This is a genomic window from Azospira restricta (assembly GCF_016858125.1).
In the GTDB taxonomy this organism is placed as follows: Bacteria; Pseudomonadota; Gammaproteobacteria; order Burkholderiales; family Rhodocyclaceae; genus Proximibacter; species Proximibacter restrictus.
The window spans coordinates 3351319-3407866 of sequence record NZ_CP064781.1; the positions used below are offsets into that span (position 1 = coordinate 3351319).

Annotated in this window: 52 protein-coding genes and 1 tRNA gene (2 of these 53 running past the window's edge); 21 read left to right on the forward strand and 32 right to left on the reverse strand. The window is 68.2% G+C overall.

The features are described from left to right. The 19 genes from nuoL to IWH25_RS16055 form a co-directional block, all read right to left on the reverse strand. A protein-coding gene (gene nuoL, locus IWH25_RS15965; RefSeq protein WP_203386752.1) for an NADH-quinone oxidoreductase subunit L crosses the window boundary here: on the reverse strand, positions 1–54 show its start. The gene continues 1971 nt to the left of window position 1, outside the view; only the first 54 of its 2025 coding nucleotides appear in the window; its start codon is at positions 52–54; its stop codon lies beyond the left edge, outside the window. Between the two features lie 2 nt (positions 55–56). Next, entirely contained in the window at positions 57–362 is a 306-nt protein-coding gene (gene nuoK, locus IWH25_RS15970) for an NADH-quinone oxidoreductase subunit NuoK (protein WP_203386753.1), read from the reverse strand. A gap of 73 nt (positions 363–435) precedes the next feature. Continuing rightward, a complete protein-coding gene (locus IWH25_RS15975; protein WP_203386754.1) occupies positions 436–1038 on the reverse strand; it encodes an NADH-quinone oxidoreductase subunit J in 603 nt (200 codons plus the stop codon). A gap of 12 nt (positions 1039–1050) precedes the next feature. Next, a complete protein-coding gene (gene nuoI, locus IWH25_RS15980) occupies positions 1051–1539 on the reverse strand; it encodes an NADH-quinone oxidoreductase subunit NuoI (protein WP_203386755.1) in 489 nt (162 codons plus the stop codon). A 10-nt stretch (positions 1540–1549) separates the two neighbouring features. Continuing rightward, positions 1550–2599 (reverse strand): NADH-quinone oxidoreductase subunit NuoH, encoded by a 1050-nt coding sequence (nuoH, locus tag IWH25_RS15985; protein WP_203386756.1) that lies wholly within the window; start codon positions 2597–2599, stop codon positions 1550–1552. Beyond that, complete coding sequence (nuoG, locus tag IWH25_RS15990) at positions 2600–4936, reverse strand: NADH-quinone oxidoreductase subunit NuoG (RefSeq protein ID WP_203386757.1); 2337 nt, start codon at positions 4934–4936, stop codon at positions 2600–2602. Positions 4937–4945: 9 nt separating this feature from the next. Beyond that, positions 4946–6274: an NADH-quinone oxidoreductase subunit NuoF gene (nuoF, locus tag IWH25_RS15995; RefSeq protein WP_203386758.1), complete on the reverse strand. Its 1329-nt coding sequence runs from the start codon at positions 6272–6274 to the stop codon at positions 4946–4948. Beyond that, positions 6274–6747: an NADH-quinone oxidoreductase subunit NuoE gene (nuoE, locus tag IWH25_RS16000; protein ID WP_203386759.1), complete on the reverse strand. Its 474-nt coding sequence runs from the start codon at positions 6745–6747 to the stop codon at positions 6274–6276. The genes nuoF and nuoE overlap by 1 nt, the downstream gene beginning before the upstream one ends. Then, entirely contained in the window at positions 6747–8000 is a 1254-nt protein-coding gene (locus IWH25_RS16005) for an NADH-quinone oxidoreductase subunit D (protein ID WP_203386760.1), read from the reverse strand. The genes nuoE and IWH25_RS16005 overlap by 1 nt, the downstream gene beginning before the upstream one ends. Before the next feature lies 1 nt (position 8001). Beyond that, a complete protein-coding gene (locus IWH25_RS16010; RefSeq protein ID WP_203386761.1) occupies positions 8002–8610 on the reverse strand; it encodes an NADH-quinone oxidoreductase subunit C in 609 nt (202 codons plus the stop codon). 18 nt (positions 8611–8628) lie between these two features. Next, entirely contained in the window at positions 8629–9105 is a 477-nt protein-coding gene (locus IWH25_RS16015; protein WP_203386762.1) for a NuoB/complex I 20 kDa subunit family protein, read from the reverse strand. A gap of 10 nt (positions 9106–9115) precedes the next feature. Then, positions 9116–9490: an NADH-quinone oxidoreductase subunit A gene (locus tag IWH25_RS16020; RefSeq protein WP_203386763.1), complete on the reverse strand. Its 375-nt coding sequence runs from the start codon at positions 9488–9490 to the stop codon at positions 9116–9118. A 70-nt stretch (positions 9491–9560) separates the two neighbouring features. Then, positions 9561–9645: transfer RNA gene (locus IWH25_RS16025), tRNA-Leu, on the reverse strand. A gap of 64 nt (positions 9646–9709) precedes the next feature. Beyond that, a complete protein-coding gene (secG, locus tag IWH25_RS16030) occupies positions 9710–10093 on the reverse strand; it encodes a preprotein translocase subunit SecG (protein WP_203386764.1) in 384 nt (127 codons plus the stop codon). 10 nt (positions 10094–10103) lie between these two features. Beyond that, complete coding sequence (gene tpiA / locus IWH25_RS16035) at positions 10104–10859, reverse strand: triose-phosphate isomerase (protein ID WP_203386765.1); 756 nt, start codon at positions 10857–10859, stop codon at positions 10104–10106. A gap of 52 nt (positions 10860–10911) precedes the next feature. Next, positions 10912–12279, reverse strand: coding sequence for a phosphoglucosamine mutase (glmM, locus tag IWH25_RS16040; RefSeq protein WP_203386766.1), 1368 nt, complete (start codon positions 12277–12279; stop codon positions 10912–10914). Between the two features lie 84 nt (positions 12280–12363). Continuing rightward, positions 12364–13191, reverse strand: a complete 828-nt coding sequence (gene folP / locus IWH25_RS16045) for a dihydropteroate synthase (protein WP_203386767.1) — start codon at positions 13189–13191, stop codon at positions 12364–12366. 52 nt (positions 13192–13243) lie between these two features. Continuing rightward, entirely contained in the window at positions 13244–15127 is a 1884-nt protein-coding gene (gene ftsH / locus IWH25_RS16050; protein WP_203386768.1) for an ATP-dependent zinc metalloprotease FtsH, read from the reverse strand. Positions 15128–15190: 63 nt separating this feature from the next. Further along, on the reverse strand, positions 15191–15808 hold the full coding sequence (locus IWH25_RS16055; protein ID WP_203386769.1) for an RlmE family RNA methyltransferase: 618 nt from the start codon (positions 15806–15808) through the stop codon (positions 15191–15193). 46 nt (positions 15809–15854) lie between these two features. Between IWH25_RS16055 and IWH25_RS16060 the strand changes: the two genes are divergently transcribed. After that, the gene (locus tag IWH25_RS16060; RefSeq protein WP_203386770.1) at positions 15855–16226 is read left to right on the forward strand and encodes a YhbY family RNA-binding protein; all 372 of its coding nucleotides are present in this window, start codon (positions 15855–15857) and stop codon (positions 16224–16226) included. Positions 16227–16231: 5 nt separating this feature from the next. Here IWH25_RS16060 and IWH25_RS16065 read toward each other — a convergent pair whose 3' ends face one another. From IWH25_RS16065 to IWH25_RS16095, 7 genes are all read right to left on the reverse strand, one after another. Next, entirely contained in the window at positions 16232–16693 is a 462-nt protein-coding gene (locus tag IWH25_RS16065; RefSeq protein WP_203386771.1) for a DUF4149 domain-containing protein, read from the reverse strand. A 12-nt stretch (positions 16694–16705) separates the two neighbouring features. Beyond that, positions 16706–17182, reverse strand: a complete 477-nt coding sequence (gene greA / locus IWH25_RS16070) for a transcription elongation factor GreA (RefSeq protein WP_203386772.1) — start codon at positions 17180–17182, stop codon at positions 16706–16708. A gap of 71 nt (positions 17183–17253) precedes the next feature. Next, complete coding sequence (gene carB, locus IWH25_RS16075) at positions 17254–20460, reverse strand: carbamoyl-phosphate synthase large subunit (RefSeq protein WP_203386773.1); 3207 nt, start codon at positions 20458–20460, stop codon at positions 17254–17256. A gap of 3 nt (positions 20461–20463) precedes the next feature. After that, complete coding sequence (gene carA, locus IWH25_RS16080) at positions 20464–21621, reverse strand: glutamine-hydrolyzing carbamoyl-phosphate synthase small subunit (protein WP_471219936.1); 1158 nt, start codon at positions 21619–21621, stop codon at positions 20464–20466. Positions 21622–21784: 163 nt separating this feature from the next. After that, entirely contained in the window at positions 21785–24322 is a 2538-nt protein-coding gene (locus tag IWH25_RS16085; RefSeq protein WP_203386774.1) for a response regulator, read from the reverse strand. 56 nt (positions 24323–24378) lie between these two features. Then, complete coding sequence (gene dapB / locus IWH25_RS16090) at positions 24379–25185, reverse strand: 4-hydroxy-tetrahydrodipicolinate reductase (RefSeq protein WP_203386775.1); 807 nt, start codon at positions 25183–25185, stop codon at positions 24379–24381. 14 nt (positions 25186–25199) lie between these two features. Then, positions 25200–25676 (reverse strand): outer membrane protein assembly factor BamE, encoded by a 477-nt coding sequence (locus IWH25_RS16095; protein WP_203386776.1) that lies wholly within the window; start codon positions 25674–25676, stop codon positions 25200–25202. A gap of 169 nt (positions 25677–25845) precedes the next feature. On the opposite strand from IWH25_RS16095, the gene fur reads away from it, so the two are divergent. Both fur and IWH25_RS16105 read left to right on the forward strand, forming a co-directional pair. After that, positions 25846–26295, forward strand: coding sequence for a ferric iron uptake transcriptional regulator (gene fur / locus IWH25_RS16100; RefSeq protein WP_203386777.1), 450 nt, complete (start codon positions 25846–25848; stop codon positions 26293–26295). Between the two features lie 49 nt (positions 26296–26344). Next, entirely contained in the window at positions 26345–26908 is a 564-nt protein-coding gene (locus IWH25_RS16105; protein ID WP_203386778.1) for a TMEM165/GDT1 family protein, read from the forward strand. A 10-nt stretch (positions 26909–26918) separates the two neighbouring features. On the opposite strand, the gene recN is transcribed toward IWH25_RS16105, so the two are convergent. Then, positions 26919–28592, reverse strand: coding sequence for a DNA repair protein RecN (gene recN / locus IWH25_RS16110; RefSeq protein WP_203386779.1), 1674 nt, complete (start codon positions 28590–28592; stop codon positions 26919–26921). 154 nt (positions 28593–28746) lie between these two features. Beyond that, on the reverse strand, positions 28747–29658 hold the full coding sequence (locus tag IWH25_RS16115; RefSeq protein WP_203386780.1) for an NAD kinase: 912 nt from the start codon (positions 29656–29658) through the stop codon (positions 28747–28749). A 104-nt stretch (positions 29659–29762) separates the two neighbouring features. Here IWH25_RS16115 and hrcA point away from each other — a divergent pair, with 104 nt between their 5' ends. The 4 genes from hrcA (at position 29763) to IWH25_RS16135 (ending at position 34826) form a co-directional block, all read left to right on the forward strand. Beyond that, positions 29763–30791: a heat-inducible transcriptional repressor HrcA gene (gene hrcA, locus IWH25_RS16120; RefSeq protein WP_203386781.1), complete on the forward strand. Its 1029-nt coding sequence runs from the start codon at positions 29763–29765 to the stop codon at positions 30789–30791. After that, positions 30791–31897, forward strand: coding sequence for a ferrochelatase (hemH, locus tag IWH25_RS16125; protein ID WP_203386782.1), 1107 nt, complete (start codon positions 30791–30793; stop codon positions 31895–31897). Before hrcA ends, hemH begins: the two co-directional genes overlap by 1 nt. Before the next feature lie 165 nt (positions 31898–32062). Then, complete coding sequence (locus IWH25_RS16130) at positions 32063–33124, forward strand: EF-hand domain-containing protein (protein WP_203386783.1); 1062 nt, start codon at positions 32063–32065, stop codon at positions 33122–33124. A 91-nt stretch (positions 33125–33215) separates the two neighbouring features. Then, a complete protein-coding gene (locus tag IWH25_RS16135; RefSeq protein ID WP_203386784.1) occupies positions 33216–34826 on the forward strand; it encodes a methyl-accepting chemotaxis protein in 1611 nt (536 codons plus the stop codon). A gap of 34 nt (positions 34827–34860) precedes the next feature. Here the strand turns inward: IWH25_RS16135 and IWH25_RS16140 are convergent, their stop codons facing one another. Next, positions 34861–36222: a protein kinase domain-containing protein gene (locus tag IWH25_RS16140; RefSeq protein WP_376990410.1), complete on the reverse strand. Its 1362-nt coding sequence runs from the start codon at positions 36220–36222 to the stop codon at positions 34861–34863. 117 nt (positions 36223–36339) lie between these two features. On the opposite strand from IWH25_RS16140, the gene grpE reads away from it, so the two are divergent. From grpE to IWH25_RS16165, 5 genes are all read left to right on the forward strand, one after another. Then, entirely contained in the window at positions 36340–36900 is a 561-nt protein-coding gene (gene grpE / locus IWH25_RS16145; protein ID WP_203386786.1) for a nucleotide exchange factor GrpE, read from the forward strand. A 74-nt stretch (positions 36901–36974) separates the two neighbouring features. After that, the gene (gene dnaK / locus IWH25_RS16150; RefSeq protein ID WP_203386787.1) at positions 36975–38909 is read left to right on the forward strand and encodes a molecular chaperone DnaK; all 1935 of its coding nucleotides are present in this window, start codon (positions 36975–36977) and stop codon (positions 38907–38909) included. Between the two features lie 102 nt (positions 38910–39011). Next, positions 39012–40154: a molecular chaperone DnaJ gene (dnaJ, locus tag IWH25_RS16155; RefSeq protein WP_203386788.1), complete on the forward strand. Its 1143-nt coding sequence runs from the start codon at positions 39012–39014 to the stop codon at positions 40152–40154. Between the two features lie 275 nt (positions 40155–40429). After that, a complete protein-coding gene (locus IWH25_RS16160; RefSeq protein ID WP_203386789.1) occupies positions 40430–41587 on the forward strand; it encodes an ABC transporter substrate-binding protein in 1158 nt (385 codons plus the stop codon). A gap of 76 nt (positions 41588–41663) precedes the next feature. Then, entirely contained in the window at positions 41664–43967 is a 2304-nt protein-coding gene (locus tag IWH25_RS16165; protein ID WP_203386790.1) for a diguanylate cyclase, read from the forward strand. A gap of 194 nt (positions 43968–44161) precedes the next feature. Here IWH25_RS16165 and cysS read toward each other — a convergent pair whose 3' ends face one another. Then, positions 44162–45535, reverse strand: coding sequence for a cysteine--tRNA ligase (cysS, locus tag IWH25_RS16170; RefSeq protein WP_203386791.1), 1374 nt, complete (start codon positions 45533–45535; stop codon positions 44162–44164). Positions 45536–45706: 171 nt separating this feature from the next. Here cysS and IWH25_RS16175 point away from each other — a divergent pair, with 171 nt between their 5' ends. From IWH25_RS16175 to IWH25_RS16215, 9 genes are all read left to right on the forward strand, one after another. Continuing rightward, positions 45707–46810 carry a nuclear transport factor 2 family protein gene (locus IWH25_RS16175; protein WP_203386792.1) on the forward strand — a complete coding sequence of 368 codons (1104 nt, stop codon included), beginning with the start codon at positions 45707–45709 and terminating at the stop codon, positions 46808–46810. Beyond that, positions 46810–48012 carry a L,D-transpeptidase family protein gene (locus IWH25_RS16180; protein WP_203386793.1) on the forward strand — a complete coding sequence of 401 codons (1203 nt, stop codon included), beginning with the start codon at positions 46810–46812 and terminating at the stop codon, positions 48010–48012. Before IWH25_RS16175 ends, IWH25_RS16180 begins: the two co-directional genes overlap by 1 nt. Beyond that, the gene (locus IWH25_RS16185; RefSeq protein WP_203389285.1) at positions 48012–48581 is read left to right on the forward strand and encodes a peptidylprolyl isomerase; all 570 of its coding nucleotides are present in this window, start codon (positions 48012–48014) and stop codon (positions 48579–48581) included. Before IWH25_RS16180 ends, IWH25_RS16185 begins: the two co-directional genes overlap by 1 nt. Positions 48582–48599: 18 nt before the next feature. Next, on the forward strand, positions 48600–49097 hold the full coding sequence (locus IWH25_RS16190) for a peptidylprolyl isomerase (protein ID WP_203386794.1): 498 nt from the start codon (positions 48600–48602) through the stop codon (positions 49095–49097). Further along, positions 49094–49837: a UDP-2,3-diacylglucosamine diphosphatase gene (locus IWH25_RS16195; protein ID WP_203386795.1), complete on the forward strand. Its 744-nt coding sequence runs from the start codon at positions 49094–49096 to the stop codon at positions 49835–49837. Before IWH25_RS16190 ends, IWH25_RS16195 begins: the two co-directional genes overlap by 4 nt. A gap of 224 nt (positions 49838–50061) precedes the next feature. Then, entirely contained in the window at positions 50062–50268 is a 207-nt protein-coding gene (locus tag IWH25_RS16200) for a hypothetical protein (RefSeq protein ID WP_203386796.1), read from the forward strand. 10 nt (positions 50269–50278) lie between these two features. Then, entirely contained in the window at positions 50279–51241 is a 963-nt protein-coding gene (locus IWH25_RS16205) for a TerC family protein (protein WP_203386797.1), read from the forward strand. Continuing rightward, entirely contained in the window at positions 51234–53060 is a 1827-nt protein-coding gene (gene recQ / locus IWH25_RS16210; protein ID WP_203386798.1) for a DNA helicase RecQ, read from the forward strand. Before IWH25_RS16205 ends, recQ begins: the two co-directional genes overlap by 8 nt. A 251-nt stretch (positions 53061–53311) precedes the next feature. Beyond that, positions 53312–54328 (forward strand): porin, encoded by a 1017-nt coding sequence (locus IWH25_RS16215; RefSeq protein WP_203386799.1) that lies wholly within the window; start codon positions 53312–53314, stop codon positions 54326–54328. Positions 54329–54487: 159 nt separating this feature from the next. Here the strand turns inward: IWH25_RS16215 and IWH25_RS16220 are convergent, their stop codons facing one another. Both IWH25_RS16220 and IWH25_RS16225 read right to left on the reverse strand, forming a co-directional pair. Continuing rightward, positions 54488–54895, reverse strand: a complete 408-nt coding sequence (locus tag IWH25_RS16220; RefSeq protein WP_203386800.1) for an acyl-CoA thioesterase — start codon at positions 54893–54895, stop codon at positions 54488–54490. Positions 54896–54905: 10 nt separating this feature from the next. Further along, on the reverse strand, positions 54906–56548 hold the 3' portion of the coding sequence (locus IWH25_RS16225; protein WP_203386801.1) for a CoA-binding protein. Its footprint extends 1063 nt past the window's final position; the window shows 1643 of its 2706 coding nt (coding positions 1064–2706); its start codon lies off the right edge, out of view — the gene reads right to left on this strand; its stop codon occupies positions 54906–54908.

Genomic DNA, 56548 nt, shown 5'->3' on the forward strand with positions numbered 1-56548 from the left:
CGCGCCGACGAGAGGCGCCAGTGGCACCAGCAGATAGAGGCTCTTCATTTCCATGCTTAACCCTTCAGGCTGTCCAGATCATCCACGTGGATCGTCTGCAGGTTGCGGAACAGGACGACCAGGATGGCGAGGCCGATCGCCGACTCGGCGGCGGCCACGGTGAGGATGAAGAAGACGAACACCTGGCCGGCGAGGTCCCCGAGGTAGTGCGAGAAGGCGACGAAGTTCATGTTCACCGCCAGCAGCATCAGCTCGATCGCCATCAGCAGCACGATCAGGTTCTTCCGGTTGAGGAAGATGCCCACGACGCCGATCGAAAACAGGATCGCGCCGAGGATCAGGAAATGAGAGAGTGTCAGCAAGTTGCCCCCCAATGTTCGTCGTTCAGGGTCGCGTACGCAGGCGCCGCGACCCGGCTCGGATTCGTGTTCGTATTCAATCCCGCTTTTCGGCCGGCATCTGCAGCACGCGCACGCGATCCTTGGCGCGGACGCGGATCTGCTTGGCCGGATCGGTGCTCTTCGTCGCCTTGCGGCCGCGATAGGTGATCGCGATGGCGGCGACGATCGCCACCAGCAGCACCACCGAGGCGAGTTCGAAGGGATAGACGAAATCGGTGTAGATCAGGCGGCCGAGGCTCTTGGTGTTCGACACGCCGGCCGGCACCTGCGGCGCATCGGCTTCGGCGACGGCGAGCGAGTTGGCGCTGAGCACGGCGCCCAGCTCGAAGACCATCACCAGGCCGACGATCAGGCCGAGCGGCAGGTAGCTCCAGAATTTCTCGCGCAGGCGGTCGATGTTGATGTCGAGCATCATGACCACGAACAGGAACAGCACCATCACCGCGCCGACGTAGATCAGCACGATGCCGATCGCCAGGAACTCGGCCTGCAGCAGCGCCCAGACGCCGCCCGCCGAGAAGAAGGCGAGGATCAGGTGCAGCACGGCGACGACCGCGTTGCGCGCGGTGATCACGCGCAGGCTGGCGAAGACCAGGATCGCGGAGAGGAAGTAGAAAACGGCAGTCTTGAATTCCATCGTTCGGTCCCGTTAGCGATATTTCGCGTCGGCTTCGCGGTCGGCGGCGATCTGCGCCTCGTAGCGGTCGCCGTTGGCGAGCAGCATCGCCTTGGTGTAGTAGAGGTCGCCGCGCTTCTCGCCGTGGTACTCGAAAATGCGCGTCTCGACGATCGCGTCGACCGGGCAGGCCTCCTCGCAGAAGCCGCAGAAGATGCACTTGGTCAGGTCGATGTCGTAGCGGGTCGTGCGGCGCGAACCGTCGTCGCGCTGGTCCGACTCGATGGTGATCGCCAGCGCCGGGCAGACGGCCTCGCACAGCTTGCAGGCGATGCAGCGCTCCTCGCCGTTCGGATAGCGGCGCAGCGCATGCAGGCCGCGGAAGCGGAAGCTCTGCGGGGTCTTCTCCTCGGGGTACTGGACGGTGATCTTGCGCGCAAACATGTAGCGCCCGGTCACCGACATGCCCTTGAGCAGCTCCTTCAGGAGCAGGCTGTTGAATACTTCCTTGATCGCACCCATGTCTAAGCCCTTACTTCCAGATGTTCCACGGCGACATCATCCAGACGCCGACGACCGTCAGCCAGACCAGGCAGACCGGGATGAAGACCTTCCAGCCCAGGCGCATCAGCTGGTCGTAGCGATAGCGCGGGAAGGTGGCGCGGAACCAGAGGAACAGCAGCAGGATGAACGACATCTTGGCGAACAGCCACAGCGTCGAATCCGGCAGGAAACCGACCGGCGACAGCCAGCCGCCGAGGAACATGACCGACACCAGCGCCGAGATCAGGATCATGTTCGCGTATTCGGCGAGGAAGAACAGCGCGAAGGCCATGCCCGAGTACTCGGCGTGGAAGCCGGCGACGATTTCCGATTCGCCTTCGGCGAGGTCGAACGGCGCACGGTTGGTCTCGGCGACGCCCGAGATCAGGTAGACGACGAACATCGGCAGCAGCGGCAGCCAGTTCCACGACAGGAAGCCAAGGCCGGCGTTGGCGAACATGCCGCTCTTCTGCGCGTTGACGATGTCGACGAAGTTCAGGCTGTTCGACACCATCAGCACGGTGATCAGCGCGAAGCCCATCGACACTTCGTAGGACACCATCTGCGCCGAGGCGCGTAGCGCGCCGAGGAACGCGTACTTCGAGTTCGACGCCCAGCCGGAGAGGATGATGCCGTAGACGCCCATCGAGGTGATCGCCATCACGTAGAGCAGGCTGGCGTCGATGTTGCCGAGGACCAGCGTGTCGGAGAACGGCATCACCGCCCAGGCGGCGAGCGCCGGCGCGATCGACAGGCCGGGCGCCATCAGGAAGATCCAGGTGTTGGACTTCGTCGGGACGATGATTTCCTTGAGCAGCAGCTTGACACCGTCGGCGATCGGCTGGATCAGGCCCCACGGACCGACGCGGTTCGGGCCGATGCGCACCTGCATCCAGCCGATGATCTTGCGCTCCCAGAACGTCAGGTAGGCGACGGCGAGCATCAGCGGCGCGACGATGGCGACGATCTTGGCCAGCGTCCACACCAGCGGCCACGCCGAACCGAACATGCCCGAGACGTATTGCATCAGCGTATCCATTTACGCACGCTCCACGGTAATCGTGCCGAACAGGTCGCCCAGCCCGGCGGTCGTCGCATGGGCCGCGGCGACGCGCACGCAGCCGGTCGGCACCGTTTCATCGCCCTTCGCGGCGAGCGTCGCCACCCCCGCGCCCTGCTTGACTCGCACCTGCGCGCCGTCGGCGAGGCCGAGGCTGGCCAGCGTCGCGGCGTTCATGCGCGCCACCGGCGCGGCGGCGTCGCGCGTCAGCTGCAGCGCCGGCGCGCGGCGGGCAAGCATGTCGGCAAAATGGATCGGCACGTCGCCGATGCGCTGCAGGCCGGTCTCGCCGTCGCCGAGCGACAGCGCGACATCCTTGATGCCGTTGTCGAGGCCGGAGGCGAACTCGGCGCTGGCCGAGACGACGGTGTCGCGCACCGCTTCGCTGGAGGTGAAATCGAAGCCCGACAGGCCGAGCACGTTGCCGAGCACGCGCAGCACCTTCCAGCCCGGACGCGCCTCGCCGAGCGGGGCGACGACGCCGTTGAAGCGCTGGATGCGGCCCTCGGCGTTGATGAAGGTGCCCGAGGTTTCGGTGAACGGGGCGATCGGCAGCAGCGCATCGGCATAGTCGGCGACGGCGCCGTCCTTGAACGGCGTCAGCACGACGGTCAGCGCCGCCTGCTTGAGCGCAGCGACGGCCAGCTGACCGTTGTGCGCGTCGCGGTCGAGGTCGGCGCCGAGCACGACGTAGGCCTGGCGCGGCTGCGCCAGCATCTCGTAGGCGTTCAGGCCGCCGACGCCCGGCAGGGCACCGGCGACGTAGCCGCCGACGCTGTTCGCCGCTTCGCCGAGGAAGCCGAAGCTGGCACCGGTGAGCTTCGCCAGCTCCTGCGCCAGCGCCTGCAGCACCGCGGCTTGCGGATGCTGCTCGGCGACGTTGCCGAGGAAGATCGCGCGCTTCTCGCCGTCGAGCAGGCTCTGCGCGATCGCGCGGCTGCGTTCGCACGGCTCGACCGCTTCCAGGCCGGCCGGGACTGCGGCGCCCTTGGCCAGCGCGGCGGCCTTGACGATGGCACCGACCGCCAGGGCCAGATCGGCCGGCGAGACGACGACGTTCTGGTACAGCTTGATCAGCTGGTCGTCGCCGCCGACAGTAACGAGGCTGACCTTGGTGTGCTTCTTTGCGACCTGGCGCAGGCGCTGCGCGACCAACGGCTGTTCCTTGCGCAGGAAGCTGCCGATCACCAGCGCGGCGTCGAGGTCCTTGATCTCGGCCAGCTTGAGGCCCAGCCACGGCCGGCCGGCCTGCTTGCCGTCGACCGAGAAGTCGCGGCGGCGCAGACGGAAGTCGATGTTCTTCGAACCGAGGCCGGCGACAACCTTCTTCAGCAGCGCCAGCTCTTCCAGCGTCGAATGCGGCGAGGCCAGTGCGCCGAGGGCGGACGGGCCGTGCTGCTTGACGATGTCGTTGAGGCCGTGGGCGACGTAGTCGAGCGCGACGTTCCATTCGACCTCGCGCAGCTGGCCGTCGACGCGGATCATCGGCTTCGTCAGGCGGGCGTCGCTGTTCAGCGATTCGTACGAGAAGCGGTCCTTGTCGGAAATCCAGCACTCGTTGACCGCCTCGTTCTCGCGCGGCAGCACGCGCATGACGCGGTTGTTCTTGATCTGGACGATCAGGTTGGCGCCGACCGAGTCGTGCGGGCTGACCGACTTGCGGCGCTGCAGCTCCCACGAACGGGCGGAGTAGCGGAACGGCTTCGAGGTCAGTGCGCCGACCGGGCAGAGGTCGATCATGTTGCCCGACAGTTCGGAATCGACCGAGCGGCCGACGAAGGTCTGGATCTCGGAGTGCATGTTGCGGTTGGCCATGCCGAGTTCCATGATGCCGGCGATTTCCTGGCCGAAGCGCACGCAGCGGGTGCAGTGGATGCAGCGGCTCATCTCCTCCATCGAGATCAGCGGGCCGACGTTCTTGTGGAAGACGACGCGCTTCTCTTCCTGGTAGCGCGAAGCGCCGGCGCCGTAGCCGACGGCGAGGTCCTGCAGCTGGCATTCGCCGCCCTGGTCGCAGATCGGGCAGTCGAGCGGGTGGTTGATCAGCAGGAACTCCATCACGCCCTTCTGCGCCTTGACGGCGAGTTCGGAGTGCGTGAACACCTTCATGCCGTTGGTCACCGGCGTCGCGCAGGCGGGCAGCGGTTTCGGCGCCTTCTCGACCTGCACCAGGCACATGCGGCAGTTGGCCGCGATGGAAAGCTTCTTGTGGTAGCAGAAGTGCGGGATGTAGGCCCCGACCTGCTGGGCGGCGTCCATGACGGTGCTGCCGTCGGGGACCTGTACCTGCTTGCCGTCGATTTCGATTTCCAGCATATCCCTACCTTAAGCCTTAGCCGTGAAGAAGCCGCTGCCGGCGCGCTGGACGTCGACAGGAACGAGGCACTTCTTGTGTTCGATGTGGTATTCGAACTCGCTCGCGAAGTGCTTGGTGAAGCTCTGCACCGGCAGCGAGGCGGCATCGCCGAGCGCGCAGATGGTGCGGCCCATGATGTTGTTGAGGACGCCGTTGAGCATGTCCAGGTCTTCCGGACGGCCCTTGCCGTTCTCGATGCGATGCACGATCTTGTACAGCCACGAGGTGCCTTCGCGGCAGGGCGTGCACTGGCCGCAGGATTCCTCGTAGTAGAAGAAGGAGAGACGTTCCAGCGCCCTCACCATGCAGGTCGTCTCGTCCATGACGATGACCGCGCCCGAGCCGAGCATCGAGCCAGCCTTGGCGATGGAATCGTAGTCCATCGTCGTGTCCATCATGATGTCGCCGGGGATCACCGGCGCCGACGAACCGCCCGGGATGCAGGCCTTCAGCTTGCGGCCGCCGCGCATGCCGCCGGCCATCTCGAGCAGCGTCGAGAACGGCGTGCCGAGCGGGATCTCGTAGTTGCCGGGGCGATTGACGTGGCCCGAGATCGAGAACAGCTTGGTGCCGCCGTTGTTCGGCTTGCCGGCTTCCAGGAAGGCCTGGCCGCCCATGTTCAGGATGAACGGGATCGAACCGAAGGTCTCGGTGTTGTTGATCGTCGTCGGCTTGCCGTAGAGGCCGAACGAAGCCGGGAACGGCGGCTTGAAGCGCGGCTGGCCCTTCTTGCCCTCGATCGATTCGAGCAGCGCGGTTTCCTCGCCGCAGATGTAGGCGCCGTAGCCGTGGTGCGCGAAGAGCTCGAAGTTGAAGCCGGAGCCGAGGATGTTCTGGCCGAGGAAGCCGGCGGCGCGGGCCTCGTCGAGCGCCTCCTCGAAGCGCTGGTAGATTTCCCAGACTTCGCCGTGGATGTAGTTGTAGCCGCGGTTGGCGCCCATTGCGTAGGCGGCGATGGCCATGCCCTCGATCACCGAGTGCGGGTTGTAGCGCAGGATGTCGCGGTCCTTGAAGGTGCCCGGCTCGCCCTCGTCCGAGTTGCAGACGACGTACTTGTCGCCGGGGAAGGAGCGCGGCATGAACGACCACTTGAGGCCGGTCGGGAAGCCGGCGCCGCCGCGGCCGCGCAGCACCGAGGTCTTCACCTCGGCGATGACCTGTTCCTGCGGGATCTTCTCATCGAGGATGCGCTTCAGCGCCTTGTAGCCGCCGCGCTTGACGTAGTCGGCGAGACGCCACGCGTTGTCGCCGTCCAGCCCGGCCGTCAGGACCGGGTTGATTGCACCGAGGAGGGCCATTATTCGAGCTCCGCCAGCAATTTGTCGATCTGCTCCGGGTTCATCCACGAGCACATCTTGCGGTTGTTGACGATCATCACCGGCGCATCGCCGCAGGCGCCCATGCACTCGCCCTGCTTCAGCGTGAACTTGCCGTCCGCCGTCGTCTCGTTGTAGCCGATGCCGAGCTTCTTCTTCAGGTACTCGCCGGCATCGACGCCGCCGGTCAGCATGCACGGCAGGTTGGTGCACACGGTCAGCTTGTACTTGCCGACCGGCTGCAGGTCGTACATGTTGTAGAAGGAAGCGACCTCATACGCGGCGATCGGCTCGATGCCGATGTAGCGGGCAACCTCTTCGATGGTTTCGGAGGCGAGCCAGCCCTTTTCTTCCTGGGCGATGGCGAGGCCGGCCATGATCGCCGACTGGCGCTGATCGGCCGGATACTTCGCGAGCTCGCGGTCGATCTTCTTGAGGGATTCGGGAGTCAGCATCAGCGGTCGATCTCACCAAAAACGATATCCTGGGAACCGATGATCGTGACGACGTCGGCGATCATGTGGCCGCGCGCCATCTCGTCCATCGCGGACAGATGCACGTAGCCCGGTGCGCGAATCTTCATGCGGTACGGCTTGTTGGCGCCGTCGGAGATGAAGTAGATGCCGAACTCGCCCTTCGGGTGCTCGACGGCGGCGTAGGCCTCGCCTTCCGGCACGTGGATGCCTTCGGAGAAGAGCTTGAAGTGGTGGATCAGCTCTTCCATGTTCGACTTCATGCTCTCGCGCGGCGGCGGTGCGACCTTGTAGTTGTCGCTGATGACCGGACCCGGGTTCTTGCGCAACCAGTCGATGCACTGCTTGATGATGCGGTTCGACTGGCGCATCTCTTCCATGCGCACCAGGTAGCGGTCGTAGGAGTCGCCGTTGACGCCGACCGGAATGTCGAAATCGAGGCGGTCGTAGACCTCGTACGGCTGCTTCTTGCGCAGGTCCCAGGCGATGCCCGAGCCGCGCAGCATGGCGCCGGAGAAGCCGAGCTGCAGCGCGCGCTCCGGGGTGACGATGCCGATGTCGACCAGGCGCTGCTTCCAGATGCGGTTGTCGGTGAGCAGCGTCTCGTATTCGTCGAGCAGCTTCGGGAAGCGGTTGGTGAAATCCTCGAGGAAGTCGAGCAGCGAGCCGGACCGCGCCTCGTTGAGCGCCTTCACTTCCGCCGGCTTCTTGAACTTGTTCTCGGTGTACTGCGGCATGCTGTCCGGCAGGTCGCGGTAGACGCCGCCCGGACGGTAGTAGGCCGCGTGCATGCGGGCACCGGACACCGCCTCGTAGGCATCGACGAGATCCTCGCGCTCGCGGAAGGCGTAGAGCACCATCGTCATCGCGCCGACGTCGAGCGCGTGGCAGCCGACCCACAGCAGGTGGTTCAGCACGCGCGTGATCTCGTCGAACATCACGCGGATGTACTGGGCGCGCAGCGGCACCTCGAGCTGCAGCAGCTTCTCGACCGCCAGGCAGTAGGCGTGCTCGTTGCACATCATCGACACGTAGTCGAGGCGGTCCATGTACGGCACCGACTGGATCCAGGTGCGCGTCTCGGCCAGCTTCTCGGTGGCACGATGCAGCAGACCGATGTGCGGGTCGGCACGCTGGACGACTTCGCCGTCCAGCTCCAGCACCAAGCGCAGCACGCCGTGCGCGGCCGGGTGCTGCGGGCCGAAGTTCAGGGTGTAATTGTGGATCTCGGGCATCTCAGAGATCTCCGTAGGTTTCTTCGCGCACGATGCGCGGGGTGTTTTCGCGCGGCTCGATCGTCACCGGCTGGTAGATGACGCGGCGCTGGTCCGGGTCGTAGCGCATCTCGACGTAACCCGAGACCGGGAAGTCCTTGCGGAACGGATGGCCGATGAAGCCGTAGTCGGTAAGGATGCGGCGCAGGTCGTTGTGGCCCGGGAAGACGATGCCGTAAAGGTCGAAGGCCTCGCGCTCGAACCAGTTGGCGCTCGCCCACAGGCCGGTGATCGACGGCACCGACGGGAAATCGTCGCTGTCGGCGAAGACGCGCACGCGCACGCGCTGGTTGTTGGCGACCGACAGCAGATGGACGACGACGGCGAAGCGCGGCCCCTGCCGCGTGCCTTTGCCATTGCTGCTGCCGTAGGTCGAATAGTCGACGCCACAGAGGTCGGCGACCTCGTCGAAGCGCAGCTCGGCCTCGTCGCGCAGCGTCTGCATGACGCCCAGGTAATCGTCGGCCGCGACCTCGATGGTGATTTCGCCCAGGGCGAGCTTCTTCGTCTTGATGCGCTCGCCGAGGTGTTTTTCCAGATTCTGGCTAAGCGTTTCCAGCTTGGCGGACATGAGGCACTCTCGGTGAAGTTAGCGGGCGATGGTATTGGTGCGGCGGATCTTGTTCTGCAGCTGGATCAGCCCGTAGAGGAGCGCCTCGGCGGTCGGCGGGCAGCCCGGGACGTAGATGTCGACCGGGACGATGCGGTCGCAGCCGCGCACCACCGAGTAGGAGTAGTGGTAGTAGCCGCCGCCGTTGGCGCACGAGCCCATCGAGATCACCCAGCGTGGCTCGGCCATCTGGTCGTAGACCTTGCGCAGCGCCGGCGCCATCTTGTTGGTCAGCGTGCCGGCGACGATCATCACGTCGGACTGGCGCGGACTGGGACGGAAGACGATGCCGAAACGGTCGAGGTCGTAGCGCGAACAGCCGGCATGGATCATCTCGACCGCGCAGCAGGCGAGGCCGAAGGTCATCGGCCACAGCGAGCCGGTGCGCACGTAGTTGATCAGCTTGTCGGCCGTGGTGGTGATGAAACCTTCCTGCAGGACACCTTCGATACTCATCGCCTACCCCTTATTCCCACTCCAGGGCGCCCTTGGCCCAGGCATACACGTAACCGACGACGAGAATCGCGACGAAGACCATCATCTCGACGAAGCCGAAGAGCTTGATCGCCGGCGTCTCGACGATTTCCTTGAAGATCGTCGCCCACGGGAAGAGGAACGCGATTTCGAGGTCGAACAGGATGAAGATGATCGCGATCAGGTAGTAGCGAACATCGAATTTCATGCGGGCGTCTTCGAAGGCCTCGAAGCCGCATTCGTAGGGGGAGAGCTTTTCGCTGTCAGGACGGTTGGGAGCAACGAGCCAACCGAGGAGAATGGGAAGAACGCCAATGGCGACACCCACGAGGATGAACACCAAGATCGGGAAGTAGTTTTCCAGCATGATCCGCCGCGCTATCGCTGCAATTCAACTCGGAGTCATACCCCATACTCCCGCATGACCCCCCGCTTCATGGTGCCGACGATGAGACTCGAACTCATACGGCTTGCGCCACTACCCCCTCAAGATAGCGTGTCTACCAATTTCACCACGTCGGCACTGCTTTTCAGGTCGCGAGATCATACGAGGAGTGCTGCCAACCTCGCGCCTGTAACCCCTGTGTTACTTGGGAATATCTTTCGCCTTCGACTCCGGGGAATCGGGCGTCGCGGCCTTGTTTTCTGCCGCTTTCTCTTCTTTCGGAACCGGCGCCGAAAGAGACTGCGATTGTACCGCGTTTTCTATAAGACTGCCAGACGTTTTTGGCTTGTTCGACGCGATATATGCAAGCGCCAGGCTGGTCACGAAGAAGACGGCAGCCAGCACGGCGGTGGTGCGGCTGAGGAAGTTGGCGGAACCGGTGGCGCCGAAGAGGCTGCCGGAAGCGCCGCTACCGAAAGCCGCCCCCATGTCGGCGCCCTTGCCGTGCTGCATCAGCACCAGACCGCAGACGGCGACGCCGACCAGGATATGCACTACCAGAATGACCGAGAACATTGCATCCATTTTCGAGACCTCAACGACCTGCCGCCTGGCAAATCGCCAGAAATTCATCCACCACCAAGGAAGCGCCACCGACCAGACCGCCGTCGATGTCCGCCTGCGCGAAAATCTCGCCGGCGTTCGACGCCTTGACGCTGCCGCCGTACAGCACCTGCAACCGGGCCGCCACCTCCGCATCGCGCGCCGCAACGCGGGCACGGATCGCCGCATGCACGTCCTGCGCCTCTCCCGGCGTCGCCGTCCGCCCGGTACCGATCGCCCACACCGGCTCGTAGGCAACGACCACCCCGGAGAAGGCCGCCACGCCGGCAAGGTCGAGGACCGCATCGAGCTGCGCGAGGACGACGCGCATCGTGTCGCCCACCTCCCGCTGCGCCAGCGTCTCGCCGACGCAGAGGATGGGCACCAGCCCCGCCGCCTTCGCCGCGACGAACTTCGCCGCCACCTGCGCGTCGGTCTCGCCGTACAGCGCCCGCCGCTCGGAATGACCGACGATCGCGTAGCGACAGCCGAAATCCGACAGCATGGCCGCCGACACCTCGCCGGTATAGGCGCCCCGTGCATGCTCGCTCAGGTTCTGCGCCCCCCACGCCAGCGGCGTCGCCGCCAGCAGCGACTGCGCCTGCGCGAGGTACGGGAAGGGCACGCAGACCGCGACCGCCACGTCGCCGACCGCCGGCAGGCCGGCGACCAGACCCTGCAACAGCTGCCGATTGTCGGCAGCATTGCCATGCATTTTCCAGTTGCCGACGACGAGTTTCTGGCGCATCAGGACCGCCCGCATAAAACCCATCGATTATAGCGGGCCTCGGCGAAGCCGGTCAATGCGGGGCTCCGCCGGCACAGGCACTGCGCACCGCGCCGGCGAGCAGTTCGGCCCCGGCGGCAACGCGCTCGCCGTCGCGCCCCTCGACCATCACGCGCAGCAGCGGCTCGGTCCCCGACGCGCGCAGCAGCACGCGCCCCTGTCCGTCCAGCATGCGCACCACCTCCGCCTCGGCGGCGGCGATCGCGGCGTGCCCCTGCCAGGCGAAGCCCTTCTTCATCGGCACGTTGATCAGGCGCTGCGGATACAGGCTGAGGCCGGAGAGCAGCGACTTCAGTTCGCCACCGGCCTCGCGCATCGCCGACAGCACCTGCAGCGCCGAGACGATGCCGTCGCCGGTGCTGTGCCGGTCGAGGCAGAGGATGTGCCCGGAGTTCTCGCCGCCGAACAGCCAGCCCTTCTCCCGCAGCTTCTCCATCACGTAGCGGTCGCCGACCGCCGCGCGCTCGAACGGCACGCCCAGCGCCGCCAGCGCATGCTCGAAGGCGAGATTGGTCATCAGCGTACCGACGACGCCGGCCACCGGCCCCTGGCGCAGGCGGCTGCGGACGATCGCGTAGAGCAGCTGGTCGCCGTCATAGACGGTGCCCTCGCCGTCGACCATGAGCAGGCGGTCGCCGTCGCCGTCGAGCGCGATGCCGAGGTCGGCGCGGTGCGCGACGACCTCGCGCGCCAGCGCCTTCGGCGCCGTCGCGCCGACTTCGGCGTTGATGTTCAGACCGTCCGGCGCGGCACCGATCGCCACCACCTCCGCACCCAACTCGTGCAGCACGTGCGGCGCGATGTGGTAGCCGGCGCCGTGCGCGCAATCGACGACGATGCGCAGGCCGCGCAGGTCGCTGTCGCTGGGGAAGGTGCTCTTGCAGAACTCGATGTAGCGCCCCGCGGCATCGGCGATGCGGCGGGCGCGGCCGAGCTCGGCCGACGGCACGCAGTGGATCGGCGTGTCGATCCCGGCCTCGATCTCGGCCTCGACCGCGTCGGGCAGCTTGGTGCCGTGCGCCGAGAAGAACTTGATGCCGTTGTCGTAGTACGGATTATGCGACGCGGAGATGACGATGCCGGCCTGCAGGCGCAGGGCGCGGGTCAGGTAGGCGATCGCCGGCGTCGGCAGCGGGCCGGTCAGGCAGACGTCGACGCCGGCCGCCGAGAAGCCGGCCTCCAGTGCCGCCTCCAGCATGTAGCCGGAAATCCGCGTGTCCTTGCCGATCAGCACCGCCGGGCGCTCGCCGCCCGGCAGATGTTCGCGCGCCACCAGCACCCGCCCTGCCGCGTAGCCGAGGCGCATCACGAAATCCGGCGTGATCGGCGCCTCGCCGACCTTGCCGCGGACGCCATCGGTGCCGAAATACTTTCTGCTCATCGTTCTCTCCCGTCACACGCGGCAGCGTGCGAAAAAATGCAATTGTACTGTTCCGGCCGGCGCCCGCGCCGCCGGCCGCCGGACTCACACCAGCCCGTGCGCCGCCGACCACACCGCCACCGCGTCGCGCGTCGCCGCGACGTCGTGCACGCGCAGGATGCGCGCGCCGCCCTCGAGCGCCAGCAGCGCACCGGCCAGGCTCGCCGGCAGGCGCTCGCCGACGGCGCGGCCGGTGAGCTGGCCGAGCATCGATTTCCGCGACAGCCCGGCAAGGACCGGCAACCCCGGCGGCATTGCCGCCGGCAGATGGCGCAGCAGCGCCACGTTGTTCTCCAGCGCCTTGCCGAAGCCGAAGCCGGGATCGAGGACGAGGCGGTCGCGGGCGATGCCGGCGGCTTGCGCCGCCGCGACGCGGGCGGCGAGGAAGTGCCGGACCTCGCCCAGCAGGTCGTCGTAGACCGGGCTCTGCTGCATCGTCAGCGGCTCGCCCTGCATGTGCATCAGGCAGACGCCGCAATCGGATTCGGCGACCGCCGCCAGCGCGCCCGGCATGCGCAGCGCGTAGATGTCGTTGATCATCGCCGCGCCGGCGGCGAGCGCGGCACGCATCACCTCGGGCTTGTAGGTATCGATCGAGATCGGCACGCCGCAGCCGGCGAGCGCCTCCAGTACCGGCAGCAGGCGGCGCAATTCGTCGTCGAGCGAGGTCGGGACCGCCCCCGGGCGCGACGACTCGGCGCCGAGGTCGAGCAGTTCCGCGCCGGCGTCGATCTGCGCGCGCGCGTGCGCGACCGCGCGCGCCGTGCTGTCGGCCAGGCCGTCGCCGGAGAAGGAATCCGGGGTCAGGTTGACGATCCCCATCACCCGCGGGCGGGAGAGGTCAAGCTGGAATTTTCCGCACTGCAGTTTCATGAAACGAAAACGGGAGAGCGAGGCTCTCCCGTCCTGGTGAAGGAGTCCGAGATCAGGCCGGCGCCGCCGCCGACGGGGCTGCACCGGGCGAGCCGCCGGCGTCGGCCGAGGGCTTGCTCGGCGACATCTGCTTCGGCGGTCGCGGTTCCTTGCCGGCCATGATGTCGTCGATCTGTTCGGCGTCGATGGTTTCCCACTCGAGCAGCGCCCGCGTCATCGCTTCGACCTTGTCGCGGTTTTCCTCGAGCAGGCGGCGGGCCAGCGCATACTGTTCGTCGATGATGCGGCGGATCTCGTTGTCGACCTTCTGCATCGTCGCTTCCGAGACGTTCTTGTGCGTCGTCACCGAGCGGCCGAGGAAGACCTCGCCCTCGTTCTCGCCATAGACCATCGGCCCGAGCGCATCCGACATGCCGTAGCGGGTGACCATGTCGCGCGCCATCTGCGTCGCGCGCTCGAAGTCGTTCGAGGCGCCGGTGGTCATCTGGTTCATGAACAGTTCCTCGGCGATGCGGCCGCCGAAGAGCACCGCGATGCGGCTCATCAGGTAGGTGCGGTCGTAGGCGTAGCGGTCCTCTTCCGGCAGCTGCATGGTCACGCCCAGCGCGCGGCCGCGCGGGATGATGGTGACCTTGTGCACCGGGTCCGACTTCGGCACCAGCTTGGCGACGACGGCATGGCCGGACTCGTGGTAGGCGGTATTCTTCTTCTCTTCCTCGCTCATCACCATGCTGCGGCGCTCGGTGCCCATCATGATCTTGTCCTTGGCCTTCTCGAAGTCCTCCATGTCGACCAGACGCTTGTTGGCACGGGCGGCGAACAGCGCCGCCTCGTTCACCAGGTTGGCGAGGTCGGCACCGGAGAAGCCGGGCGTGCCGCGGGCGATGATGTCGGCCTTGACGTCCGGCGACAGCGGCACCTTGCGCATGTGCACGCCGAGGATCTGCTCGCGGCCGCGGATGTCCGGCAGCGGCACGACGACCTGGCGGTCGAAGCGGCCCGGGCGCATCAGCGCCGGGTCGAGCACGTCCGGGCGGTTGGTCGCGGCGATTACGATGACGCCGGTCTGGCCCTCGAATCCGTCCATCTCGACCAGCATCTGGTTCAGCGTCTGCTCGCGCTCGTCGTTGCCGCCGCCGAGGCCGGCGCCGCGCTGGCGGCCGACCGCGTCGAGCTCGTCGATGAAGATGATGCACGGCGCGTGCTTCTTGGCGTTCTCGAACATGTCGCGGACGCGGGCGGCGCCGACGCCGACGAACATCTCGACGAAGTCAGAGCCGGAGATCGAGAAGAACGGCACCTTCGCCTCGCCGGCGATCGCCTTGGCGAGCAGCGTCTTGCCGGTACCGGGACTGCCGACCAGCAGCACGCCCTTCGGGATGCGGCCGCCGAGCTTCTGGAACTTGGACGGGTCGCGCAGGAAGTCGACCAGCTCGGAGACCTCCTCCTTGGCCTCGTCGCAACCGGCGACGTCGGCGAAGGTGACGGTGTTGTTCGACTCGTCGAGCATGCGCGCCTTGCTCTTGCCGAAGGAGAAGGCGCCGCCGCGGCCGCCGCCCTGCATCTGGCGCATGAAGAAGACCCAGACGCCGATCAGCAGCAGCATCGGGAACCAGGAGACGAACAGGTTCATCAGGAAGGACGGCTCTTCCTCGGGACGGGCCTCGATCTTGACGCCGTTCTTCAGCAGGTCGGAAACGAGCCACAGGTCGGGCGGGGCGTAGGACGTGATCTTGCGGCCGTCGCTGGTCACCGCCTTCAGCGTGCGACCTTCCATGGTCACCTTGGCGATGCGGCCCTGCTTGACCTCCTCGATGAACTGCGAGTACTCCATCGAGCTCTGCGCGACCTGGCGGCCGTTGAACTGGTTGAAGACGGTCATCAGCACAAGGCCGATCACCATCCAGATCGCCAGGTTCTTGAACATGTTATTCACTTCACGTACCTCACTGCCCCGACTGGGGCTCGAACGGGTGATTCTAACCGATTTGCCGCGGGCTCAGCGCAGGCCGCGCCCGAGCAGGTAGAGTTCGGCGCTGCGGTCGCGCGACGCGCCCGGCTTGCGCGTCGCCACCGTCTTGAAGACCTGCTTCATCTGCGTCACGAATTCATCGTAGCCGTAGCCCTGGAAAACTTTGACCAGAAAGGCGCCGTCGGGTTTCAGCCAGGCCCGCGAGAACTCCAGCCCCAACTCGGCGAGGTGCATCATCCGCGCCTGGTCGGACACCGAGATGCCCGATATATTGGGGGCCATGTCGGAAAGTACAAGGCCGACGCGCTCGCCGGCGAGCTTTTCCTCGAGTTGCTGCAGGATCGCGTCGTCGCGGAAGTCGCCCTGGAAGAAATCGACGCCGGGAATCGCCGCCATCTCGAGCAGGTCGAGCGCGATCACCCGCCCCTTCCCCTTCAGCCGCTCGGCCGCCACCTGCGACCAGCCGCCGGGGGCGGCACCGAGGTCGACGACGACCTCGCCCGGCCGGATCAGCCTGTCGCGATCGTCGATCTCCATCAGCTTGAACGACGCGCGCGAGCGCCAGCCTTCCGCCTTCGCGCGCTGCACGTAGGGATCGGTGACATGCTCGTGCAGCCATGCCTTGCTGCTCTTGGTACGGGCCATCGTGGTATCGGGGTGATAGAATTCGCGTTTTGAAGAAAGTATCCAGATGCTGCAACTGACTGCCGACGAGCGCCGCGCGCTGCGCGCCCGCGCCCATGGCCTCAACCCTGTCGTCTCGATCAGCCAGAACGGTCTCTCCGAGCCCGTGCTGAAGGAGATCGACGCCTCGCTGAACGCCCACGAGCTGATCAAGGTCCGCGTCTACGGCGACGACCGCGCGGCGCGCGAGGCCTATCTCGCCGAAATCTGCGACAAGCTCGCGGCCGGCGCCGTCCAGCACATCGGCAAGCTGCTCGTGATCTACCGTCCGTCCGCCGAACTGGCGGCGAAGAAGGCGGCGGCCGCCCGGCCGGCGCGTCCCCGCAGCGCCCCGCGCCGCACCAAGCGCAGCTTCCAGGGCAGCAGCCGCAAGGACTGAGCGGGCTATTTCTGCCCGCGTCCGGCGCCCAGCACCGCGAATACCGCGAGCAGGCTCTGCACCAGATAGAGCACGCTCGCCACCCCGTGCCAGGTCGCGAAGCGGCTCCTCGTCGCCGCCTCCGCCAGCTCGCGCGGCACGCTCTCGCTGCGCAGCTGCGCGATCAGCGGCTGCAGCCCGAACAGTTGCGCCGCGGCGAGCAGCGCCATCAGCAGCACCAGCCAGAAGACGAGGCGCTTCAGCGCCGTCGCGCCGAGCCGCAGCAGTATGAACAGCAGCAGGTAGGTGCCGCAGCCGAGGCCGAGCCAGCCGACGACGGCGAACATCCTGCCCGCCAGCGCGCCGGCCAGCGTGCGGTCGCCGACACCGGCGAACAGGACCGGCGCCGCGATGTAGCCGATCGCCCACAGCGCGCCGGCCCACAGCGTCAAGGCCAGGAGGTAGGAAGCGTCGGCCAGGCGCCGCATCGGCGTCGTGCCTTACTCGTAGCGGACGTCGAGGATCTCGAACTCGCGCAGGCCGCCCGGCGCCTGCACCTGGGCGATGTCGCCGGCGAACTTGCCGATCAGTGCGCGCGCCATCGGCGACGCGAACGACAGCTTGCCGGCCTTGATGTCGGCCTCGTCCTCGCCGACGATCTGGTAGGTCACGGCGTCGCCGCTCTCCTGGTCCTCGAGGTCGACAGTGGCGCCGAAGACGACGCGGCCGTCGGCGTCGAGCGCCTTCGGATCGATGATCTGCGCGTTCGACAGCTTGCCTTCGACCTCCTGGATGCGCCCTTCGATGAAGCCCTGGCGCTCCTTGGCGGCGTCGTACTCGGCGTTTTCCGACAGGTCGCCGTGCGAGCGCGCCTCGGCGATCGCGGCGACGACGTTCGGCCGGTCGACCGTCTTCAGACGGTGCAGTTCTGCGCGCAGTTTTTCGGCACCGGTCAGGGTCAGCGGAATCTTGCTCATTTCGCTCTCTACCAAAGCAAAACCGCCGGAACCCGGAATCGGGTCTGCCCGGCGGTCAAAGTCAGAAAAAATCAGTTCAGCTGCGCGTGCAGCGCCTGGATCGGATAGACCACCAGCTCGCCGCGGTTCTTGATGCCTTCGGCGGCCGCCTCGGCCCCCCAGATCGTCGTGTACGCCGTCACCCGCGCCTGCAGGCCGGAGGTGCGGATCGAGCGCGAATCGGCGATCGCCTGCCGCTTCTCCTCGACCGTGTTCACGATCAGCGCGATCTCGTTGTTCTTGATCATGTCGACGATGTGCGGGCGGCCTTCGGTGACCTTGTTCACCGCCGTCACCGGCACGCCTGCCGCCTCGATCGCCGCCGCGGTGCCCTTCGTGGCCACCACCGTGAAGCCGCTGGCGACCAGGTTGCGGGCGATCTCGACCGCCTTCGGCTTGTCCGAATCCTTGACGCTGAGGAAGGCCTTGCCCGAGGTCGGCAGCTTGACGCTGGCGGCCATCTGGCTCTTGACGAAGGCTTCCTCGAAGCTGGTGCCGACCCCCATCACCTCGCCGGTCGACTTCATTTCCGGGCCGAGGATGGTGTCCACACCCGGGAACTTGTTGAACGGGAAGACGGCTTCCTTGACCGAGTAGTAGGGCGGGATCACTTCCTTGGTCACGCCCTGGCTCGCCAGGCTCTGGCCGGCCATGCAGCGCGCCGCAATCTTCGCCAGCGGCAGGCCGGTGGCCTTGGAGACGAAGGGCACGGTACGCGACGCGCGCGGATTCACTTCCAGCACGTAGACCTCGTCGTCCTTGATCGCGAACTGCACGTTCATCAGGCCGCAGACGTTGAGCGCCTTGGCCATCAGCTTGGTCTGGCGGCGCAGTTCGTCCTGCACCTCCTTCGACAGCGAGTACGGCGGCAGCGAGCAGGCCGAGTCGCCGGAGTGCACGCCGGCCTGTTCGATGTGTTCCATGACACCGCCGATGATCACTTCGTCACCGTCGGACAGCGCGTCGACGTCGACCTCGCAGGCATCGTTCAAGAAGCGGTCGAGCAGCACCGGCGAATCGTTCGACACCTTCACCGCCTCGCGCATGTAGCGTTCGAGGTCGCGCGGCTCGTGCACGATCTCCATGGCGCGGCCGCCGAGCACGTAGGACGGGCGGACGACCAGCGGATAGCCGATCTCGTCGGCCAGACGCAGCGCCTCATCCTCGGCGCGCGCAGTGCGGTTCGGCGGCTGCTTCAGGCCGAGCTCGTGCAGCAGTTTCTGGAAGCGCTCGCGGTCCTCGGCGGCGTCGATCATGTCCGGCGAGGTGCCAATGATCGGCACGCCGTTGGCCTCGAGGTCGCGCGCGAGCTTCAGCGGCGTCTGGCCGCCGTACTGGACGATGACGCCGACCGGCTTCTCGACGTGCACGATCTCGAGCACGTCCTCCAGCGTCAGCGGCTCGAAGTACAGGCGATCCGAGGTGTCGTAGTCGGTGGACACGGTCTCCGGGTTGCAGTTGACCATGATCGTCTCGTAGCCGTCCTCGCGCATCGCGAGCGCGGCATGGACGCAGCAGTAGTCGAACTCGATGCCCTGGCCGATGCGGTTCGGACCGCCGCCGAGGACCATGATCTTCTTCTTGTCGGTCGGCTTCGACTCGCACTCTTCCTCGTAGGTCGAGTACATGTAGGCGGTGTTGGTCGCGAACTCGGCGGCGCAGGTATCGACGCGCTTGTAGGCCGGGCGCACGCCGAGCGCGTGGCGATGCTCGCGCACCGCGGTCTGCGTCGTGTTCAGCAGCTTGGCCAGGCGCTTGTCGGAGAAGCCGGCGCGCTTCAGCGCCCACAGGTCGCCCTGGTCCAGCGAAGCGAGCGACTTGCCGCGGATCGCCTCGGCCTTGCGGTAGAGGTCCTCGATCTGTTCGAGGAACCACGGATCGATCGCCGTCAGGCGGTGGATGTCGTCGAGCGAGAGGCCGGCACGGAAGGCGTCGGCGACATACCACAGGCGCTCGGGGCCGGCTTCGGCGAGCTGGGTCTCGATCTCCTCGCGGTCGGCCGTCTTCTCGTCGAAGCCGTCGACGCCGACCTCCAGGCCGCGCAGCGCCTTGTGCAGCGATTCCTGCAGCGTGCGGCCGATGGCCATCACCTCGCCGACCGACTTCATCTGCGTCGTCAGGCGCGAGTCGGCGGTCGGGAACTTCTCGAACGCGAAGCGCGGCACCTTGGTGACGACGTAGTCGATCGACGGCTCGAACGAGGCCGGGGTCTTGCCGCCGGTGATCTCGTTGGCCAGCTCGTCGAGCGTGTAGCCGACGGCAAGCTTGGCGGCGACCTTGGCGATCGGGAAGCCGGTCGCCTTCGACGCCAAGGCGGAGGAGCGCGACACGCGCGGGTTCATCTCGATGACGATCATGCGACCGTCCTTCGGGTTGATCGAGAACTGCACGTTGGAGCCGCCGGTGTCGACGCCGATCTCGCGCAGCACGGCGATCGACGCGTTGCGCATGATCTGGTACTCGCGGTCGGTCAGCGTCTGCGCCGGCGCGACGGTGATCGAGTCGCCGGTATGCACGCCCATCGGGTCGAGGTTCTCGATCGAGCAGACGATGATGCAGTTGTCCTTGCGGTCGCGGACAACCTCCATCTCGTATTCCTTCCAGCCGAGCAGGCTCTCCTCGATCAGCAGCTCGCTGGTCGGCGAGGCTTCGAGGCCGCGCTTGCAGATCTCGACGAATTCCTCCTGGTTGTAGGCAATGCCGCCGCCCGAGCCGCCCATCGTGAACGACGGGCGGATGATCGCCGGGAAGCCGATCATCGCCTGCACCTGCTGCGCCTCCTCCATCGAGTGCGCAACGGCCGAGCGGGCGGAGCCGAGGCCGATCTTGGTCATCGCCGACTTGAACTTCTCGCGGTCCTCGGCCTTGTCGATGGCCTCGCGCGAGGCGCCGATCATCTCGACGTCGTACTTCTCGAGCACGCCGTGCTTGGCCAGGTCGAGCGCGCAGTTGAGCGCGGTCTGCCCGCCCATGGTCGGCAGCAGCGCGTCGGGGCGCTCCTTCTCGATGATCTTCTCGACCACCTTCCAGGTGATCGGCTCGATGTAGGTGACGTCGGCCATCTCCGGGTCGGTCATGATCGTCGCCGGATTGGAGTTGACCAGGATGACCTTGTAGCCCTCCTGCTTCAGCGCCTTGCAGGCCTGCGCGCCGGAATAGTCGAATTCGCACGCCTGGCCGATGATGATCGGGCCGGCGCCGATGATGAGGATGCTCTGGATGTCTGTACGCTTCGGCATTTCTTACTTCCCCTCGGCCTGCTTGTCTTGCATCGCCTTGATGAATCGGTCGAACAAATAGGCCACGTCGTGCGGGCCGGGGCTGGCTTCCGGGTGTCCCTGGAACGAGAAGGCCGGCACGTCGGTGCGGGCGACGCCCTGCAGCGAACCGTCGAACAGCGACACGTGCGTCGCGCGCAGGTTGGCCGGCAGCGAGTCCGGATCGACGGCGAAGCCGTGGTTCTGGCTGGTGATCAGCACTTGGTTGGTGTCGAGATCCTTGACCGGATGGTTGGCGCCATGGTGGCCGAACTTCATCTTCATCGTCTTCGCGCCGGAGGCGAGCGCCAGCAGCTGGTGGCCGAGGCAGATGCCGTAGGTCGGCACGCCGCGCGCGAGGAATTCGCGGATCGCGGCGATCGCGTAGTCGCAGGGCTCGGGGTCGCCCGGGCCGTTGGACAGGAAGATGCCGTCCGGCTTCAGCGCCAGCGCCTCGGCGGCCGGCGTCTGCGCCGGCACGACGGTGACGCGGCAGCCGCGCTGGGCGAGCATGCGCAGGATGTTGCGCTTGACGCCGAAGTCGTAGGCGACGACGTTGAACCCGGGCTCCGGCAGCGGCTGGAAGCCGGTCAGCGACCACTCGCCTTCGCTCCACGCGTACGGCGAATCGACCGAGACGACCTTGGCCAGGTCCATGCCGGCGAGGCCGGGGAAGGCGCGCGCCTCGGCGACCGCCTTCGCCTCGTCGGCCGCACCGGCGACGATGCAGCCGGCCTGCGCCCCCTTCTCGCGCAGCACGCGCGTCAGCGCGCGGGTGTCGATGCCGGCGATGGCGACGATGCCGTTCTTCTTCAGGTACGCCGGCAGCGTCTCGGTCATCCGCCAGTTCGACGGGCGGACCGGCAGGTCGCGGATGACCAGGCCGGCGGCGAAGTTGGCGCGCGACTCCCAGTCTTCGGCATTGCAGCCGGTGTTGCCGATGTGCGGGTAGGTCAGCGTGACGATCTGGCGGCAGTACGACGGGTCGGTCAGGATTTCCTGATAGCCGGTCATGGCGGTGTTGAACACCACCTCGCCGCTGGTGCTGCCCTCGGCGCCGATGGCAAAGCCGCGGAACACGGTACCGTCGGCTAGCGCGAGCAGGGCGGGCGGGAACGGCGGCAGCAACGCGGATAGCGACACGAAAGACTCCTGTGATGTGGTGGCGCCGAATCTGCGAGGAAATTCAGCGCTTTAGATGCGCAAAAGCGGAAGGGCTCGTGACCCTTCCGCTCGTTTGGTATTTAACCGCGTCATTATACAGGAGGCCCCTTTTCAGGGCAAACCGGACGGCGGCCGGGACCGCTCAGACGCCGGCGAACGAGGTCAGCTCGGGTTTGACGCGCGCCAGCTCGCCGTGCAGCCCGCTCACCGCCGTGCGGATCGCCGCCCAGGAGGCGGCCTCGCTCCCCTGCAGCACCTCCCGGGCGCCCTGCTCGACGGCCTGTGCCGCCCGCCGCGCGCCTTCGGCGTGGAACATCGCCAGCAAGCCCTTCAGCGTATGCGCCGCCCGGCTGAGCAGCCGCGCGTCCTCGACCGCGACCGCCTTCTCGATCGCCGCGACGTCGGCATCCCATTGCGCCAGCAGCATGCGCGCCATTTCCCGCAGCAGGTCGACGTCGCCGAGATCCCGCGTCGCCGCCGCGATGTCGATCGCGCCGCTGCCGCCGGCCGCCGGCGCCACCGCCGGCGCGCGCTGCGCGGCGACCTCGCTGCCAGTGACCCGCGACAGCGCGTCGAACAGTTCGTTCTGCCGGATCGGCTTCGCCAGGTAGTCGTTCATCCCGGCCTGCAGGCAGCGCTCGCGGTCGCCGGCCATGACGTTGGCGGTCATCGCGATGATCGGCGTCAGCCGGATGTCGGGCCCCGACGCCACCCAGCTGCGGCGCAGCTCGCGCGCCCGGATCGCCTCGGTCGCCTCGATGCCGCCCATCACCGGCATCTGCATGTCCATCAGGATCACGTCGAAACTCTGGGTGTCGAACAGCTCGACCGCCTCCTGGCCGTTCGCCGCCGTCGTCACGCGGTGGCCACCGCGCTGCAGCAGGCGCAGCGCCAGCTCCTGGTTGACCGGGTTGTCCTCGACCAGCAGCACGTTCAGCCCGTTGCCCTCGACGGCGGCCGCATGCAGCGCCGAATCGATGTGGAAGTCGTCGAGCTGCAGTCCGCCGTCGCCGCCGGCCGCCAGCGCCACCGCGTCGAGCATGTCGTCAGCGGCCACCGGCTTGACGACGTAGGTCGACAGGCCGAGGGTCTTCAGCTGCGGCAGCTGCTCGCGCTGGCCGGCGACGGTGACGAGGACGACGAAGGATTCGCCGCCGTTGGCCAGCCAGTCCGCGACCGCCGCGCCACCGTCGGCGAGCACGACCGCGGCATCGCAGACCACCAGCGCGAACGGGAATCCGGCTTCCCGCCACTTGTCGGCGAGCGCGCGCGCCTCGGCCAGCGTGGCGACCGGCGACGGCTGCATGCCCCAGCGCGTGAAGTCGGCGGCGAGCAGGCGCAGCGTCGCACACGGTTCGCCGATCAGCAGCATGCGCTGTCCGCTGAGCGCCGCCGGCAGCCGGCGGGCCGCGGCCGGCTGGCTGACGCCGAAGCCGACGACGAAATGGAAGTCGCTGCCCTGCCCGGTCTGGCTACGCACCGCCAGGCGGCCGCCCATCAGCTCGACCAAGCGCGCCGAAATGGCGAGGCCGAGGCCGGTGCCGCCGAAGCGCCGGGTGGTCGATACGTCGGCCTGCGAAAAGGCCAGGAAGATCTCCTGCTGCTTGTCCGGCGGAATGCCGATGCCGGTGTCGCGCACCGAGAACCGTACCGTCACCCGTTCCGGCGCCGCCTGCTCCTGGCGCAGCACGACGCCGATCTCGCCGGTCTCGGTGAACTTGATCGCGTTGCCGACCAGGTTGGTCAGCACCTGGCGCAGCCGCACCGGATCGCCCCAGATGCGCGCCGGCAGCTCCGGATCGATATCGACGGTGACGTCTAGCCCTTTCTGCTGGGCGCCGATCGCCAGCGAGCGGACGGCTTCGAAGACCACTTCCGACAGCGAGAACTCGACGCGCTCGACTTCCAGCTTGCCGGCCTCGATCTTGGAGAAGTCGAGGATGTCGTTGACGATCGTCAGCAGCGCCTCGCACGACGAGCGGACGGTCGCCAGGTAGTGGCGCTGCTCGGCATCGAGCTCGGTGTCGAGCGCCAGCTCGGTCATGCCGAGGATGCCGTTCATCGGCGTGCGGATCTCGTGGCTCATGTTGGCGAGGAAGGCACTGCGTGCGCGCCCCGCCGCTTCCGCCGCGTCGCGTGCCGCCTGCAGCGAATCCTCGAGGCGGCGTTCGGCGTCGATATCCTCCTGGACGACGACCAGCCGCGCCGGCTCGCCGTCGCCGTCGCGCGCGACGACGCGGCCGCTGACGCGCAGCCAGCGCCAGCTGCCGTCCTGCAGGCGGCCGCGGCATTGCGCGGAAAACTTCGGCGTCCCGTCGCGCACGTGCGCACCGATCTCGGCCATCAGCCGGGCCAGATCCTCCGGACAGATCAGCGCGCGCCAGGCGGTCAGCGTATCCGGCACGTCGCCGGCGGCGTAGCCGAGCAGCGCCTTCCACGCCTTGCCGGACTCGATGCGGCCGCGCTTCATGTCCCACTCGGAAACGACGACGCCGCCGACCTCGGCCGAAACCTGCTGCAGCGTGCCGAAGCGGCCGTAGGCGGCATCGATCTGCTGCATCAGCTTGTCCAGCGAGGGATCGGCGGCGACCAGCTGCTGCAGGCGGTCGAGGGCGATCTCCGGCGTCGCCGCGGAAAAGGCTTCCTGGATCTGGAAGCGGAGCAAGGCCGAACGGATCACGGCCGCAGCCCCCTGAAACGAGTCCGGAAGCGCGGCCGCGGCATCAGCGGGCAGCCCTAGCGCAGGCCGAGGACATCCTGCATGTCGTACAGCCCGTTCCGCTTGCCGGCGAGAAAACGGGCCGCGCGCAGGCTGCCGAGCGCATACGGCATGCGGCTGCCGGCGCGGTGGGCGATCTCCACGCGTTCGCCGAGGCCGCAGAACATGACGTTGTGGTCACCGACGATGTCGCCGCCGCGCACCGTGGCGAAGCCGATGGTCGACGGGTCGCGTTCGCCGGTGACGCCCTCGCGGCCATAGACGGCGCAGGCCTTGAGGTCGCGGCCGAGCGCCGCGGCGACCACCTCGCCCATGCGCAGCGCGGTGCCGGACGGGGCGTCGATCTTGTGCCGATGGTGGGCCTCGACGATCTCGATGTCGTAGCCCTGGTTGAGGATCTTCGCCGCAGTATCGAGCAGCTTGAAGACGAGGTTCACGCCGACCGCCATGTTCGGCGCGAAGACGATCGGGATGTCCTTCGCCGCCGCGGCGATCGCCGCCTTGCCCTCGGCCTCGAAGCCGGTGGTGCCGATCACCATGCCGACGCCCTGGTCGCGGCAGGTGCGCAAATGCTCGAGGGTCCCTTCGGGACGGGTGAAGTCGATCAGGCAGTCGGCGCGGGCGATCTGGCCGGCGAAATCGTCGCTGACGACGACCTCGCTCGGCAGGCCGACCAGTTCGCCGGCGTTGCGCCCGACCGCCGGGCTGCCCGGACGGTCGAAGGCCGCCGCCAGCGAGGCCTCGCCATCCTTCAGCGTCGCCTCGATCAGCATCCGCCCCATGCGCCCGTTGGCGCCCACCACTGCAACACGCACACCGCTCATTTCAGGCACTCACCTCAAAAACCCACTTTTTCCATCATCCGGCCGAAGAAACCCTTTTCCTCCGGCGGCGGCATCGGCGTGTCGGCGGAAATCGACCCGAGATCGATGACTCGCGACTTCTCTTCCGGCACCGTCTCGCTGCCGGCATTCTGGTCGGCGACGACGTCGCCGGCGACGCGGTAGAGCTTGCCGTCGCCGTCGAAGAAGACGGTGAAGCGCCGCCGCTCGATTTCCTTGGTGCGCCCCTTCTGCAGGCTATAGACGTAGTCCCAACGGTCGGCGTGGAACATGTCGACGAGCAGCGGCGTGCCGAGGACGAAGCGGACCTGGTCGCGCGTCAGCCCGGGGCGCAGCTGCGAGACCATGTCCTGCGTCAGCACGTTGCCCTGCTGCACGTCGATGCGGTACTCGGTGACGATGCGCGGCACGTTGGAGCAGGCACCGAGCAGCAGCATGGCCGCGAAGGCGACGAAAAATCTCGATGAAATCATGCGTAACGATGCAGTCAAAAGGATCCGGGGAGGCACCGGCTGCGTAGGCTCCGTCCGGCCTCCCCGCCGCCCGCGCCCGCCGTCTGCGGCGGGTGCTCATGTCGCAAAGCCCCGCCAAGCGGTATATCATAACCGAAAACCACCCGCGCTCCGCCGAGCCGAACACGCGATGAGCAACCCCGACAGCCTGAAGAGCATCGGCCTCAAGGCCACCTTCCCCCGACTGAAAATCCTCGAACTGTTCGAGAACACCGACGTCCGCCATCTGACCGCGGAGGACGTCTACCGCATGCTGCTCGCCGAGGGCATGGACATCGGCCTGGCCACCGTCTACCGCGTGCTGACGCAATTCGAGCAGGCCGGGCTGCTCGAGCGGCACCACTTCGAATCGGGCAAGGCGGTGTTCGAGCTGAACGCCGGCCACCACCACGACCACCTGGTCTGCATCAACTGCGGCAAGGTCGAGGAGTTCTGCGACCCGGAAATCGAGCGGCGGCAGGCCAAGATCGCCAAGGAGCGCGGCTTCGCGATCCACGAGCACGCGCTCTACCTCTACGCCGAGTGCACCAAGGCCGATTGCCCGAACCGCGGCAAGGGCGGCAAGACACCCGCCGGCTGACCCCCCACGACCCTTTTCCGCGGAGCACCGGCGACGGTGCTGTCAGCCCATGGACGCCTTCCTCGCCTCGACGCTGCTCGTCGCGCTCGCCGAAATCGGCGACAAGACGCAACTGCTCTCCTTCGTTCTCGCCGCCCGCCTGCGCCGCCCGTGGGCGATCATCGCCGGCATCCTCGCCGCGACGCTGGCCAACCATGCGCTGGCCGGCTGGGTCGGGACCTGGATCGGCTCGCTGCTGTCGCCGGACGCGCTGCGCTGGGCGACGGGCGCGGTGTTCATCGCCTTCAGCCTGTGGACGCTGAAGCCGGACGAACTCGACGAGGACGAGGCGCCAAAATCGACGCACGCCGGCGCCTTCGTGACCACGACGATCGCCTTCTTCCTCGCCGAGATGGGCGACAAGACGCAGTTCGCGACGATCGCGCTGGCCGCCAAGTTCGACGCGCTGGCCTGGGTAGTCCTCGGCACCACGATCGGCATGCTCGCCGCCAACATTCCGGCGGTACTGGTCGGCGAGAAGCTGGCGCACCGCCTGCCGCTGCGCACCATCCGCTGGACGGCGGCGACCTTGTTCGCCGCCACCGGCGTGCTGACCCTCGCCCGCGTCGCCTGACGCCGCCACCTCATTCGGCGGCCAGCATCTCCTGCGCGTGCTGGCGGGTGATCGGCGTGATCTCGACGCCGCCGAGCATGCGCGCGATCTCCTCGACGCGGCCGCCGGCATCGAGCGGCGTGACGCGGCTGGTGACGCGGCTGCCGGCGACATCCTTCTCCTTCGCCACCTGCCACTGCCAAGCCGCGCGCGCCGCCACCTGCGGCAGGTGGGTGACGCACAGCACCTGGCGGTCGCGGCCGAGCTCACCGAGCAGGCGGCCGACGACCTCGGCGACGCCGCCGCCGATGCCGACATCGACCTCGTCGAAGATCAGCGTCGGCACCGCCGCGGCGCGGCTGGTCACCACCTGGATCGCCAGGCTGATGCGCGACAGCTCGCCGCCGGAGACGACCTTCGCCAGCGGCCGCGCCTCGCCGCCGGCCAGCCCGGAGACGCGGAACTCGACCTGCTCCAGCCCGTAGGCGGCGCCGCCGGCCACCGGCAGCAGCGCCGCCTCGAAGCGGCCGCCGGCCAGCGCCAGCTGCTGCATGATCCGGCTCACTTCCTCGGACAGCTTCTTCGCCGCCTTGCCGCGCGCCGCCGACAGCTTGCCGGCGAGGCGCTCGTAGTCCTGCCGTGCGGCGGCGACGCGCGCTGCCAGCGCCGCCATGTCGGAGCTTTCGCCGAGCTCGGCCAGGCGCGCGCGCGCCTCGGCCAGGCGTTCCGGCAGGGCCTCCGGCGCGACCCGCAGCTTGCGCGCGCAGGCCAGCACCGCCTCGATCCGCCGCTCGACCTCGGCCAGCCGGCCGGGATCGAGTTCGGCGCGGTCGGCGTAGCGGCGCAGCGCCGACACCGCCTCGGCGAGTTCGGCCTGCGCCGACTGCACCAGCTGCGCCACCTCGGCCAGCGCCGGATCGTAGCCGGCCAGCCCGTCGAGGCGGGCGGCGACGCGATCGACCTGCGCCTCCGCCGCGGCGTCGCCGTCGGCAAGCTGCGCCAGCGCGAACTGCACGCCCTCGATCAGTCCGGCCGCGTAGCCGAGCCGCCGGTGCTCGGCGTTCAGCGCGTCCCAGCCGGTGGCCGAGAACGGCTCGCCATCGGCGAGGCCCTCGATTTCCTGCACTTGCCAGGCCAGCTCGTCGCGCTCGCGCTGCAGCGCCTCGGCGCCGTTCGCCGCGGCGTCCAGCAGCGACTGCGCTTCGCGCCAGCCGCGCCAGGCCTGGCCGACCTCGGCCGCCGCCCCGGCGAGGCCGGCGTGCGCGTCGAGCAGGTTGCGCTGCGCCTCGCTGCGCAGCAGCGACTGGTGCGCGTGCTGGCCGTGGATGTCGACCAGCCATTCGGAGATTTCGCGCAGCTGCTGCACCGTCGCCGGCGAGCCGTTGATCCAGGCGCGCGAGCGGCCGCCGGCGTCCACCGTGCGGCGCAGGATCAGGCCGTCGTCGCCGTCGAGCGCCTGCTCCTGCAGCCAGGCGACGGCACCGGCAATGCCTGCGGCGGCGAATTCGGCGGAGACCTCGGCGCGTTCGCAGCCGCTGCGGATCAGGCCGGCATCGGCGCGTTCGCCGAGGACGAAGGCCAGCGCATCGACGAGGATCGACTTGCCGGCGCCGGTTTCGCCGGTGAGCGCACCGAAGCCGGCGGCGAAGTCGAGTTCGAGCCGGTCGACGATGACGAAATCCCGGATGGCGAGGTGCTGCAGCATGGGTCAGGTCTCCTGCCGGGCCGCCCCAAGGGAGACCTGCGCCCCCGTGGGGGGGTGAGGTTGGGAATTCGCGGCGCATGGCGCCGCGCCAGCCGAACGGGCTTCCCGCAACGGGAAGCCCTTGGCGAACGTCGAGCGTGGGGGTCGTTTCACCTCAGGTGCCTTTCGGGCGCGCGCTCCACTGCAGCTTCTGCCGCAGCATCGCGAAGTAGCTGTAGCCGGGCGGGTGCAGGAAGCAGATCGAGTATTGCGAGCGGTGCAGGCGGACGGCGTCGCCGCGCACCAGGTCGACCGTCAGCTGGCCGTCGAAGTGCACGCGGCAGTCGGTGGCGTGCGTGATGCGCAGCTCGATGTCGGCCTGGTCACCGACCAGGATCGGGCGGTTGGTCAGCGCGTGCGGGCAGAGCGGCACCAGCGCGATGCCGGCGACCTGCGGGTGCAGGATCGGGCCGTTGGCCGACAGCGAGTAGGCGGTGGAGCCGGTCGGCGTGGACACGATCAGGCCGTCGGCGCGCAGGTTGTAGATGAACTCGCCGTCGATGTAGAGCTCGAACTCGATCATGCGGCCGATCGCGCCCTTGTCCATCACCACGTCGTTCAGCGCGATGTTCGACGCCAGCTCGCGGCCGTCGCGCAGCACCTCGGCGTCGAGCATCATCCGCGTTTCGCTGACGAAGCGGCCGTCGAGCAGATCCTCCATGCAGGTCAGCATGTCGTCGCGCGCGATGTCGGTCATGAAGCCGAGCCGCCCCTGGTTCACGCCGGCCAGCGGCACCTTGTAGCGCGCCAGCCGGCGCGCGGCGTTGAGCATCGTGCCGTCGCCGCCGAGGACGATGGCGACGTCGACGCTGGCACCGATCGCCTCGAAGCTGCCCGGCACCCAGTGCTCGTCGCCGGCCAGCTTGCCGATGTTGGCCGCCGTTTCCTCCTCGACGAGCACGGTGACGCCGCGCTCGCGGAGGTAGCGGGCGAGCAGGCGCAACGACTCGGCGATTTCCGGACTCTGGTAACGGCCGATGAGCGCGATCGTGCGCGGCAGGTTGCGGGAACCGTAGGGCTGATTCATGGTCCGGATTATTCCATACGCCCCGACGCCAGTCACTCGCCGATGCCGCCCCGCTCGCGGTCGCACATGGCTTAGCGCGACGTTGTTTTGTAGAATCCCGGACCATGCTCGACGAACGCGCCCGCATCCTGCTGAAGACCCTGGTCGAACGGTACATCGCCGAAGGCGAGCCGGTCGGCTCGCGCGCGCTGTCGAAGTATTCCGGCCTCGACCTGTCGCCGGCCACCGTGCGCAACGTGATGGCCGACCTCGAGGACGCCGGCTTCATCGCCAGCCCGCACACCTCGGCCGGCCGCGTGCCGACGCCGCGCGGCTACCGCCTGTTCGTCGACAGCCTCCTGACGGTGATGCCACTGGAACAGGCCAGCATCGAGCAGATCGAGGGCCTGCTGCACCCGACGCAGCCGCAGCAGCTGATCAGCAGCGCCTCCAGCCTGCTGTCCGGGCTGACCCACTTCGCCGGCATCGTCGCCGCGCCGCGGCGGCAGAGTCCGCGCATCCGCCAGCTGGAATTCGTCGGCCTCTCCGAGAAGCGCATCCTGCTGATCATCGTCACCGCCGACGGCGACGTGCAGAACCGCATCCTGTTCACCGAGCGCGCCTATTCCGCGGCCGAGCTGACGACGGCGGCGAACACGCTGAACGAGCACTTCGCCGGGCTGGACTTCGCGCAGATCCGCGCCCGCCTGCAGGACGAGCTGCGCCAGCTGCGCAGCGACCTGCAGTCGCTGATGGCCGCGGCGCTCGCCGCCAGCGACGAGGCGCTGTCGGCGAACGAGGCGCCGTGCGTGATCTCCGGCGAGAAGAACCTGCTCGAGGTCGAGGAGTTCTCGACCAACATGAAGCGCCTGCGCGAGCTGTTCGACCTCTTCGAGCAGCGCGCCGGGCTGGCGCAGCTGCTCGACGTGTCGAGCAACGCCGACGGCGTGCAAATCTTCATCGGCGGCGAATCGGGGCTCGCCCCGCTCGACGAATGCAGCGTCGTCACCGCCCCCTACACCGTCAACGGCCAGGTGGTCGGCTCGGTCGGCGTGATCGGCCCGACGCGCATGGCCTACGAGCGCGTCATCCCGATCGTCGACATCACCGCCCGCCTGCTCTCCTCCGCCCTCACCTACCAGGCGAACTCCTGATGAGCCCATTCCTGTCCGAGCCGGCCTGGCGCCACGGCGCCCCGGCCCGTACCGCCGTCGTCCTGATCAACCTCGGCACGCCGGAGGCGCCGACGCCGGCCGCGCTGAAGACCTACCTGCGCGAGTTCCTGTCCGACCCGCGCGTCGTCGAGATTCCGCGCGCCGTGTGGTGGCCGATCCTGAACGGCGTCATCCTCAACACGCGGCCGGCGAAGTCCGCCGAAAAGTACGCGACGGTATGGACCCCGGAAGGCTCGCCGCTGAAGGTGCATACCGAGCGCCAGACCAAGCTGCTCAAGGGCCGCCTCGGTGCCGCCGGGCACCGCAACCTGGTCGTCGACTATGCGATGCGCTACGGCCAGCCGTCGATCCCGGCGACGCTCGCCCGGCTGAAGGCCGAGGGCTGCACGCGCTTCCTGCTGGTTCCGCTCTATCCGCAGTACGCCGCCAGCACCAGCGCCACCGCGTTCGACGCGGCCTACCGCTGGCTGACGACGACGCGCAACCAGCCCGAGCTACGCGTGCTGCGGAGCTTCTGCGACGACCCCGGCTACATCGCCGCGCTCGCCGCCGGCATCCGCGAGCACTGGATGCGGAACGGCCGGCCGGACGACGGCTACCGGCTGCTGATGAGCTTCCACGGCGTGCCGCGCTTCACGCTGGACAAGGGCGACCCCTACCACTGCGAATGCCAGAAGACCGGCCGCCTGCTCGCCGAGGCGCTGGCGCTGCGCCCCGACCAGTACCGCATCACGTTCCAGTCGCGCTTCGGCCGCGCCGAATGGCTGCAGCCCTACACCGCGCCGACCTTGCAGGCGCTCGCCCGCGAGGGGGTGCGCCGCGTCGACGTGATCTGCCCCGGCTTCGTCGGCGACTGCCTGGAGACGCTGGAGGAGATCGCGATCGAAGGCAAGTCCGATTTCCTCGCCGCCGGCGGCAAGGAATACCACTACATCCCGGCGCTCAACGAGCGCGACGACTGGATCGCCGCGCTCGCCGCGCTGGTCGAGGCGCAGCTCGGCGGCTGGCCGACGCGCGAGGCGGCCGACGCCACCGCGCTCGGGCTGTCGGCGACGCGCGCCAAGGCGCTCGGCGCGACGGTCTAGCCTCGCCGGCCCCGCCCGGCGGGCCGCACAATAATTAGGCGCCCGCCAGCCGGGCGTCGGCACGCGATTTCGGCCGGAAACCCGCATCGAAACTGACCTCCGGGTAGACTCAACCCGCCGCCGCAAGCTGCCGTTAACAGGCCATCCACCCCCCGGAAGGCCACCATGAGAATTACCAGCGCCGAGATGCAGATGGCGACGACCCATGCATCGCAACAGCACCGCGAAGTCCGCGAATCCCTGCGCATGTGGGTCGGCGAGCGCCGCCCCGAGGTCGAGGGCGGCGGCCGCAGCCGCCCGCCCGGCGAGCAGGTGACGATCTCGGACGCCGGCCGCGCCGCGCAGTCGGGTGAGGCCGAGGCCATCGACGAGGCGCTCGAGGCCGCCGAGAACGACCCGCGCCTGCTCCTGCTGCGGGAAATGATCCGGATACTGACCGGCAAGGAGGCGCACGTCTTCGACGCCCACGAGCTCGCGCCGCGCCGCGACGGCGAACTGCCGGAGGCGACCGCGACCGGCGCCGCCAACGCCGCACCGCCGTCCCGCCCGGAGGGCTTCGGCGTCGAGTACGACTACCACGAGTCGTACCGCGAAAGCGAGCTGACCACCTTCGCGGCGAGCGGCATCGTGCGCACCGCCGACGGCCGCGAGATCGCGTTCAAGGTCGATCTCGCGATGTCGCGCAGCTACTACGAGGAAAGCAACGTCAGCCTGCGCCTCGGCGACGCCGCCCGCCCGCAGAAGGACCCGCTGGTCGTCAATTTCGCCGGCAGCGCCGCGCAGTTGAGCGAGCAGCGCTTCAGCTTCGACCTCGACGCCGACGGCAGCGCCGACAGCATCAACCGGCTTGCCGGCGGCAGCGGCTTCCTCGCGCTCGACCGCAACGGCGACGGCCGCATCAACGACGGCCGCGAGCTGTTCGGCGCACAGAGCGGCGACGGCTTCGCCGACCTCGCCGCCTTCGACGGCGACGGCAACGGCTGGATCGACGAGGCCGACGCCGTCTATGCGCAGCTGCGCGTGTGGACGCCGGATGCGACCGGCGGCGGCGAGCTGAAAACCCTGCCGCAGGCGGACGTCGGGGCGATCGCGCTGGCCCGCGTGGCGACGCCGTTCGCGCTGCGCGACGCCGGCAACGACAGCCTCGGCCAGGTGCGCACGAGCGGCGTCTTTTTGCACGAAAGCGGCGGCGCTGGCACAATCCAGCAGATCGACCTGAGCGTCTGACCCCGCCCCCGCGGGTCGGCGTCCTCAGGCGCGGCACCGGGCGCAGAACCGGGCCGCAACGACAACGACGGGCATAGGGAGGCCCGCTTCAATGTCCAACTGGAAAATCTGGCTGCGGCTGACCGCAGCGATCTGGCTCGTGCTGGTCGTCGTGTGGACCGGCATGATCGCCTGGGAAAGCGCCGTCAACCGCGAGACCGCCATCCGCCAGGCGCAGGCATTCGCCGGCAGCATCCACGAGATGACGATGGCCGGCCTGACCGGGATGATGATCACCGGCACCGTCGGCCAGCGCGAGGTCTTCCTCGACCAGATCAAGCAGCTGTCGATCATCAAGGACCTGCACGTCGCGCGCTCGGAGGCGGTGGTCAAGCTGTACGGCCCCGACACCAAGTCGAACCGCCAGCTCGACGCCGTCGAGCAGCAGGTGATGGTCTCCGGCCGGCCCTACGTGCAGGCCGACCGCGCCGGCGACAGCTCCTTCCTGCGCGTGGTCACGCCGACCAAGGCGGCGAAGGACTACCTCGGCAAGGACTGTCTGGCGTGCCATCAGGTGCCCGAGGGTACCGTCCTCGGCGTCGTCAGCATGAAGGTCTCGCTGGACGAGGTGGAGGACGAGGTCGCCAGCTTCCGCCTGAAGATCTCGGCCGCCGCCGCCGGCGTCAGCGTGCTGCTGCTGGCGGTGATCTGGCTGCTGACCCGCCATTTCGTCACCGAGCCGCTGCAGCAGCTGACCGACGGGCTGGCCGACATCGCCCGCGGCGAGGGGGACCTCACGCGGCGGCTGCCGGTCAAGGGCCGCGACGAGATCGGCCAGGCCGCGGCGATCTTCAACGAGATGATGGAGAACTTCTGCCGCCTGGTCCGTCAGGTCAGCGATTCGGCGCGCCACGTGTCGGCGCAGGCGCACGAACTGTCGGCCGCGTCGCGCCAGGTCACCGATGCCTCGCACCGGCAGAACGGGCAGGCGGCGCAGGCCGCCGACGCGGTCGAATCGATGCTGCAGAGCATCACCGCGATCGCCGAGAACGCCGACCGCGTCAACCACCAGTCGCAGGAAAGCCTGCGCCGCGCCGGAGAAGGCAGCGCCAGCCTAGCCCGCCTGCTGCGCGAGATGTCCGAGGTCGGGCAGACGGTGCGGCTCACCGCCGACACGGTCGACGAATTCGTGCGCAGCACCGAGGCGATCGGCAAGATGACGCAGGAGGTCAAGGCCATCGCCGAGCAGACCAACCTGCTCGCGCTCAACGCCGCGATCGAGGCGGCGCGAGCCGGCGAGGCCGGCCGCGGCTTCGCCGTCGTCGCCGACGAGGTGCGGAAGCTGGCCGAGAAATCGGCGCTGTCGGCACAGGAGATCGACCGCATCACCGCCACCCTGTCCGGGCAGGCGGCAACCGTGCACCAGGCGATCCACGACGGGCTGCAGCACATCGACGCCAGCCAGGGAACGATCGGCTCGGTCGCCGACATCCTACAGGCGACCAACGGCTCGGTCAGCGCGGTCGGCGACGGGCTGGACGCGATCGCCCGCGCCACCGACGCGCAGCGGCAGACCAGCCGCAGCGTCGCCGACAGCATCGAGGCGATCGCCTCGCGGGCGCAGGAGAACAACCGCGCGGTGGAGCAGACGGCGAGCGCCGCGGCGGCGCTGGAGTCGCTGGCGCAGGGACTGCAGTCGACGGTCGGACGCTTCAAGGTGTGAGCGCCGCCCGGGCCGGCGGCGGCTTCGGCCCCGATCAGGGTAGCAGTTCGAGGTCGAACTTGCCGGCGGCGAACGGCGCCGACGATTCGGCGCTGACCGCACGCTGCCCCTGCTGCGACAGGATGCGGTCGGCCTCGGCGAGGCGGTCGAGGACGCGCTCGATCAGCGCCTTGTGGAAGCGCTCCTGGACCTCCTCCGAGCTCAGCCCGAGCGCCGCCGGATTGACCTCGAGGAACAGCGTCGGCTCCAGCGTCACCACGCTCGCCCGCCGCTTGTGGTTCTTCGGGTGCAGGTAGGCCATCTCGCCGACCACCTCGCCCTCGCCCAGGCGGCAGATCGCCCGCCCGTCCGCCGACACCTCGGCATAGCCCTTGACGATGATGCCGAAATGGCGACTCTCGTCGCCTTCCTGCATCAGCATCACCTTCGCCGCGATCTCGCGCCAGACGCAGATGCGCAGCACCTCCCAGATCTCGATGTCCTCGAAATCGGCGAAGAACGGCAACTCGCGCAGCATCCGGAAATGCTCGGTATCCTCCTGCGTCTCGTGCTCCTCGAGGATCTGGTAGCGCACCGCGGAGAGGTCCTTGGCGAACTCGGCGCCGTTCTTGTAGCGGTTGTAGAGATCCTTCTCGAGCGCCTTCTTCAGGATCGGGTCGAGCCCCGGCGGTAGATTCGGGTTGAGCGCGCAGATCGACGGCGTGTCCTGGTTGATGATGCGGTAGACCAGCGTCGCCGGGTTGTTGGCGCGGAACGGCAGGCGGCCGGTCAAGAGCTGGAAGAGGACGACGCCGAGCGAGTAGAGGTCGGTCTTCTGGTTGAGCGGATAGGCCTTGATCTGCTCCGGCGACATGTAGGCCGGCGAGCCGACGCCCATGATGAAGGTCGAATTGCCCCCCTCCTCCCGCTGCAGGTTGAGCGACAGGCCGAAATCGGTGATCTTCGGCTCGTCGTCGGCAGTGACGAGGATGTTGGCCGGCTTGATGTCGCGGTGGATGACCCCCTGCCGGTAGGCGTAGTCGAGCGCCAGCGCGCACTTGAAGACGATGCCGATGACGCGGTGCAGCGGCAGCAGCTTGCTGATCGAGACGAACTGGTCGAGCGGCGTGCCGTCGACGTACTCCATGACCAGGTAGGCACGCTCGCTCTCGATCATCGCGTCGTAGACGCGGACGATGTTCGGGTGCTCGAGGCGCCGGCCGACGCCGCCCTCGGTGTTGAACAGCTTGAGCAGCCGCCGCGACATCGCGGCGTTGTCGCTGTCCAGCCGGATCACCTTGACCGCCACCTCGCGCCCGGCATCGGGGTCGCGGCACAGATAGACGGTCGCCGTCGCCCCTTTGCCGAGGGTTCGCTGGACCTCGTATTTGCCGATGCGCTCCGTCATGAATTCAATCCTAGCAGGATCGCCGGCAGCGCAAAGCAAAAAAAATTCATCCGCCTCTTGAAAGCCCGCGCACCGCCCCAAGCTATAGGCAACTTTCAACGAAAACCCGATCCCGATAGGCGCCAAATGCAAGAACCGACCACGCCCCAGGACCCCCTGCTGCCGGACGCCGACACCCCGGAAACCGCCCAGGAGGTCGCCCCGGCCGCTGCCGCGGCGGCAGACAGCACCCCCAGCCTGGAAGAGCTGCTGCGCCAGGCCGAACTGCGCGCCGAGGAACACCATGACGCCTGGCTGCGTGCCAAGGCCGAGACCGAAAACACCCGCCGCCGCGCCCAGGAAGACATCGCCAAGGCGCACAAGTTCGCCGTCGAGAAGTTCGCCGGCGACCTGCTGGCGGTCAAGGACACGCTCGAAATGGCGCTCGCCGACCCCAACCCGGACAGCCTGCGCGCCGGCGTCGAGATGACGCTGAAGAACCTCGTCGCCGCCTTCGACAAGGCCGCGATCGTCGAGCTGAACCCGGTCGGCGAGAAGTTCGACCCGCACAAGCACCAGGCAATGGCGATGATCGACGCCGAGCAGCCGGCCAACACCGTCGTCCAGGTCTTCCAGAAGGGCTACCTGATCGCCGAGCGCACGCTGCGGCCGGCGATGGTGGCCGTCGCCAAGGCCAAGGACAGCTGATCCGGCATTGAAATCACTGATGCCACCCCCACTTGGGTGACATCGCAAGACATTCTCTCGAAAGGAAAAAAGCAATGGGCAAGATCATCGGCATCGACCTCGGCACCACCAACTCCTGCGTCGCCATCATGGAAGGCGGCCAGCCGAAGGTCATCGAGAACTCGGAAGGCGCGCGCACGACGCCGTCGATCATCGGCTACTCCGAGGACGGCGAGATCCTGTGCGGCGCGCCGGCCAAGCGCCAGGCGGTCACCAACCCGAAGAACACCCTCTACGCGGTGAAGCGCCTGATCGGCCGCCGCTTCGAGGAAAAGGAAGTGCAGAAGGACATCGCCCTGATGCCCTACAAGATCGTCAAGGCCGACAACGGCGACGCCTGGGTCGAGGTGCGCGACAAGAAGATCGCGCCGCCGCAGGTCTCCGCCGAAGTGCTGCGCAAGATGAAGAAGACCGCCGAGGACTACCTCGGCGAGGAAGTCACCGAAGCGGTGATCACCGTCCCCGCCTACTTCAACGACAGCCAGCGCCAGGCGACCAAGGACGCCGGCCGCATCGCCGGCCTCGAAGTGAAGCGCATCATCAACGAGCCGACCGCGGCGGCACTGGCCTTCGGCATGGACAAGAAGCAGGGCGACAAGAAGATCGCCGTCTATGACCTCGGCGGCGGCACCTTCGACATCTCGATCATCGAGATCGCCGAGATCGACGGCGAGCACCAGTTCGAAGTGCTGGCCACCAACGGCGACACCTTCCTCGGCGGCGAGGACTTCGACCAGCGCCTGATCGACTACATCATCGACGAATTCAAGAAGGAATCCGGCGTCGATCTGAAGAAGGACGTGCTCGCGCTGCAGCGCCTGAAGGAAGCGGCCGAGAAGGCCAAGATCGAGCTCTCGTCGTCGCAGCAGACCGAGATCAACCTGCCCTACATCACCGCCGACGCCTCGGGTCCGAAGCACCTGGCGATGAAGATCACCCGCGCCAAGTTCGAGTCGCTGGTCGACGAGCTGATCGAGCGCACCGTCGCCCCCTGCCTGACCGCGCTGAAGGATGCCGGCTGCAAGGTCGGCGACATCGACGACGTGATCCTGGTCGGCGGCCAGACGCGGATGCCGAAGGTCCAGGACAAGGTCAAGGAAGTCTTCGGCCAGGAGCCGCGCAAGGACGTGAACCCGGACGAGGCGGTCGCCGTCGGCGCCGCGATCCAGGGCGGCGTGCTGCAGGGCGAAGTGAAGGACGTGCTGCTGCTCGACGTCACCCCGCTGTCGCTCGGCATCGAGACGCTGGGCGGCGTCATGACCAAGCTGATCCAGAAGAACACGACGATCCCGACCAAGGCCTCGCAGGTGTTCTCGACCGCCGACGACAACCAGTCGGCGGTGACCATCCACGTGCTTCAGGGCGAGCGCGAGATGTCGGCCGGCAACAAGAGCCTCGGCCAGTTCAACCTCGAAGGCATCCCGCCGGCCCCGCGCGGCATGCCGCAGATCGAGGTCATCTTCGACATCGACGCCAACGGCATCATGCACGTGACGGCCAAGGACAAGGCCACCGGCAAGGAAAACAAGATCACCATCAAGGCCAACTCGGGTCTCTCGGAAGAGGAGATCCAGCGCATGGTCAAGGATGCCGAGCTGCACGCCGAAGAGGACAAGAAGGCGCACGAGCTCGCCGATGCCCGCAACGGCGCCGACGGCATGATCCACATGGTCAAGAAGTCGCTGACCGAATACGGCAAGGAGCTCGCCGACGACGAGAAGGCGAAGATCGAAGCCGCCGTCAAGGAAGCCGAGGACGCCATCCGCGGCAACGACCTCGAGCTCATCAAGGCGAAGAGCGAGGCGCTGTCGCAGGCCGCGCAGAAGCTGGGCGAGAAGATGTACGCGCAGCAGCAGGCGCAGGCCGGCGGCGCCGAAGCCGGCGCCCAGGCGGGCGGCGGCCAGCAGGCGAAGAAGGACGACGGCGACGTCGTCGATGCCGAGTTCACCGAGGTCAAGGACAAGAAGTAAGGAACCAGGGGCCGGCGGCCGGGGGCGAGTAGAATCGCCCCCTGGCCGCCGGCCGCGTCGCATTTTCCAGCCCCTCACCCCGAGTCCCTAGCCCCTGCCCCCATGTCCAAACGCGACTTTTACGAAGTCCTCGGCGTCAACCGCGACGCCGCCGACGACGAGATCAAGAAGGCCTACCGCAAGCTGGCCATGAAGTTCCATCCGGACCGCAATCCGGACAACCCGAAGGCCGAGGAGCAGTTCAAGGAAGCCAAGGAAGCCTACGAAATCCTGTCCGACCCGCAGAAGCGCGCCGCCTACGACCAGTATGGCCACGCCGGCGTCGACCCGCAGGCCGGCATGGGCGGCGGCTTCGGCGGCGCCGGCATGGGCGGCTTCGCCGACGCCTTCGGCGGCATCTTCGACGAGATCTTCGGCGGCCGCGGCGGCGGCGGCCACGGTCGTTCGAACATCTACCGCGGCGCCGACCTGCGCTACAACCTCGAGATCACGCTCGAGCAGGCGGCCTTCGGCACCGAGACCAAGATCCGCATCCCGACGATGGAGGAATGCGAGCGCTGCCACGGCTCGGGCGCCAAGCCCGGCACGCAGCCGAAGACCTGCCCGACCTGCTCCGGCTCCGGCCAGGTGCGGCTGCAGCAGGGTTTCTTCTCGATCCAGCAGACCTGCCCGAAGTGCCACGGCACCGGCCGCATCATCCCCGAGCCGTGCACCGAGTGCCACGGCGCCGGCCGCATCAAGCAGCACAAGACGCTGGCGGTGAAGATCCCGGCCGGGGTCGACGAGGGCGACCGCATCCGCCTCTCCGGCGAGGGCGAGCACGGCGTCAACGGCGGCCCGCCGGGCGACCTCTACGTCCAGATCCACCTCAAGCCGCACCCGGTCTTCCAGCGCGAGCACAACGACCTGCACTGCGAGATGCCGATCAGCTTCACCACCGCGGCGCTCGGCGGCGAGATCGAGATCACCACGCTCGACGGCGTGGCGAAGATCAAGATTCCGCCGGAAACGCAGAGCGGCAAGGTCTTCCGTCTGCGCGGCAAGGGCATCAAGGGCGTGCGCAGCAGCACGCACGGCGACCTGATGTGCCACGTCGCGGTGGAGACGCCGATCAACCTCACCGAGCGCCAGCGCGAGCTCCTGCGCGAGCTCGAGGAGATCAGCAACCGCGACGGCGGCGGCAGGCACAACCCGCGCGCCAAGTCGTGGATGGACCGCGTCCGCGACTTCTTCAGCGCCGCCTGAGCGAAGGGCGCGAGCCCTCGCCAAGAAGTACTCCCGGGGTGCGCCTGAGCGAAGGGCACCAGCCCTTCGCGAAGAAGTACTCCCGGGGTGCACCTGAGCGGAGGGCGCCAGCCCTTCGCGAAGAAGCCCCTCCTGGAGGGCGCCTGAGCCCGCGCGGCGCCCGGGGCAGCCCGGCCGCCGCCCCCCTGTAAGACCCGTGTCAGCTTGCCGGGTCATCCTCTATTGCTGACAGAACTGTAGCGCTCGTCTACAGACTAGGGAGAGGAGATACCACGATGAGCTTGTTGCGCAAGGCGGCACGGTTCGCGCTGGCGGGCTGGCTGTGCGCCACCGCCGCTGTCGCCGCGGAAGTCGGCGTCACCGACAGCACGGTCACGATCGGCATGTCGTCGCCGTTCAGCGGCCCGAACGGCGCCTACGGCCTGGAAATGAAGGAAGCCATCGGCGCCTACTTCGAGCACCTCAACAGGACCGGCGGCGTCAACGGCCGCAAGCTCGAACTGATCGCCCTCGACGACGGCTACGAAACCGAGCGTACGGTCGCCAACACCCGCAAGCTGATCAACGAGCACGGCGTCTTCGCGCTGCTGCAGTACTACGGCTCGAGCCCGACGACGCAGGCGATGAACGACGTCTTCGGCCCGGCCCGCGTGCCACTGGTCGGCACCATCTCCGGCGCCGGCACGATCCGCGTTTCGCCGCGCGAGAACGCGAACAACCGCTACATGTTCAACATCCGCGCCAGCTACGCCGACGAGACCGACGCCATCGTCAGCCAGCTGGTCTCGCTCGGGCTGAAGAACATCGCCGTCTTCTACCAGAACGACGGCTTCGGCCTGTCCGGCCTGGAGGGCGTCACCGCCGCGCTGAAAAAGCACAACGTCACGCCGTCCGCGGTCGGCACCGTCGAGCGCAACTCGCTCGACGTCGACGCGGCGGTGAAGGCGATCGCCAAGGCGGCGCCGCAGGCGGTGGTGATGGTCACGCTGTTCAAGCCGACCGCCGCCTTCGTCAAGGCCATGCGCAAGGCCGGCCAGAACCCGCAGTTCATGACGCTGTCGCCGGTCGGCGCCGACCTGCTGGCCAAGGAACTCGGCAACGACGCGCGCGGCATCGGCATCTCGCAGGTGATGCCCTATCCGTTCAACGACACGACGCCGGTGGTGCGCGAATACCAGCGCCTGCTGCAGGCGAAGAAGAACACCAACTATTCGTACTACGGCATCGAGGGCTACATCACCGCGAAGGTGCTGGTCGAGGCGATCCGCAAGACCGGCAAGGACCTCACGCGCGAAAAACTGGTGCAGACGCTGGAAGGCATGTCCAACCTCGACGTCGGCGGCTATCGCGTCAATTTCTCGCCGAGCGAGCGCAGCGGCTCCAAGTATGTCGACCTGACAGTGATCGGCAGCGGCGGCCGCGTACTGCGCTGAACCGCCGACGCCCCCCGAAGAATCCCGCGGCAGCGGGATTTTTCTTGCCGGCCGGCGTTGCCCGCGCCCCGGCCTGATGGCAAGATCGGCAACGCCGTCCAACCACACCGCCAACGCCATGCGCCTCCTGCAGCTCGAACTCGACGCTCCCACCGACGACACCCTGGACCGGGCGGCGCGCACCATCACCAGCGACGGCAAGGCGACGCGCTGTCGGACGGTGACGACCGCGCTGCGCCACCTGAACGCCGCCGGCGCCGCCTTCGACCTGGCACTGATCTGCGGCGACGACGCGCAGGCGCTGCTCGGCGCCTATAGCGCACTGGCCGCCTCCGGCCGCCTGCCGCCGACGCTGGTGCTGAGCGCGACGGCGTCGGTCGACACCGCGGTCAGCCTGCTCAAGGCCGGCGCCGACGACTTCATCGTCCGCGACGCAGCCGGCCACTGGGCCGAGCGCCTGACGGACGAGGCGGCGGCGCTGCAGACGCGGCGGCGCGCGCTGAGCGAACGCGCGCAGCTGGACGCCGAGTTGCGCGAAAGCGAACGCCGGCTGGCGCAGATCGTCGATGGCTCGTCGGTCGCCATGTTCGTGATCGACCAGCAGCACCGCGTCACTCACTGGAACCGCGCCTGCGAGGCGATGACCGGCATCGCCGCCGAGGACGTGATCGGCACCAGCGAGCAGTGGCGCGCGTTCTACGCGAAGAAGCGGCCGTGCATGGCCGACCTCGTCCTCGACGGCGCGATCGAGTCGCGCTTCAACCGCTACTACGGCGACAAGGACTACCGGCGCTCGACGCTGATCCCCGGCTCCTACGAGGCCGAGGACTTCTTCCCCAATTTCGGCGACTGCGGCCGCTGGCTGTTCTTCACCGCGGCGCCGCTCCACGACAGCCACGGCAACGTCGTCGGCGCAATCGAGACGCTGCAGGACGTCACCGCGCAGAAACGGGCGGAGGTCGCGCTCGGCGAACGCGAGACGCTGCTGCGTCAGATCATCCAGTGCAGCTCGGTGGCAACCTTCGTGATCGACCGCGAGCACCGCATCACGCACTGGAACCGTGCCGCCGAAATCCTCCTCGGCCGCAGCGCGGACAGCGCGATCGGCGCCCGCGACCTCGCGCACGAGGTGTACCGCCGGGACCGCCCGGTGCTCGCCGACCTCGTCCTCGACGGCGCCGGCGACGAAGAGATCGCCCGCTATTACGACGGCCGCTACCGCCGATCGGCGACCATCGACGGCGCCTTCGAGGTCGAGGACTTCTTCCCCGACCTCGACGGCGGGCCGCGCTGGCTGCATTTCGCCGCGGCGCTGCTGCACGACGAGCAAGGACGGACGATCGGCGCGATCGAGACGCTGCTCGACATCAGCGAGCGCAAGCGGGCCGAGGAGCGCATCCAGGAAAGCGAGCGGCGGCTGGCGCAGATCATCGACGGCTCGGCGGTCGCCGCCTTCGTCGTCGACCAGACGCACCGCGTCACCCACTGGAACCGCGCCTGCGCGGCGCTGACCGGCGTGCCGGCGAGCGAGGTGATCGGCACCCGCCAGCAGTGGCGCGCCTTCTACCCCGCCGAGCGTCCCTGCCTCGCCGACCTGGTCGTCGACGGCGCGGTCGAGGAGAAGCTGTCGCGCTACTACCTGAACAAGCAGTTCCACCGCTCGCAGATCGTCGAGGGCGGCTACGAGGCGCAGGACTTCTTCGCCAACTTCGGCAACAGCGGCCGCTGGCTGTACTTCACCGCGGCGCCGCTGCGCAACGCGCAGGGCGAGATCGTCGGCGCCATCGAGACGCTGCAGGACATCACCGAGCAGAAACGCGCCGAGGAGAACCTGCGCCAGAGCGAGGAGCGCTACCGCGTGCTGTCGATCACCGACGGCATGACCGGCCTCTACAACGCCCGCCATTTCGCGCAGCGCCTGCGCGAGGAGATGGACCGCTGCCAGCGCTACCAGCACCCGCTGGCGCTGATGCTGATGGACATCGACAACTTCAAGCAGTTCAACGACCGCTACGGCCACGTCGAGGGCGACCAGGTGCTGATCCGCCTCGCCGAGTGCATCACCGCCTGCCTGCGCCGCACCGACCAAGCCTTCCGCTACGGCGGCGAGGAGTTCGTCGTACTGTTGCCGGAGACCGAGATGGGCGAAGCGATCGCCGCCGCCGAGCGGGTGCGCGCGATGTTCGCCGGCAGCGAGATCCGGCCCGGCGACGGCAGCACCGTGTGCTGCACGGCGAGCATCGGCGTCACCACCTTCGTTGCCGGCGAGACGCCGCGCGACTTCGTCGCCCGCGCCGACAGCGGCACCTACGAGGCCAAGCGCCGCGGCAAGAACCGGGTGATCCGGATCGTGCCGGGGATGGGCAACATCGTCGACTGAGGGAAAGGAAGCGGCGGGCGGCGGACGCCGCCTGCCGTCGATGAGGCGCGCTCAGGCGCCCCCCCACGAGTACTTCTTCGTAATGCGCTAAGCGCATTACTCAGGCGCACCCCGAGAGTACTTCTTCGCAAGCGCTTTCGCGCTTGCTCAGGCGCACCCCGGGAGTACTTCTTCGCAAGCGCTTTCGCGCTTGCTCAGGCGCGCCGCCAGGTGGTGCCTTGCGCCGAGTCCTCGAGCACGACGCCGGCGGCGGTGAGTTCCTTGCGGATGCGGTCGGCGGTGGCGAAGTCCTTCGCCTTCTTCGCCGCCGCGCGCTCCGCGATCAGCGCCTCGATGCGCTCCGGCGTCAGGTCGCCGGCGGCGACCGGGGCCGCCTGCAGGAAGGACTGCGGGTCGCGGCCGAGCAGGCCGAGCACGCCGCCGAGCGCCTTCAGCTGCGCGGCAAGCGCCGCCGACTGGCTGCGGTTCACCTCGCTCGCCAGGTCGAAGAGCACGGCGATCGCCTCCGGCGTGTTGAAGTCGTCGTCGAGCGCGGCACGGAAGCGCTGCGCGTGCGCCTCGTTCCAGTCGACCGCGGCGGCGGCCGCCGCATCGCCCTTGAGCGCCGTGTACAGCCGGGTCAGTGCGTGCCGCGCATCGTCGAGGTGCGCATCCGAATAGTTCAGCGGGCTGCGGTAGTGCGCGCGCAGGATGAAGAAGCGCACCACCTCGGCGTCGTACTTCTTCAGCACCTCGCGGATAGTGAAGAAGTTGCCGAGCGACTTCGACATCTTCTCGTCGTCGACGCGGACGAAGCCGTTGTGCATCCAGTAGTTCACGAAGGTGCAGGCGTGCGCCCCCTCGGACTGCGCGATCTCGTTCTCGTGGTGCGGGAACTGCAGGTCCTGGCCGCCGCCGTGGATGTCGAAATGCCGGCCGAGCAGCTGCGAGCTCATCGCCGAGCACTCGATGTGCCAGCCCGGGCGGCCGTTGCCCCAGGGCGAGGTCCAGAACGGCTCGCCCTCCTTGGCGTGCTTCCACAGCACGAAGTCGAGCGGATCCTGCTTGGCCGAGTCGACCTCGACGCGCTCGCCGGCACGCAGGTCGTCGAGCGACTTGCCGGAAAGCTTGCCGTAGCCGGGGAACTTGCGCACCGAATAGTTCACGTCGCCGTCGGCCGCCTGGTAGGCCAGCCCGTTCCGCTCCAGCTGGCCGATCATCTCCAGCATCTGCGGCACGTACTCGGTCGCCTTCGGCTCGTGGTCCGGCTTCTGCACGCCGAGCGCGGCGGCGTCCTCGTTCATGAAGGCGATGAAGCGTTCGGTCAGCTGGCCGATCGTCTCGCCGTTGTCGACCGCGCGCCTGATGATTTTGTCATCAATGTCGGTGATATTGCGGACGTAGGTGACGTCGAAGCCGGAGGCCTTCAACCAGCGCTGCACCATGTCGAAGACCACCAGCACGCGCGCATGGCCGAGGTGGCAATAGTCATAAACCGTCATGCCGCAGACGTACATGCGCACGCGGCCGGGCTCGATGGGGACGAAATCCTGCTTTTCCCGGGTCAGGGTGTTGTAGATTTTCAGCATCTGGCGCGCTCGCTCGGGCGCTCCGCGACGAGAAGCCGCGGGCCGTGGAAATATCCGGAAAGATGGGGCGGGGAAGACGGTTCCGGCGTTTGGGTTTCGCGACGCTTCTTGTTAGAATTCGCCGGTTAAAGCCAGACCGCACAACCCAACCCGGCGAAGTATACCACATCGATGCCCACCCGCCTTCCGACCCGACTCAAGACCACCCGCCTGCCGGCCATTCTCGTTGCGCTCGCGCTCGGGCTCGCTGCCCCGCTCGCGCAAGCCGACAACCTCGCCGACATCCAGAAGCTGATGAAGGCCGGCCAGTACCCGCAGGCGCTCGAGAAGACCGACGCCTACATCGCCGGCAAGCCGCGCGACGCGCAGGGCCGCTTCATGAAGGGCCTGATCCTGACCGAGATGAACCGCCCGGCCGACGCCATCGCGGTGTTCACCAAGCTCACCGAGGATTATCCCGAGCTGCCCGAGCCGTACAACAACCTGGCCGTGCTCTACGCGCAGCAGAAGCAGTACGACAAGGCGCGCACCGCGCTGGAGATGGCGATCCGCACGCACCCGGCCTACGCCATCGCCTACGAGAACCTCGGCGACGTCTATGCCAAGCTCGCCAGCCAGGCCTACGACAAGGCGCTGCAGCTGGATTCCAACAACGCCGCGGCACAGGGCAAGCTGTCGCTGATCCGCGACCTGGTCAGCACCAACGTGCGCCCGGGCAGCAAGCCTGCCGCCGCTGCGAAACCGGCCGAACCGGTCAAGGTCGCCGCCGCCGAGCCGGCGAAGCCCGCGGCCGAACCGCCGAAGCCGGCCGCCGCCACCGTCGTCCCGGTCTCCCCGGCGGCGGTGACGCCGGCGAGGCCCATGGAAGCCCCGAAGGCCGCCGACAAGCCGGCGGAGAAACCGGCCGCCCCGGCCAAGCCGGCGAACGACGCCGCCGCCGGCGAGGCGGACGCGGCTGCCGCCGTGCAGAGCTGGGCCGCCGCCTGGTCGAAGAAGGACGTCAAGGCCTACCTCGCGCACTACGCGCCCGACTTCCAGACGCCCAACGGCATGCCGCGCAAGGCCTGGGAGGCCGAGCGCCAGCAGCGCATCGACAAGCCGGGCAAGATCCAGGTCAGCGTCGACGACCTCAAGGTCTCGGTCGACGGCAACAAGGCGACGGTCAAGTTCCGCCAGAACTACAAGTCGGCGACGCTCAGCTCGTCCGCCGGCAAGACCCTGGTGCTGATCCGCGCCGGCAGCAAGTGGCTGATCCAGCAGGAGCGCGTCGGCTGATGAGGCGGCTCGCCTTCGGTGGCCTGCTGCTGGCCATCGCTGCCGTCGCCCCGGCGCTCTCCATTTCCGGCCGCTCGGGCGCGCTGCCGCAGACCTACTCGGATTCCGGCCCGGAAGCGCAGCTGATGCGCGTCTACCAGGAGATCGAGAAGAACCGCCTCGACAAGGCGCTCGAGCTGACCGAGTCGCTGCTGCGCCAGCACCCCAACTTCCGCCTCGGCCACCTGATCAAGGGCGACCTGCTGCTCGCCCGCACGCGCCCGATCTCGACGCTGGGCAACGCCGCCAACGCGCCGGCCGACCGCCTCGCCGACCTGCGCGAGGAGGCCGTCGCCCGCCTCAAGGGCCACCGCCAGAAGCCGTCGGCCAACGCCGTGCCGCGCTACCTGCTGCAGATGCAGCCGGACCAGAAGCACGCGGTCGTCGTCGACACGCAGAAGGCGCGCCTCTACCTCTACGAGAACGACAAGGGCCGGCCGCGCTTCGTCGCCGACTACTACATCAGCCACGGCAAGCTCGGCGCCGAGAAAGTGCGCGAGGGCGACAAGAAGACGCCGGTCGGCGTCTACCACGTCACCACCAGCCTGCCGCGACAGAAGCTGACCGACTTCTACGGCAGCGGCGCCTTCCCGATCAACTACCCGAACGAGTGGGACAAGCGGCAGGGCCGCAACGGCCACGGCATCTGGCTGCACGGCACGCCGTCCGACACCTTCTCGCGGCCGCCGAAGGCCTCCGACGGCTGCGTCGTGCTCGCCAACCAGGACCTCGACGCGCTCGCCAAGAACCTGCAGCCGGGGCTGACGCCGGTGATCATCAGCAACGAGATCGAATGGCTGTCGCTCGACGACTGGCAGGCCGAGCGCGAATCGCTCAACAAAAAGCTCGCCGAATGGCGCGCCGACTGGGAGAGCCGCGACACCGAGCGTTTCCTGCGCCACTACTCGAAGAAGTTCCAGTCGGGCAAGCAGGGCCTCGCCGAGTTCGCGCAACAGAAGCGCCAGGTCAACGCCGGCAAGGAATGGATCAAGGTGAAGACCGAGAACCTCTCGATGTTCCGCAACCCGGGCAAGGAGGAGCTGGTGGTCGTCACCTTCGAGCAGGACTACCGCAGCAACAACCTGTCCAACCAGATGAAGAAACGCCAGTACTGGATCCGCGAGGACGGGACCTGGAAGATCGTTTACGAAGGAGCCGCATGATGCTGAAGAAAGTTTCCCTGCTCGCCGCCGCGCTGGCCGCATCCGCCATTTCAGCCGCGGCCTGGGCCGGCCCGAAGGTCGAGATGCAGACCAGCGCCGGCCGCCTGGTGATCGAGCTCGACGACGCGAAGGCGCCGGCGACGGTGAAGAACTTCCTCGCCTACGCCGGCGAGGGCTTCTACAACGGCACCGTGTTCCACCGCGTGATCCCCGGCTTCATGATCCAGGGTGGCGGCTTCACCGCCGACATGGCGCAGAAGCCGACCAAGGCGCCCATCCAGAACGAGGCGAAGAACGGCCTGAAGAACGCCCGCGGCACGATCGCCATGGCGCGCACGCAGGACCCGCACTCGGCGACCGCGCAGTTCTTCATCAACCACGCCGACAACGCGCCGCTCGACTACCCGTCGCGCGACGGCTGGGGCTACGCGGTGTTCGGCAAGGTCAGCGAAGGCCTCGACGTCGTCGACAGGATCGCGCAGGTGAAGACCGGCAACCGCGGCTTCCACCAGAACGTGCCGCTCGAACCGGTGACTATCCAGTCGGTCAAAATCCTCTCCGAAAAGTAACCCAAGCAAGGAACCCCCATGTCCCAGGTCAAGCTCACCACCAACTTCGGCGTCATCACCCTCAAGCTCGACGCCGAGAAGGCCCCGAAAACCGTCGAGAACTTCCTCGCCTACGTCGCCGCCGGCCATTACGACAACACCATCTTCCACCGCGTGATCAAGGGCTTCATGATCCAGGGCGGCGGCTTCGAGCCGGGCATGAAGCAGAAGGACACGCGCGCGCCGATCGACAACGAGGCGGCCAACGGCCTGAAGAACAAGCGCGGCACGATCGCCATGGCGCGCACCGGCGACCCGCACTCGGCGACCGCCCAGTTCTTCATCAACGTCGTCGACAACGACTTCCTCGACTTCAAGGCGCCGTCCGGCAACGGCTGGGGCTACTGCGTCTTCGGCGAGGTCGTCGACGGCCTCGACGTGATCGACCAGATCAAGGGCGTGCGCACCGGCAACAAGGGCTTCCACCAGGACGTCCCGGTCGACGACGTGATCATCGAGAAGGCCGAGGCGGTTTGATCCTCTTCGTCTCCGACCTGCACCTCTCGGCGCAGACCCCGGAACTCAACGCCCTCTTCCTGAAATTCCTCGGCGGCCGCGCGCGCGCCGCCGAGGCGCTGTACATCCTCGGCGACCTGTTCGAGTATTGGGTCGGCGACGACGATCTCGATGACCCGGTGCACGCTGCGGTCGTCGCCGCGTTGCGCGACTTGAGCGGCGCCGGCGTCGCGGTCAACGTGATGCGCGGCAACCGCGACTTCCTGCTCGGCGAGTCCTTCGCCGCCGCCGCCGGCGCCCGCCTGCTGCCCGACCCCTACGTGCTGTCGACGCCGGAATGGCAGTTCGTGCTGTCGCACGGCGACGCGCTGTGCACCGACGACCGCGACTATCAGGCCTTCCGCGCGCAGTCGCGCAGCCCGCAATGGCAGGCCGCCTTCCTGCAGAAGCCGCTCGCCGAACGGCACGCGATCGCCCGCGCGCTGCGCGAACGGAGCGAAGCCGGCAAGGCCGACAAGGCCGGCCGCGCCGACTACCTGATGGACGTGAACGCCGGCGCCACCGACGACTTCCTGCGCGAACACGGCTACGCCACCTTCATCCACGGCCACACGCACCGGCCGGCGACGCACGACCACATCGTCGACGGCATCCACGTCGAGCGCTGGGTGCTCGCCGACTGGCACGACGAAAACGGCAGCGCCCGCGGCGAATGCCTGGCCTGGGACGGCGAGCGGCTCAGCCGCGAGCGCTTGACCTGAACCCGCGGCTGCGGCAGAATTCGTCTACCCCAAAGGGGAGTAGCTGGATCGACCGGTCGTCAATACGAGAGGAAGCTCTCCGGCCTGTCGGGCAAGCGGCAAGCGCAACGCGCGCCGCCTCTGCAAGCGAGACCTTTGCCGCCCGGCAAAGGTCTTTTTCGTTGACGCGCCGGTGTCGGCAAGGGGCTTCGACAGCAACCCTTTTTCGACATGGAGCCGACACAATGAAAATCCCCAGCCTCTCCAACCTCATCCGTCTTGCCCTGCTGCGCGGCCTGATGCGCCTCGGCGGCTTCATCCTGCGGCGCGCCGCGGCATCCACCATGCGCCCCGCCCGTGCCCATGCGCAGCGCGCGGCCCACGCCGCGCCGGGCCGCGTCATCGACGGCGAATTCCGCCGCGTCGATCCCCGCCACCACAACAGCTGGTAAGGAGGCCGCCATGGAAGGCATTGCCAACGGCTGGATGTGGGCCGGTTTCGCGCTGTTCGTCGTCGTCGCCATCACCGTCGACCTGCTCGCACTGGAAAAGAAGGGCGCGCACGCGGTCGGCGTGCGCGAGGCGCTCGGCTGGTCGCTGCTGTGGGTCGCGCTGGCGCTGGTCTTCAACGCCGGGCTGTGGTTCTGGCTCGACCAGACCGCCGGCCGCGAGCTCGCCAACCTGAAGGCGACCGAGTTCCTGACCGGCTACCTGATCGAGAAATCGCTGTCGGTCGACAACATCTTCGTTTTCCTGATGCTGTTCACCGCCTTCGCCGTGCCGGCCGAGCTGCAGAAGCGGGCGCTGATCATCGGCGTCATCGGCGCCGTCGTGCTGCGCGCGATCATGATCCTGATCGGTGCCTGGCTGATCGCGCAGTTCCACTGGATCCTCTACCTGTTCGGCGCCTTCCTGCTGATCACCGGCATCAAGATGATCTGGGCCGCCGACCACGAGCCGGACCTGGAGAAGAACCCGATCCTGAAATGGATGCGCGGCCACCTGAAGATCACCAAGGAGTTCGTCGGCGAGAAGCTGTGGCTGACGAAGGACGGCGCCCGCTGGTTCACGCCGCTGTTCGTCGTCGTCGTGCTGATCGGCATCACCGACGTCATCTTCGCGGTAGACTCCATCCCGGCGATCTTCGCCATCACCACCGACCCGTTCATCGTCATGACCTCGAACATCTTCGCGATCCTCGGCCTCAGGGCGCTGTACTTCCTGCTCGCCGACCTCGCCGGCCGCTTCCACCTGCTGAAGTACGGCCTGGCGCTGGTACTGATCTTCATCGGCACGAAGATGCTGGTCGTCGAATGGTTCAAGATCCCGGTGTTCCTGTCGCTCGGCGTCGTCGCGGCAATCCTCGTCGCCTCGATCGCCGCGTCGTGGCTGATTCCGGAGAAGAAGGAAATGGCGAGTGACTGAGCGTACGCGCGACGCGCTGGAGATCCTGCGCACCACCTTCGGCTACCCCGCCTTCCGGGGTAGCCAGCAGGAGATCATCACGCACGTCGCCGACGGCGGCGACGCGCTGGTGCTGATGCCGACCGGCGGCGGCAAGTCGCTGTGCTACCAGATCCCGGCGCTGCTGCGTCCCGGCGTCGGCATCGTCGTCTCGCCGCTGATCGCGCTGATGCAGGACCAGGTCGACGCGCTGCTGCAGGCCGGCGTGCGCGCCGCCTTCCTCAATTCGACGCTGGACTGGCCCGAGGTACAGGAGATCGAGCGCCGGCTCTTCTCCGGCGACCTCGACCTGCTCTACATCGCGCCGGAGCGGCTCGCCGGCGAGCGCAGCGCCGGGCTCATCGAGCGCCTGCACGCGCAGGGCCGCATCGCGCTGTTCGCGATCGACGAGGCGCACTGCGTCTCGCAGTGGGGGCACGACTTCCGCCCCGAGTACCTGCAGCTCTCCGCCTTCCACGAGCGCTACCCGGACATCCCGCGCATCGCGCTGACCGCCACCGCCGACGAGGCCACGCGCAACGAGATCGTGCAGCGCCTCGGCCTCGGCGACGCGCGCATCTTCATCTCCAGCTTCGACCGCCCGAACATCCGCTACACGGTCGTCGAGAAGGACAACCCGCGCCGCCAGCTGCTCGCCTTCCTCGCCGACAGGAAGGGCGAGGCCGGCATCGTCTATTGCCTGTCGCGCAAGAAGGTCGAGGAGACCGCCGCCTGGCTCAACGAGCAGGGCTTCTCCGCCGTCCCCTACCATGCCGGCATGGATGCCGCGAGCCGCGCCGAGAACCAGCGCCGCTTCCTGCGCGAGGACGGGCTGATCGTCTGCGCGACGATCGCCTTCGGCATGGGCATCGACAAGCCCGACGTGCGCTTCGTCGCCCACCTCGACCTGCCGAAGAGCATCGAAGCCTACTACCAGGAGACCGGCCGCGCCGGCCGCGACGGCGAGCCCTCGGAAGCGTGGATGGCCTACGGCCTGCAGGACGTCGTGCTGCAGCGCTCGCGCATCGACGAATCGAACGCGCCGCCCGAGCAGAAGCGGCTCGAGGCGCAGAAGCTGAACGCGCTGCTCGCCTACTGCGAGGCGCCGCGTTGCCGCCGCGTCGTGCTGCTCGACTACTTCGGCGAGAAACACGAGGCCTGCGGCAACTGCGACGTCTGCCTCGACCCGCCCGAGCTGTTCGACGGCACCGTCGTCGCGCAGAAGGCGCTTTCCGCCGTCTACCGCACCGGCCAGCGCTTCGGCGCGCTACACGTGATCGACGTGCTGCGCGGCAAGAAGAGCGACAAGGCGGCGCAGTGGGGGCACGACAGCCTGTCGGTGTTCGGCGTCGGCGCCGAGCTCGACGACGCCGAATGGCGCGCCGTGCTGCGCCAGCTGGTCGCCGCCGGCATGCTGCACGCCGACCTCGCCGAGCACGGCGCGCTGAAGCTGACCGCGGACGCGCGGCCGCTGCTGAAGGGCGAGCGCACGCTCGAACTGCGCCGCCACGTGGCCAGGAAAGGCGGCGCCAAGGCGAAGAAGGCGAAGGCCGCGACACTGGTCGCCGACCTCTCGGCGGAAGCCGCCGCGCTGTTCGAGCGGCTGCGCCAGTGGCGTGCCGACACCGCCCGCGAGCAGGGCGTGCCGGCCTACGTGATCCTGCACGACCGCACGCTGAAGGAGCTTGCCGAGATGCGCCCGAGCACGCGCGGGCATCTGGCGATGGTCAGCGGCATCGGCGCCGCGAAGATCGAGCACTACGGCGACGAGCTGCTGGCGCTGCTCGGCGACCGGGGATAGGGCGCCGGCCCCGCTCGCGGCCGAGCCCGCCGCACGACCCGGACGTTTTTCCAGAACTGCCCGCCGCCCGCCGCGGCGCGCGCCATTCAGCACCCGACCTCGCGCGATCCGCGCTCGACTGCACACGCCGCCCCACCCGCAATTACGCACTGCGCAACGGATTGCAAGACTGAAAGCAAACTGACAGCTAACTTCGGAAAGATGCGTCCAGCGTTCGTTGGAACGCCCACGCAAACAACTGGAGGATTCTGATGAGAAGAAAGCTTTTGGCCGCCGCATCGCTGGCCGCCGTGTCGGGGCTGGCCGCCGCGCAGAGCAACGTGACCGTCTACGGCATCGTCGACGCCAACTACACCTACAACTCCGGCGGCGACAGGCACTTCGCCGGCGTCGACTCGGGCGGCATCAGCGGCTCGCGCCTCGGCTTCCGCGGCAGCGAGGAGCTGGGCAACGGCCTGAAGGCGATCTTCACGCTCGAATACGGCCTGAAGGTGGACACCAACACCGGCGTCGCCTCGGCCCGCCAGCAGTTCGTCGGCCTGCAGAGCAACCGCTGGGGCACGGTGATGGCCGGCTACGTCTACAGCCCGGCCGACGACTTCAACTCCGATTACGACGGCCTGTCGAACTCGGGCCTGCTCTCGGCGCGCTCGAACATGCTCAACGACGGCGGCTTCTCGACCAAGACCGACGACACCTTCCAGAACGCGGTCGGCTACATCTCGCCGGAATTCGGCGGCGTCACGCTGCGCGCGGTGGTCGGCAAGGGCGAGCAGACGGTCAGCCCGCGCGAGACCAAGCTGGCACTGGGCGCCGAATACAAGGCCGGCCCGTTCAAGGCGGCGATCCTGCACCACGACGTCGACAACATCGGCGGCACGCTGCCCAAGCGCGACCTCAGCGAGACCGTGCTCGGCGCCGCCTACGACTTCAAGGTGGCGATGCTGATGGCCACCTACGCGTCGAAGAAGCTCACCGACCGCGACCGCGACAACACCTGGTCGGTCGGCGCCCGCGTCCCGGTCGGCAACGGCTCGGTCCGCCTCAGCTACGCCAAGCTCGACATGTCCGCCGACAACGGCAACAAGGACGCCAGCGGCTGGACGGTCGCCTACTTCCACGACCTGTCGAAGCGCACCACGCTGTACACCGGCTACCACGCGCTGAACAACGCCAGCCTCGCCAACTACGACCACGAGCAGGTCAAGGGCCTGACCGCGGGCGACAACGCCCGGCTGTTCACGGTCGGCATGCGCCACCGCTTCTAAGCCGTCCTCGCCGCCCCCGGCAGCCGCGGCTCGCCGGGGGCCACCCCAGCCGGCCAGGCCCTGGCCGGCTCCTCCCGATTCCAGACGCCTTCCTGCCGCCGCCCTCGATCGGGCGTCGCCGGCGGCCGCCTTGCCGGCACCGGCCGGCGGCGCGCGTGCCTACGCCTTGTCGCCGGAGGCGAGCGGCGGCACCACCCGCGGCCGGCCACCCTGGTCGAGGGCGACGAAGACGAAGGTGGCGTCGGTGACGCGCACCTGCTCCTCGCCGTCGCGCGAGCGCCGCCAGGCCTCGACCTGGATGGTCATCGAGGTACGCCCGACGCGGGTGATCTCGGCGTAGAGGCTGACCTCGTCGCCGATATACACCGGGTGCAGGAAGGTGATGCTGTCCACCGACACCGTGGCGCAGCGGCAGCGGGCGCGGCGCGCGGCGACGTTGCCGGCGGCCAAATCCATCTGCGCCATCAGCCAGCCGCCGAAGATGTCGCCGGCCGGATTGGCGTCGGCCGGCATGGCGATGGTGCGGATCGCGGGTTCGCCGCGCGGGCGGACGGGGGCTTCGGTCATGCTGTTCTCCTCAGGCGACATACTGGCAACGCGACGCCGGCGTCCGCGTATCCATGTTGCGGCCGCGGTTCAGGTGGTCCTCGATCTCCGCCGCGCAGCCCGGCAGCCGGGCGAACAGGAAGACCGTGAAGGCGCCCTGCTCGAGCGCGGCGGACGGCAGCTCGCCGCCCCGCCAGGCGCGCCAGGTCATGCCCAGCAGCAGCGCGGCGATCACCGCGTCGATGTTGACGCAGTAGACGGTGCGCGAGACGCCGCCGTCGTGCAGCGCCTGCACCAGCTGCAGGTAGTAGTCGTGGAAGACGTTGTACTCGCCGCGCCCGGCGAGCAGGCGGTGGACGAAGCGCTCGCGCGGGTCGTGATTGACCGGCTTGTCCTTGAACACCGGATGGTTGACGCCGGGGATCTTGCGCAGGTCGGCGCTGCCGGCCGCCTTGCGCGCGGCCTTGTAGTCGGCGTACTCGGCGGCGTAGGCGCGCGCCATCGCCGCCAGGTCGAGGCCGTGCGCGGGCACGGCGGGGTCGGCGAGCGCGCTGTCGCGGAAGCGCTCGAGGAGGAAGGCGACGCCCTCGAAGCCGTTGCCGCCGTGCGCGTAGCCGGTATGGCTCAGGAAGCCGAGCAGCGCCTTGTTGAGCTGGACGCGCTCCGGGGTTTCCGGGCCGTCGGCCGACACCGCGCCCTTCGCGCCCTGCGCCGAGATGGTGCCGGGGCCGTTGCTCAGCAGCAGGCCGAGCAGGGTCTGCAGCGCGTAGCGTGCGGATTCGTCGGGCAGGCGGCCGAGCAGCGCGAGGTGGGCGAAATCGGCGAGGTCGTGGCGGGTGGCGAGCTCCTCCAGCGCGACGCCGCAGAAGCGCCCCGGCGCATGCCGCGCGGCGTCGGCGGCGACTCCGACCGCGGTGGCGAAGAGGCGCAGCCACCAGGGCAGGTTGTCGACGGTGAGGCGCGAGATGCGCTTGCGCATCAGCGGCCCCCAGGCCAGCGTCGCGGCGATCGCGGCGAGCACCGCGTCGGCGCTCGGCTGGCCGTCGCCAAGCCGCAGGAAGCGGACGAAGACCGAGCGCGCGCCGCGCGCGGCGATGCCCGCCAGCAGCAGCTCGGCCAGCGGGTCGGGCGCCGCCGCCCGGCAGGCCGCGCGCAGGCTGCCGTCGGCGTCGATCGCGGCGAGGTCGAAGTCCGCGTCGCCGGCATCCTTGAGGCCGGCGGCGGCGAAGGCGTCGACCAGGCGGCGGAGCAGCGCGCGGCTCGGCTCGGCGGCACGCGGGCCGACGATGGCGAGCGCGGCGGCGAGCGCGGCGTTCGGCGCGTTGCCGGCCTCGCGCGCCGCCTGCGCCGCCGCCAGCGCGGGACTGCCGTGCAGCCCGAGCAGCGCGCCGACGGCGACATTGAGCAGCTTGCGGTCGTTGTCGCCGCCGCGTTCGCGCAGCAAGGCCAGGCAGACGTTGGCCTCGAACGGCGCCTGCGCGGCGTCGAGCATCGACACGCCGTGCAGGCTGCTGACCTGGGTCGCGGGGTCCATCTGCGAGGCGCCGGAGGCGTCCTTCATCGCCTGGCGCGGGAAGACGGCGCCGACCTGCTCGGCCAGCGCGGCGATCTGCGCATCGTAGGGCGCGATCGCCTGCACCGCCGGCAGGTCGAGGACGGGCGGCAGCGCGATGC

What these genes read in the sequence shown, in the direction of transcription:
- IWH25_RS16165 (WP_203386790.1), top strand. Translation starts at nt 41,664, where the DNA reads ATGGCAAGATCGGCAACGCCGTCCAACCACACCGCCAACGCCATGCGC.
- IWH25_RS16115 (WP_203386780.1), bottom strand. Translation starts at nt 29,658, where the DNA reads ATGAATCAGCCCTACGGTTCCCGCAACCTGCCGCGCACGATCGCGCTC.
- nuoG (WP_203386757.1), bottom strand. Translation starts at nt 4,936, where the DNA reads ATGCTGGAAATCGAAATCGACGGCAAGCAGGTACAGGTCCCCGACGGC.
- nuoH (WP_203386756.1), bottom strand. Translation starts at nt 2,599, where the DNA reads ATGGATACGCTGATGCAATACGTCTCGGGCATGTTCGGTTCGGCGTGG.
- dnaK (WP_203386787.1), top strand. Translation starts at nt 36,975, where the DNA reads ATGGGCAAGATCATCGGCATCGACCTCGGCACCACCAACTCCTGCGTC.
- nuoE (WP_203386759.1), bottom strand. Translation starts at nt 6,747, where the DNA reads ATGCTGACTCCCGAATCCCTCAAGAAGATCGACCGCGAGCTCGCGAAG.
- IWH25_RS16220 (WP_203386800.1), bottom strand. Translation starts at nt 54,895, where the DNA reads ATGACCGAAGCCCCCGTCCGCCCGCGCGGCGAACCCGCGATCCGCACC.
- hrcA (WP_203386781.1), top strand. Translation starts at nt 29,763, where the DNA reads ATGCTCGACGAACGCGCCCGCATCCTGCTGAAGACCCTGGTCGAACGG.
- IWH25_RS16060 (WP_203386770.1), top strand. Translation starts at nt 15,855, where the DNA reads ATGCTGCAACTGACTGCCGACGAGCGCCGCGCGCTGCGCGCCCGCGCC.
- IWH25_RS16215 (WP_203386799.1), top strand. Translation starts at nt 53,312, where the DNA reads ATGAGAAGAAAGCTTTTGGCCGCCGCATCGCTGGCCGCCGTGTCGGGG.
- nuoF (WP_203386758.1), bottom strand. Translation starts at nt 6,274, where the DNA reads ATGGCCCTCCTCGGTGCAATCAACCCGGTCCTGACGGCCGGGCTGGAC.
- IWH25_RS16200 (WP_203386796.1), top strand. Translation starts at nt 50,062, where the DNA reads ATGAAAATCCCCAGCCTCTCCAACCTCATCCGTCTTGCCCTGCTGCGC.
- glmM (WP_203386766.1), bottom strand. Translation starts at nt 12,279, where the DNA reads ATGAGCAGAAAGTATTTCGGCACCGATGGCGTCCGCGGCAAGGTCGGC.
- IWH25_RS16015 (WP_203386762.1), bottom strand. Translation starts at nt 9,105, where the DNA reads ATGAGTATCGAAGGTGTCCTGCAGGAAGGTTTCATCACCACCACGGCC.
- IWH25_RS16130 (WP_203386783.1), top strand. Translation starts at nt 32,063, where the DNA reads ATGAGAATTACCAGCGCCGAGATGCAGATGGCGACGACCCATGCATCG.
- IWH25_RS16175 (WP_203386792.1), top strand. Translation starts at nt 45,707, where the DNA reads ATGCCCACCCGCCTTCCGACCCGACTCAAGACCACCCGCCTGCCGGCC.
- greA (WP_203386772.1), bottom strand. Translation starts at nt 17,182, where the DNA reads ATGAGCAAGATTCCGCTGACCCTGACCGGTGCCGAAAAACTGCGCGCA.
- dapB (WP_203386775.1), bottom strand. Translation starts at nt 25,185, where the DNA reads ATGAGCGGTGTGCGTGTTGCAGTGGTGGGCGCCAACGGGCGCATGGGG.
- IWH25_RS16010 (WP_203386761.1), bottom strand. Translation starts at nt 8,610, where the DNA reads ATGTCCGCCAAGCTGGAAACGCTTAGCCAGAATCTGGAAAAACACCTC.
- IWH25_RS16190 (WP_203386794.1), top strand. Translation starts at nt 48,600, where the DNA reads ATGTCCCAGGTCAAGCTCACCACCAACTTCGGCGTCATCACCCTCAAG.
- grpE (WP_203386786.1), top strand. Translation starts at nt 36,340, where the DNA reads ATGCAAGAACCGACCACGCCCCAGGACCCCCTGCTGCCGGACGCCGAC.
- secG (WP_203386764.1), bottom strand. Translation starts at nt 10,093, where the DNA reads ATGGATGCAATGTTCTCGGTCATTCTGGTAGTGCATATCCTGGTCGGC.
- carB (WP_203386773.1), bottom strand. Translation starts at nt 20,460, where the DNA reads ATGCCGAAGCGTACAGACATCCAGAGCATCCTCATCATCGGCGCCGGC.
- IWH25_RS16180 (WP_203386793.1), top strand. Translation starts at nt 46,810, where the DNA reads ATGAGGCGGCTCGCCTTCGGTGGCCTGCTGCTGGCCATCGCTGCCGTC.
- dnaJ (WP_203386788.1), top strand. Translation starts at nt 39,012, where the DNA reads ATGTCCAAACGCGACTTTTACGAAGTCCTCGGCGTCAACCGCGACGCC.
- IWH25_RS16020 (WP_203386763.1), bottom strand. Translation starts at nt 9,490, where the DNA reads ATGCTGGAAAACTACTTCCCGATCTTGGTGTTCATCCTCGTGGGTGTC.
- IWH25_RS16160 (WP_203386789.1), top strand. Translation starts at nt 40,430, where the DNA reads ATGAGCTTGTTGCGCAAGGCGGCACGGTTCGCGCTGGCGGGCTGGCTG.
- IWH25_RS15975 (WP_203386754.1), bottom strand. Translation starts at nt 1,038, where the DNA reads ATGGAATTCAAGACTGCCGTTTTCTACTTCCTCTCCGCGATCCTGGTC.
- IWH25_RS16055 (WP_203386769.1), bottom strand. Translation starts at nt 15,808, where the DNA reads ATGGCCCGTACCAAGAGCAGCAAGGCATGGCTGCACGAGCATGTCACC.
- nuoI (WP_203386755.1), bottom strand. Translation starts at nt 1,539, where the DNA reads ATGGGTGCGATCAAGGAAGTATTCAACAGCCTGCTCCTGAAGGAGCTG.
- IWH25_RS16105 (WP_203386778.1), top strand. Translation starts at nt 26,345, where the DNA reads ATGGACGCCTTCCTCGCCTCGACGCTGCTCGTCGCGCTCGCCGAAATC.
- IWH25_RS16135 (WP_203386784.1), top strand. Translation starts at nt 33,216, where the DNA reads ATGTCCAACTGGAAAATCTGGCTGCGGCTGACCGCAGCGATCTGGCTC.
- fur (WP_203386777.1), top strand. Translation starts at nt 25,846, where the DNA reads ATGAGCAACCCCGACAGCCTGAAGAGCATCGGCCTCAAGGCCACCTTC.
- IWH25_RS16005 (WP_203386760.1), bottom strand. Translation starts at nt 8,000, where the DNA reads ATGCCCGAGATCCACAATTACACCCTGAACTTCGGCCCGCAGCACCCG.
- cysS (WP_203386791.1), bottom strand. Translation starts at nt 45,535, where the DNA reads ATGCTGAAAATCTACAACACCCTGACCCGGGAAAAGCAGGATTTCGTC.
- folP (WP_203386767.1), bottom strand. Translation starts at nt 13,191, where the DNA reads ATGAAACTGCAGTGCGGAAAATTCCAGCTTGACCTCTCCCGCCCGCGG.
- IWH25_RS16065 (WP_203386771.1), bottom strand. Translation starts at nt 16,693, where the DNA reads ATGCGGCGCCTGGCCGACGCTTCCTACCTCCTGGCCTTGACGCTGTGG.
- IWH25_RS16185 (WP_203389285.1), top strand. Translation starts at nt 48,012, where the DNA reads ATGCTGAAGAAAGTTTCCCTGCTCGCCGCCGCGCTGGCCGCATCCGCC.
- IWH25_RS16205 (WP_203386797.1), top strand. Translation starts at nt 50,279, where the DNA reads ATGGAAGGCATTGCCAACGGCTGGATGTGGGCCGGTTTCGCGCTGTTC.
- tpiA (WP_203386765.1), bottom strand. Translation starts at nt 10,859, where the DNA reads ATGCGCCAGAAACTCGTCGTCGGCAACTGGAAAATGCATGGCAATGCT.
- recN (WP_203386779.1), bottom strand. Translation starts at nt 28,592, where the DNA reads ATGCTGCAGCACCTCGCCATCCGGGATTTCGTCATCGTCGACCGGCTC.
- IWH25_RS16095 (WP_203386776.1), bottom strand. Translation starts at nt 25,676, where the DNA reads ATGATTTCATCGAGATTTTTCGTCGCCTTCGCGGCCATGCTGCTGCTC.
- hemH (WP_203386782.1), top strand. Translation starts at nt 30,791, where the DNA reads ATGAGCCCATTCCTGTCCGAGCCGGCCTGGCGCCACGGCGCCCCGGCC.